This window comes from Mycolicibacter icosiumassiliensis, from assembly GCF_900078685.2.
GTDB classification, from domain to species: domain Bacteria; phylum Actinomycetota; class Actinomycetes; order Mycobacteriales; family Mycobacteriaceae; genus Mycobacterium; species Mycobacterium icosiumassiliensis.
The window spans coordinates 541663-599333 of sequence record NZ_LT546170.1 but is presented as its reverse complement, the minus strand read 5'-3'; the positions used below and the strand labels follow the sequence as shown (position 1 = coordinate 599333).

Genomic DNA, 57671 nt, shown 5'->3' with positions numbered 1-57671 from the left:
TGGGGAACTGCACGATCGGGTCTCCCCACAGGGCGCCGTCCATGCTGGCCTTCCAGATGTCGGCCGGCAGGCCCGCGCCGTAGACCGGCCCGCCCCACTTGTTCGTCAGCGGTTCGTCGCCGCCGGTGGTGCCCACCCAGACCGCCGTCGACAGGGTCGGCGTATAGCCGACCATCCAGGCGTCCCGGTTGGCCCCGGTGGTGCCGAGCTGGGTGGTGCCGGTCTTGGCCGCGGCCGGGCGCCCACCAGCCAGCTCGTGCCCACCCGACCAGCTCGGAATCGCCTTCATGGCGTCGGTGACATTGTCCGCGACGGCTTTCGGGACACGCTGCTCGCCGGAGTCCTTGGCGGCAGTGACGTCGAAGAGCACCCGGTCGTCCGGGCCCACGACCTTCGCGATGAAGTGCGGCCGGTGGTACATCCCGGAGTCGGCCAGGGTGGCGTACGCCGACGCCATGTCGATCACCCGAGTCTGGTACTGGCCGAGCACGATGCCGTTCTCCGGGGGTCCGCCCAGGCCATCCTGGGACAAGGTGTGCGCCACACCCGGGAAGCTCTTCGCGACCCCGAGCTGGTGTGCGGCATCGGCGACGTCCTGCGGTCCGTGCTTGAGCTTGAGCATCAGCCGGTAGTAGGCCGTGTTCAGCGACCGTTTGAGTGCCTCGGCGATGTTGCAGACTCCGCAGCTGGCGCCGCCCACGTTGCTGATCTTGGTCTTGCCGACCGTCAGCGGGCCGCTGTCGATCTGTTCACCCAGGCCGATGCCCTGCTTCAGCGCCGCCACCAAGGCGAACACCTTGAATGAGGAACCGGTCTGCAAGCCGGCCTGGGCGAAGTCGAAGCCGCCGACCTCGTCGCCGCCGTAATAGGCCCGCACCGCGCCGTTGCGTGGATCGATGGAGACCACGGCGGTCCGCATAGTCGGCTTTTGCCCAGCCATGGTCGCCTTGACGGCCTTCTCCACCGCCCGCTGCGCCTTCATGTCGATCGTGGTGGTGATGCGCAGTCCCTCCATGTTCAGGGTCTGCTCGTCGATGTGGAACATGTCGAGCAATTCCTCGGTGACCTGGCGTTGAATCAACCCGTTGGGCCCGGACGCCTGGTCGGCGTTGCGCGCCTGGTTGAGCGGGATGGTAGTCGGGAAGAACTGCTTGGCCCGCTCACTGAGCGTCAGGGCGCCGATTTGCACCATGCCGTCGAGTACCCAGTTCCACCGATCGATGGCCCGGTCTCGGTTGATAGCCGGGTCCAAGGCGGACGGCCGCTGAATCACCGCCGCCAGCAAAGCACCTTCGGAGACGGTGAGGTCCTCGACCCGCTTGTCGAAGTACGCGCGGGCGGCCGCGGCGATCCCGTAGGTGGTGCGGCCGAAGTAGATGATGTTGAGGTAGGCCTCCAGCACTTCGTCCTTGGACCACGCCTCCGACATCTTGGTGGCGATGACGAGCTCTTTGCCCTTGCGGACCAATCCGCCCATGCCAGCCCGCTCGGACCCGACCAGGGCGTTCTTGACGTATTGCTGGGTGATCGTCGAACCGCCCTGCGTGTCACCGCCGGTCAGGTTGTTCTTGACCGCCCGAAACAGCCCCGAGACCGAGAAGCCGGAGTTGGTGTAGAAGTCCCGGTCCTCGGCGGCCAGCACCGCGTCACGCACGTGGACCGGCACCCGGTCAAGCTTGACGTCAACCCGATTCCCCTCCGGCGGCACAATTTTCGCCAGCTCGGTCCCGTCGGCGGCGAGGATCGTCGTGACCTGGCTGGTGTGGATGTCACCGGGTTCGGGGATCTCCACGGTGCGGTACGCCATCCCGAAGGTGACGACCGGGACCACCAGCGCCGCCGCAGTGGCGGCGTACAGGCCGCGTCGGGCCCAGAGCCAGTTCCGCCGCCGCCGCGATCCGTGCTGGTCCGGCTCGGTCTCGAGATCTGCCGGCGGTTCGTCTGGTACTGGGGACTTTTCGCTGTCCGGGCGAGGGCGCTCCATGGCGGCCTTGACCGCTTCGAGGCGGTCGTGGCGATCCGCCTCGTCATCGGTGCACTCGGCGGCTTTGTCGGCGGCCGTTCCGTTCGCTTCGTCGGTGGGCTTGGCATCGGACGTCGTCAAGAAGTGCTCTTCTTCAGCGCTGTCGGCACCCGGCGCTGTCGGGCCCTGGGTTTTCACCGGCGCCCAAGGCGTCCCCGCGAGTAGGAGGCGGGCTTCCGGCCCTTCGCCATCCCGATTCGGGTGCAACACATTTCGGCAGTCGGCGAAGTGCCCAGCAGCCCGCCGTCCCCGACGCGTCGCTGCAGTCGCATGGCCAACAGACTACTTCCGCGGACTAACCCTCGGGTTGAAACAAGGTCACAAACGCACTACGGCGCAGCGGGCGGCTGCTCCGCCGGCGGCGGGCCGCCCGATTCGGGCGCAGGCGGCGCAGCCGGCACGGGCGGGGCGGCCGTGATCGTCGTGGGCGGACCGATCGGGATGGTGATGCCCGGCGCGATCTCGATCGGGGGCTGGATGACGGTCTCCGCCGGTGGCGGCGGCGGGCCGGCATCCCTTGGCGGGGGTCGGTGGGCGTCGGGAAAGTTTCGTTGGGGGTGCCCTTCAGGGCGCCGTCCATGGTGGCCTTCCAGATGTCAGCCGGTATGCCCGCGCCGTAGACCGGACCGCCCCACTGATTCACCAGCGGTTCGTCTCCCCCGGTGGTGCCCACCCAGACCGCGGTTGACAGCGACGGTGTGTAGCCGACCATCCAACCGTCCCGGTTGGCTCCGGTATCGCCCAGCTGCGTGGTACCGGTCTTGGCCGCCGACGGCCGTCCGCCGGCCAGGTTGTGCCCACGCGACCAGCCGGCGATGGGTTGCATGGCGGCGGTGACGTTGTCGGCGACCGCCTTGGGGATGCGCTGCTCGCCGGTGTCTTCGGAGGTCTTCGCATCGAACAGCACTCGCCCGTCGGCGCTGACCACCTTCTCCACGAAGTGCGGCGGGTGGTAGATGCCCGAGTCCGCCAACGTCGCGTATGCCGAGGCCATATCGATAACCCGGGTCTGGTACTGGCCCAGCACCACTCCGCCTTCGGGTGGGCCGCCGTCCTGCGACAGGGTGTGCGGCACTCCGGGGAAGCTCTTGGCGACCCCGGCCTGATGCGCGGCGTCGGCGACGTCCTGCGCCCCGTTCTTGAGCTTGAGCATCAGCCGGTAGTAGGCGGTGTTCAGCGAGCGCTTGAGCGCCTCGGCGATGTTGCAAACACCGCAGCCCTCACCCTCAGCGTTGGTGATCTTGGTCCGGCCGTTGTCGAGGGTCAGCGGAGAACTGTCGATCTGGTAGCCCAGACCGATGCCCTGCTCGAGCGCGGCCACCAGCGCGAACACCTTGAACGACGACCCGGTCTGCAGCCCAGCCTGAGCGAAGTCGAAGCCGGTCGCATCCGATCCGCCGTAGTAGGCGCGCACCGCGCCGTCGCGCGGGTCGATGGACACGACCGCCGAGCGCATGTTGGGGATCTGGTCCTTGAGGTAGGTGGTCACCGCGTCCTCGGCGGCATCCTGCGCCGCCGGATCGATGGTGCTGGTGATCTGCAGGCCCTGGGTGTTGAGCGTCTGTTCGTCGATGTTGAACAGCTCGAGCAGTTCCTGCGTGACCTGCCGCTGGATCAGTCCATTGGGCCCGGTGGTGATGTTCTGGGCGCGGGCCAATTCGGGCGACACCGTGGACGGAAACTCCTGAGCGGCACGCTCACCGGCGGAAAGTGCCCCGGTCTCCACCATGCCGTCGAGCACCCAGTTCCACCGGTCGAGGGCACCTTCGGGGTCGACCGCCGGATCCAGGGTGGACGGCCGCTGGATCAGTGCGGCCAGCAGCGCACCCTCGGCGATGTCGAGTTTCTCGACGGGCTTGTCGAAGTAGGCCCGCGTGGCCGCGGCGATCCCATAGGCACCGCGGCCGAAGTAGATGATGTTCAGGTAGGCCTGCAGCACATCGTCTTTGCGCCACGCGCTGGACATCTTCGTGGCGATCACGAGTTCTTTGGCCTTGCGAACCAATCCGCCCATGCCGGCCCGCTCGGATCCGACCAGCGCGTTCTTGACGTATTGCTGGGTGATCGTCGAACCGCCCTGGGTGTCACCGCCGAAGAGGTTGTTCTTGATCGCGCGGGCGAAGCCCGACACCGAGAAGCCCGGGTTGGAGTAGAAATCGCGGTCCTCGGCGGCCAACACCGCGTTACGCACGTATACCGGCACCTGGTTGATGTCGATGTCGACGCGGTTGCCTTCCGGCGGAATGATTTTGGCCAGCTCGGATCCGTCACTGGCCAGGATCGTCGACACCTGGTTGGTCCGGATGTCACCCGGCGAGGGCACATCGGTGATGGCGTAGGCCATCGCGAAGGTGATGACCGGCAACAGCAGCATCACCACCACCGAGATGTAGAGCCCGCGCCGAATCCACCGCCAATTCGGCGGATGCCTCCGCAGCCACTCCAGCGGATTCGGCGCGGGCTCTACATCTCTCAGGTCCCGCCGGGGGGCGCCGGCCGGCGGCGTCGGAGGGCCGGGCCGAGCCAGTATCGGACCCGTCGTCGTGATGTTTACTCACTGGCGGTACGGGCTCCGCTGCGTGCCGGCCGTCGACCGCGGGATCCCTTGGGTGGGCGTGCGAGGCCCAAGACATACGACTTCACCAGGTGATTCCAGCTGCAGGTCCGGCACACCTCGACGACGTACACCGAGAACTCCGAGAAGCGGGTGGCCAACAGGACCAGTTCCTCAGCGGAACGCGCCGAGCCCGAGACCGCGCCCAACTGATCGCCGTATACCCAGGACACCAGGGTGAGCGGCTCCTTGCGGCAGATGGGGCACACCACCGCACTGGCCTTGCCGTGGAACTTCGCGGCGCGCAGCAGATACGGGTTGGCGTCGCACACCTCGGTCACCCCGGTACGCCCGGAGTAGACCTCGGCCAGCAGGGAGCGGCGCCGGAGCGCGTAGTCCACTACCTGTCGCTGCAATCGCACGGTGACCAGAGTACGTCGGGTCCTCACCGGCGGTCGCGATCAACGCCCCCAACCGGCGTCAAGCGGCGGATTTGGCGTCACGGCGGGCGATCCCGGCGCGGTCGCTGTCGGTGTATGTTTCCCGCGGCTACGGCAGCGGCTACATCGCCTTCGCGGGCGACGGCACGGTCAAGCACATCAATTACCCGTACTGAACTGCCCGTTTCGCCAGCTTGAACATCGTGCGAACAATAGCCGCTTGGGTTCGGTTATATCGGCGCGATACTATGGCGCGAACCGTCGACCGGACGTAGCTACACCATCTCAGGAGGTGATTGGAGTGCTTGAGCTTGCCATTTTGGGCTTGCTGCTCGAGTCTCCGATGCACGGCTACGAGCTCCGGAAGCGGTTGACCGGTCTGCTGGGTGCGTTCCGGGCGTTTTCCTACGGCTCGCTGTATCCCGCGCTGCGGCGCATGCAGCTGGCCGGGGTGATCGCCGAGGACGCCGCGCCGACGGGAACCCCGGTGCGCCGGGCCCGGCGGGTGTACCGGCTGACCGACGCCGGCCGTCAGCGGTTCAACGAGTTGGTGTCCGACACCGGCCCGCAGAACTACACCGACGACGGCTTCGGAGTCCACCTGGCGTTCTTCAACCGCACCCCCGCCGAGGCTCGGATGCGGATCCTCGAAGGCCGCCGCCGGCAGGTGGAGGAACGCCGGGAAGGCCTGCGCAACGCGGTGTCGCGGGCCAGCAACTCGTTGGACCGCTACACCCGCCAACTGCACCAGCTCGGGCTGGAGTCCAGTGAGCGGGAGGTCAAGTGGCTCAACGAGCTGATCGCGGCCGAACGCGTATCGCAGGGCCGGGCCGAACAACCCTGATCCTGCCGGACGCGGGCCTCGGGGAAACACAACACAGCACTTCAGCAGTGAGAGCAGAAAAAGGAGAGCGTCGAAAATGACTGAGCAAACGACGGATGTGCGGGTCGCCATTGTCGGCGTCGGCAACTGCGCGTCCTCGCTGGTCCAGGGCGTCCAGTACTACCAGAACGCCGATGACACCTCCACGGTCCCCGGCTTGATGCACGTGCGCTTCGGCCCGTACCACGTCCGCGACGTCAAGTTCGTTGCCGCGTTCGACGTGGACGCCAAAAAGGTCGGCTTCGACCTCTCCGAGGCCATCTTCGCCTCGGAGAACAACACCATCAAGATCGCCGACGTGCCGCCGACCAACGTGATCGTGCAGCGCGGCCCGACCCTGGACGGCATCGGTAAGTACTACGCCGAGACCATCGAGGTCTCCGACGCCGAGGCCGTGGACGTGGTCGCCGTGCTGCGCGAAGCCAAGGTCGACGTGCTGGTCTCCTACCTGCCAGTGGGCTCCGAAGAGGCCGACAAGTTCTACGCCCAGTGCGCCATCGACGCAGGCGTGGCGTTCGTCAACGCACTTCCGGTGTTCATCGCCTCCGACCCGGTGTGGGCCAAGAAGTTCGCCGACGCCGGCGTACCGATCGTCGGCGACGACATCAAGAGCCAGGTCGGCGCCACCATCACCCATCGCGTGATGGCCAAGCTGTTCGAGGACCGCGGTGTCACGCTGGACCGCACCTACCAGCTCAACGTCGGCGGCAACATGGACTTCAAGAACATGCTCGAGCGCGAGCGCCTGGAGTCCAAGAAGGTCTCCAAGACCCAGGCCGTCACCTCCAACCTGACCGGCTCGCTGGCCGGCAAGATCGAGGACAAGAACGTCCACATCGGACCAAGCGACCACGTCGCCTGGCTCGATGACCGCAAGTGGGCCTACGTGCGCCTCGAGGGCCGCGCCTTCGGTGACGCGCCGCTGAACCTGGAGTACAAGCTCGAGGTGTGGGACTCCCCCAACTCGGCCGGCATCATCATCGACGCGGTGCGTGCCGCCAAGATCGCCAAGGACCGTGGCATCGGCGGACCGATCCTGCCGGCGTCGGCGTACCTGATGAAGAGCCCGCCCGAGCAGCTGGCTGACGACATCGCGCGCGCCCAGCTCGAAGAATTCATCGTCGGCTAGACACAACATCCACTCTGCGGGGGGACATGACTGACGACGAGCTGGCCGGCCTCTCGGAGTTCGCGCTGTTGCGCGGCAACGCCGAGCAGGCCGGTCTGACCAGTGCGTTGCCCGACGTGGAGCGGATCGAGACCGCCGAAGTCAGTGCGCTGAGGTGGGGTTCAGCACCGCCGCGGGTGGTGTTCCTGCACGGCGGCGCGCAGAACGCCCACACCTGGGACACCGTCGTCCTCGGGCTCGGTGAGCCCGCGCTGGCGGTGGACCTGCCCGGGCACGGCCGCTCGGCGTGGCGCGAGGACGGCGACTATTCACCCCAACGCAATGCGGCCACTCTGGCGCCGGTGCTGCGCGAGCTGGCACCGGACGCCGAGTTGGTGGTCGGCATGTCCCTGGGCGGGTTGACCGCGATCCGATTGGCGGCCACCGCCGGCGAGCTGGTGCGCCGGTTGGCGCTGGTGGATGTGACGCCGTCGGCGTTGCAGCGCCATGCCGAGATGAGTGCCGCCGACCGCGGCACCGTGGCATTGGTCCAAGGCGATCGGACCTTCCCCGACTTCGAGTCACTGCTGGCCGTCACCACGGCCGCGGCGCCGCACCGGGATCGCGAGTCGCTGCGACGCGGACTGTTCCACAACACCCGCCGGTTGCCGGACGGCAGTTGGACGTGGCGTTACGACACCATCCGCTCGGTCGGCGACTTCACCGAGCTGTGGACCGATGTCTCGGCGATCACCGCGCCGACCACCTTGATCCGCGGCGGCGATTCGGTCTTCGTCTCCGCCGACGACGTCGCCGAGTATGCGCAACGCTCCCCGGGACTGACCACTCACGTCGTGGACGGCGCCGGACACTCCGTACAAAGTGATCGGCCTCGCGTCCTGGTCGAGCTGCTTCGCATGGCCCTCGCCTGATACCCGGCGGTTCAGCGAGGCTCGACGCAGGAGAGCCGAAGCTGGAACCGCCGCAAAGGCCCCGCGGTTCAGCGAGGCTCGACGCAGGAGAGCCGAAGCTGGGACCGCCGCATGAACCCGGCGGTTCAGTCGCCTGGTGTCCGCCAATTCCGGGGATAAGGTGGCGAGATGGCCCGACCCATCCGCATCGCGGTGCAATTACAGCCCCAGCACGCGGCGCACTACGGTGCCATCCGCGACGCGGTCCGGCGTTGCGAGGATCTAGGTGTCGACATCGCCTTCAACTGGGACCATTTCTTCCCGCTCGACGGCGAACGTGACGGACCGCACTTCGAGTGCTGGACCATGCTGGCCGCCTGGGCCGAGCAGACCTCGCGCATCCAGATCGGTGCGCTGGTGTCGTGCAACTCCTACCGCAACCCCGAGCTGCTGGCCGACATGGCCCGCACCGTCGACCACATCGGCGACGGCCGGCTGATCCTGGGCATCGGCGCGGGCTGGAAGCACCGGGACTACCGTGAATACGGCTACGAGTTCGGTACCGCGGGCAGCCGCCTCGACGACTTGGCCGGTGCACTGCCGCGGATCAAAGCCCGTCTGGCCCGGCTGAATCCGCCGCCGACTCGCGCTATCCCGATGTTGATCGGGGGCGGCGGGGAGCGCAAGACGCTGCGCCTGGTCGCCGAGCACGCCGACATGTGGCATAGCTTCGCCGACGCCGACAGCTACCCGCACAAGGCAGCCGTACTGGCTGAGCACTGCGCCGCCGTCGGGCGTGACCCCGCCACGATCGAGCACTCGGCGGCCCTCGGCGGGGACCAGACGCGCGGCGCCGTGGCCGAGTTGCTTACCGAGGCCGAAGCCTTGACCCGGCTCGGGGTGAGCCTGCTGACCATCGGCAGCAGTGGCCCCGACTATGACCTGACCGCTGTCGAGGCGCTGTGTCGATGGCGCGATCAGTAATAAGGCTGGCGGCGCTGTTCGCCACCTGCATGATCGTGGGCGGCCTCGCGGCTGTGCCCCCGGCCGGAGCTGCCCCCGACCTGTGCGCCCCACTCGGCGAGCAAGCTGCCGTGGCGTTGCCGGGCAAACTGGCCACGGCCAAACGGCCGCGTGAGGACAAATACACCACCGCGGGCGTCGAGCCGCTGAGCTCGATCGACATCTCCAAGCTGGGCCTGGGCACCCCGGGCGTGCTGATGGTCGGCACCATCACCGAGAGCCCACCGACGAACTGCATCAACGCCAAGGGCCGCTACACCGGCTTCGACAATGAACTGCTGCGGGCCATCGCCAAGAAGCTGGGCCTGCGGGTGTACTTCGTGGGCACCGACTTCTTCGGCCTGCTGGCCCAGGTGGATTCGGGGCGATTCGACGTCGGGTCGGCGTCGATCAACGCCACCGAAGAACGCCGTCGCACCGTCGGTTTCACCAACGGCTACAACTTCGGCTACATGGCGCTGGTGGTCCCGACCGGATCGGGAATCACCGGCTACGGCTCACTGTCCCCCGGCCAGCGCATCGCGGTGGTCCAGGGCACGGTGGAGGACGCCTACGTCGTCGACACCCTCGAATTGGAGCCGGTGCGGTTCCCCGACTCGATCACGCTGTACGCCAGCCTGAAGAGCCGTCAGGTCGACGCCTGGGTGGCGCCGTCGCTGAGCGCGCTGAACCTGATGCGGCCGGGTGATCCGACGCAGATCGTCGGCAACACCTTCAGCCCGGCCGGCTTCGAAGCGTATGCGGTGGCCAAGGGGAACCAGGCGCTGATTTCGGCGCTGAACTCCGGCCTGGACGCCGTCATCAACGATGGCACCTGGCCGCAGCTCTACACCGACTGGGTGCCGCGGCCATTGCCACCGGACTGGGAGCCGGGATCGAAGTCGGCGGCCACCCCGCATCTGCCGGACTTCGCCGCGATCGCGGCTCGGCACCACCGGCTCGAGTCCGAGCCCTACACGCCCAAATCGACGCTGGCGCAGCTGCGGGACTCCTTCTTCGATTGGCACCTGTACCGCCAAGCCCTGCCGGATCTGATCAAAACCGGCCTGCCCAACACCCTGTTGCTGACCGTGAGCGGCGGCGTCATCGGCCTGGTGGCTGGGCTGGGCCTGGCCGTGGCCGGGATCTCGCGAACCCGGTGGCTGCGCTGGCCGGCCCGGGTCTACACCGATATCTTCCGGGGCTTGCCCGAGGTGTTGATCATCCTGCTGATCGGCCTGGCGGTCGGGCCACTGGTAGGTGGGCTGACGCACAACAACCCGTACCCGCTGGGGATCGCGGCACTGGGGCTGACCGCCGCGGCCTATATCGGCGAGATCCTGCGCTCGGGCATTCAAAGTGTGGAAGCCGGCCAGCTGGAGGCCTCGCGCGCACTGGGTTTCGGCTACCCGGCGGCGATGCGCCTGGTGGTGATTCCGCAGGGCATCCGGCGGGTGCTGCCGGCGCTGGTCAATCAGTTCATCGCCCTGCTCAAAGCCTCGGCGCTGCTGTACTTCCTCGGTCTGGTGGCCGGTCAGCGGGAGCTGTTCCAGGTGGGCCGCGACTTCAACGCCCAGACCGGCAGCCTGTCGCCCTTGGTGGCCGCCGGCCTGCTCTATCTGGCCTTGACCATCCCGCTGACGCACCTGGTGAACGTCGTCGATCATCGGCTGCGGCGCGGCAGGCCCCCCGAAGCCGACGATCCGGTTGAGCTGATTCCGGCGATCTCCAGTCAGGAGATGACGTGACGGCGCCCACGGCCCGCGAGCCGGTGTCGCTGGCGGCCAAAGGGATTCAGTTGTCCTTTGGCAAACACCAGGTACTGCGCGGCGTCGACCTCGATGTGCCGGCGGGTGCCACCGCCGCGGTGATCGGTCCCTCGGGCTCGGGTAAATCGACGATGCTGCGCACCTTGAACCGGCTCCACGAGCCCGACGACGGCGACGTGTTGCTGGGCGGCCGGTCGGTGTTGACCGACGACCCCGACGAGCTGCGTCAGCGGATCGGGATGGTGTTCCAGCATTTCAATCTCTTCCCGCACCGCAGCGTGCTGGACAACATCACCCTGGCTCCGCGCAAGCTGCGCGGGATGTCCGACGATGCCGCCCGCGAGCTGGCCCTGAGCCTGTTGGACCGGGTCGGGCTGAAGAACAAGGCCACCGCCCGCCCGGCGGCGCTCTCCGGCGGCCAGCAACAGCGGGTGGCGATCGCTCGGGCGCTGGCGATGCAGCCGCAGGTGATGCTTTTCGACGAAGCCACCTCGGCGTTGGATCCGGAGTTGGTCAAGGGGATCCTGGCGTTGATCGCCGAACTGGGCGCCGACGGCATGACGATGGTGGTGGTCACCCACGAGATGGGTTTTGCCCGCTCAGCGTCGGACACGGTGGTCTTCATGGACCGGGGCAAGGTCGTGGAGTCCGGCCCACCCGATCAGATCTTCGACAACGCCGAGACGCAGCGGCTGCAGAAGTTCCTGTCCCAGGTGTTGTGACAGCAACCTGCACGACTTGTCAACCCTCTTCACGGTCGCCGGTTAGACTAGCGAACTATGACGGAGAGCAAGGCCGATACGCCGCAGGTGACGGCGATCGCCGAAGGCTTGCACCGTTCGCTGTCCAAATTATTTTCGATATTGCGGCGCGGCGACATCAGCGGAGGTACGCCGACTGGCGAACTGACCCTGGCTCAGCTGTCGATCCTGATCACCCTGCTGGACCGGGGACCCATCCGGATGACCGAGCTGGCCGCCCACGAGCGGGTCCGCACCCCCACCACCACGGTGGCAATCCGCCGCCTGGAAAAGATCGGGCTGGTCAAACGCAGTCGCGACCCCTCTGATCTGCGCGCGGTCCTGGTCGACATCACTCCCGAAGGCCTGGCGAGCCACCGCGAATCGCTGGCAAACCGGCACGCGGCACTGGCGGCGATGCTGAACAAGCTCAGCCAAGAAGAACTCGACACCCTGACCCGCGCGCTCGAGCCCCTGGAGCGCCTGGCTACCTGTGATGGTGTCGATCCGGCAGCCGCCGACGATACGGGCTGCCCGCTGGATTGCGGTTGATGCCGACTGCCCTGATCACCGGCGCCGGCGGCGGAATCGGTTCGGCGATAGCCGAGGCGCTGGCGCCCACCCACACCCTGCTGCTGGCCGGCCGACCGTCCGCGCGTCTGGACGCGGTGGCGCAGCGGCTCGGCGCCACCACCTGGCCGCTGGACCTCGCCGACGTCGACGGCATCGAGGTGGCCACCGAGATCGTCGACGAACTCGATGTGCTGGTGCACAACGCCGGGGTGATGCTGCCCGGTGCTGCCGGCGAGTCCTATATCGAGGAGTGGCGGGCCACCTTCGAAGTGAACCTGTTCGGCGCGGTGGCCCTGACCCTGGCGCTGTTGCCCGCGTTGCGGGCGGCCCGCGGTCAGGTGGTTTTCATCAACTCCGGTGCCGGGCAACGGGTTTCTCCGGGCATGGCGTCGTATTCGGCGAGCAAGTTCGCGCTTCGGGCGTTCGCGGACTCACTGCGCAGTGACGAGCCGGCCCTGCGGGTCACCACGGTCTACCCGGGCCGGGTCGACACCGAGATGCAGCACGACCTGGTCGCCTACGAGGGCGGCGAGTACAACCCGACTCGCTTCCTGCGTCCCGACACCGTCGCCGAAGTGGTGGCCGCCGCGATCCGCGCCCCCGCCGAGGCGCAGCTGCAGGAAGTGGTGGTCCGGCCGCGTTGAGCTATCGGGTTTCCTGCCGCCGCACCCCGAACAATTTGGTCTCGCCCTCCACACCCTTAAGTGGACGGGGCCCGATAAACGACCAGGCGTAACCCGGAGCGTCACCGATGGCCTCGCGAGCCGCGCCCTCCACTATGACCTCACCGGGCTCGGCAACGCTGGTGACCCGGCTCGCGACGTTCACCGGGCTGCCAAACCAATCCCGGGCTCGACTCACCGCCCATCCCGACGCGATACCGGCCCGCAGCTGCGGTAAGGCGGGGTCGTCCGCGGCGCGGTCCAGCAGCTGCAGCGTGGCGCCAAGCAGCTTCGCGGCGTCGGACGACACCAGCATCACCGCATCGCCGATCGTCTTGACCAGCCGCACCGGAGGGTTGACCACCTCGTGCGCCAGATCGGCAAGGCGCTCAACGAGTCCCACCAGTTCCTCGGGCGGTATCGCCTCGCCCAGCCGAGTGAACCCGACCATGTCGGCGAACGCCACCGCAAGCTGCCGCGCCCCGGGCAACGCCACCCCGGCCGCCCGCTCGGTGGCATTGACCTCCTCACCTTCCAGCACCCGCCGCAGCTGGACAAACAGGATGTCACGAATCATGCTCCCCAACATGGGGATAACGGTTCGCACGATCTCCTCGTGAGCTTTGGCGACCTCAAGCTCGGTGAGGCCCGGCCGCATGATCGCCGATATGGTGCTGTAGCGGAACGCCGGCACCGCCCGGGAGATGCCCTCGGAAAGCCGGCGGATCATCAGCATCACCTGGCCCGGATCCAGCCCGGCCCCGATAAGTTGCTGCAATCGCACGGCGGCCTCACCGTCGGCCCGTAACAGCAGGGCGGCATCGGGATCATCCAACCGCGGCAGCCCCAAGGCACGTTCGATGCCCTGCAACAGGTCCAGATCGATGCCGTGGGCGGCGCTCACTTCACGTTCTGACACGTATACGCCGTCGTCGCCCAGCTCACGATGCGCCGGCATCAGCATCGGCGCCACCTCGACCCGGATCTGATCCAGTTCGAAGCCCTCCTCCAGCAACCAGACCACCAGCTCGGCACGCTCTTCGCGGGCACTGGCGTCGAGGCCGTCGAACAGCCCTAACTCAGCCAGCGTCTCGTAGAACGCTCCTTTGTCGGCCCACATGCTGTCGCCTCAAATCGTTGTCACACCACCAGATTCACCAGTCGGCCGGGCACCACGATCACCTTCTTCGGGGTGGCACCGGACAGGAACGCCTGCACCTTCTCGTCGGCCAGGGCAGCGGCCTTGATCGCGTCGCCGTCGGCATCGGCGGGCACCGTGACCAGGCCGCGCTTCTTGCCGTTGACCTGTACCGGGTAGTCGACCGTGTCGGTCACCAGGTAAGCCGGGTCGGCTACCGGGAAGGGACCGCGTGCCAGCGAAGCCTGGTGTCCGAGCCGCCGCCACAGTTCCTCCGCAAGGTGCGGGGCCAGCGGTGCCAGCAGCAGCACCAGCGGCTCGACGGCCGAACGCGGAACCCCGCCGCGATGCTCCTTGGTCAGGTGGTTGGTGTATTCGATCAGCTTGGCAGCCGCGGTGTTGTTGCGCAGTGCCGCATAATCTTCCGACACACCCACGATGGTGCGGTGCAGCAGTCGCAGCGTCTCGGTGTCCGGCTCGCCGTCGAGCACCCGGGTCTCGCCAGTTTCCTCGTCGACGACCAACCGCCACACCCGCTGCAGAAAGCGATGCGCGCCCACAACGTCCTTGGTGGCCCACGGTCGCGACATATCCAGCGGGCCCATCGACATCTCGTAGACCCGCAGGGTGTCGGCGCCGTAGCTGTCGCAGATCTCGTCGGGAGACACCGAATTCTTCAGGCTCTTACCCATTTTGCCGTATTCGGCGAAGACTTCGGTGTCACCGTCGGCGCCCGGCAGGTAGAACTTCCCGTCGCGTTCCACAACGTCGGCGGCCGGCACATAAGACCCGCGGGAGTCGGTGTAGGCGGCAGCCTGGATGTAGCCCTGGTTGACCAGGCGGCGGTAGGGTTCGCGCGAGCTGACGTGCCCCAGGTCGTAGAGCACCTTGTGCCAGAACCGGCAGTACAGCAGGTGCAGTACCGCGTGCTCGGCACCGCCGACGTAGAGGTCCACCCCGCCCGGATCATTGGGGCCGTGCTCGGCCGGCCGCGGCCCCATCCAGTAGGCCTCGTTCTCGGGAGCGCAGAACTGGTCGGCGTTGTGCGGGTCGGCGTAACGCAGCTCATACCAGGAGCTTCCGGCCCACTGCGGCATGACATTGGTGTCACGGGTGTAGGGCTGCAGTCCGTCGCCGAGGTCCAGCTCGACATGCACCCAGTCCGTCGCCTTGGCCAGCGGGGGTGAGGGTTCACTGGATGCGTCGTCCGGGTCGAACAGCACCGGCGAGTAGTCGGCGACATCGGGCAGCTCGACCGGCAGCGCCGCGGAGCCCAGCGGATGCGCGTGGCCGTCGGCATCGAAGACGATCGGGAACGGCTCGCCCCAGTATCGCTGCCGGGCGAAAAGCCAGTCCCGCAACTTGTATTCGATGCGCGCCCAGCCGCGGCCTTGCGCCTCCAGCTGTTGGGTCATGGCCTTCTTGGCGTCCCCGACGGCCATGCCGTCCAGCGGGCCGGAATTGACCAGAGTTCCATCACCCGCGTAGGCGGCTTCCGAAATATCACCGCCGGCAATGACTTCCACCACGGGAAGACCGAATTCGGCGGCGAATTCCCAGTCCCGCTGATCGTGGCCGGGAACCGCCATGATGGCGCCAGTGCCGTAGCCGGCCAGCACATAGTCGGCGATGAAGATCGGCACCTGCTGCCCGTTGGCCGGGTTGGTGGCGTAACTCCCCAGGAACACACCGGTTTTGGTCTTGTTCTCCTGGCGCTCCAGATCGGACTTCGCCGCGATCACCTTGCGATAGTCCGCGACGGCCGCTACGGGAGTGGCCGCGCCGAAGGTCCAGCGCCCGTCCACCCCGTCCGGCCACTCAGCGACCGCCAGCCGATCGACCAGCTCATGCTCGGGAGCCAGCACCAGATAGGTGGCGCCAAAAAGCGTGTCCGGGCGGGTAGTGAACACCTCGATGTCCACCGCGTCGCCGTCGGTGGTGGTCGCGCCGAACAGCGCCGCCGCACCGGTGGAGCGCCCGATCCAGTTGCGCTGCATGGTCTTGACCTTCTCCGGCCAATCCAGCAGTTCGAGGTCGTTGAGCAGCCGATCGGAGTACGCCGTGATTCGCATCATCCACTGCCGCAGCCGCTTCCGGAACACCGGAAAATTGCCGCGGTCGCTTCGCCCATCAGCGGTGACCTCTTCGTTGGCCAGCACGGTGCCCAGCCCCGGGCACCAGTTGACCATCGAGTCCGTGCGGTAGACCAGTCGGTGGCCGTCGATGACGTCGGCACGCTCACCGGCCGACAGCTGCGCCCAGTCCCGGCCGTCATCGAGGGTGCGTGCTCCGGAGTCGAATTCGGCGATCAGCTCGGAGATCGGGCGCGCCTTGTCCGCGCTGGTGTCGAACCAGGCGTTGTAGATCTGCAGGAAGATCCACTGCGTCCATTTGTAAAAGTCGACGTCGGTGGTCGAGAAGCTGCGCCGGCTGTCGTGACCGAGGCCGAGGCGCCGTAGTTGCCGGCGGAAGTTCTCGATGTTGGCCTCGGTACGGATGCGCGGGTGGGTACCGGTCTGCACCGCGTACTGCTCGGCGGGCAGGCCGAACGCGTCGAAGCCCAGGGCATGCAGCACGTTGTGGCCGGTCATTCGGAAGTAGCGGGCGTAGACGTCGGTGGCGATGTAGCCGAGCGGGTGCCCGACGTGCAGGCCGTCCCCGGACGGGTAGGGAAACATGTCCTGGACGAACATCTTGTCGGTCGGCAGCACCGAGCCGTCGGTCGGTGCGAGTGAACCGACCGGGTTCGCGACGTTGAAGGTCCCCGCCTGCTCCCAGTGGTGTTGCCAGGTGTCTTCGATACGCCCGGCCAGCGTCGCGTTGTAGCGGTGCCGGGGTGCCTGGTCGGTGGGGTCGCTGGATCCCTGGGTGGTCGGGGCTTCGTTCACCTCAACAGGGTAAACGGCGGCGTTTCCCGGTCCGATCGCCACAGCTTGGTATCGGTTGGATTGCGACCCGGTGAGGGCTTCGTTCCAGGTCGGTTGCAGCCCTGGCGACGCTGTCGGGGCCTGGCTACCGTCATTTCACGGCCAGGGCATCGCTGCCCAGCCCGCCACCGGAAGGACCCTGGAGATGACAAACACCGCGCACCGTTGGCGACTCCTCTTCGGCTGCGCCGCTGTCATGGCGGCGGGCTTGGCCGGTATCCCCGCTGTGGCGGCCGATCCGCTGGTCCCGGCACAGCCGAACCCCTACGGCCCAGCCGCCCAGCCGGCAGCGATGCCGGTGCCCGCGGGCGTACCGGCTGCCCCGGTTGCCGTGGCGCCGCCGAGTGCTCTCGTGCCGGCGACCTCGGGCACCCTGCGCGACTACTTCGCCGCCAAGAAAGTCCAGATGGAGCCGCAACAGGCCGCCGGGTTCAACGCGTTCAACATCACCCTGCCGATGCCGGCGGGCTGGTCGCATGTGCCCGACCCCAACGTTCCTGATGCATTCGCCGTGATCGCCGACCGGCGCAGCGGGTCGCTCTACACCCCCAACGCCCAGGTCGTGGTCTATCGACTGGACGGGCAATTCGACCCGAAAGAAGCAATCACGCACGGGTTCGTCGACAGCCAGGCGTTGATGGCCTGGCAGACCACCAACGCCTCCCTGGACGACTTCAACGGGTTCCCGTCTTCGAGCATCGAGGGGACCTATCGAGACGCCGACATGACGCTGAACACGTCTCGGCGCCACGTGATCGTGCCGACCGACGACGCGGCCTACCTGGTGTCGCTGACCGTGACCACCGGAGCCGGTCGGGCAATCGGCACTGCCCCCGCGACCGACGGGATCATCAACGGATTCCGGGTCGAGCGGCCGGGTACCAACCCGCCGCCCCCCGCACCGAACGGTCCGGTGCAATCAGGCACGGTGCGACACCAGGAGTCGGGCATCATCCGGCACCAGGTCGGCACCACGGGCTGACACCCTGCTCGTATTGTGGACCCATGCTGATCATGGGTGTCTTGTGCCTGGTTGCGGCGGTGGTGTCGCTGGTGTTCGGTGTGCGGACGCTGGTGCGGCCGCTGACCGGTGACCCCGAGCAGCTGGTGCTGCGGGCGGTTGCGCCCGCCCAGATCGCGGTCGGGGTGATCCTCGGGGCGGGCGGTGTGCTGGTGCTGGCCGGCCCGCCGTCGATGGCACTGCTGGCGCTGATCATCTCGATCACCGGGGCACTTGCCACCTTGGCCGCCGGAGCCTGGCAGGGCGCCCGCTATGCGGCACGCCTGTCGGCTCAGGCCAGCGCGGCCGCTGACGCCGGCTGCTGCGGGTCGGGCTGCGGCTGCGGGGACAGTGCGCCCGTCGAAGAAGTCGGCTGCGGAGCGGGCTGTGGCTGCTCCGACAGCGCGCCGCCGGCGCCGGCCTCCGGGTGCGGCAGCGGCGGCGGCTGCGGGTAAGACGTCTTCAGCGGCGCTTGCCGCCGGCTCAGTTGCGGCTGATGTCGATCGGGTGGGTGGCCAACAGCGCGGTGGGCCAGGGCTGCCGTCGCAGGGCTCGTCCCCACAAGTCGACTCGCGGCGGCACCATCACATCCGACGGCAGCGCCGACAGCACGATCCAGTCGTCGCGCTCGATCTCTCCCTCGAGCTGACCGATGGTCCAACCGGCATAGCCGGCGAAGATCCGTACGCCCTCCACATGCGGCGCGATGGTTTCGGGGTCCGCATCGAGATCGACCATCACCAGCCGACCGTCGATGTGCCGCAGACCGGGCACTCCGTGGGGTTCGGCCCCGACCCGCAACAGTCCGACGCACAGCGCGGCATCGCGTTTCACCGGTCCGCCGATGAACATGGTTTTGGGTTTGGCGGCCAGCTCGGACCACTGCGGCAGCACGTTGTAGACCGCGGTCTCACTGGGGCGGTTGAGCACCACGCCCAAGGTTCCACCGTCGTTGTGTTCGACCACGTAGATCACGGTGCGGCGGAAGGTGGGTTCGAGCAGATCGGTGTTGGCCAACAGCAGCGTGCCGGCCCGTACCCGATGCGCAGCGGGCGCGACAAACTGTTCTGCGTCCTCGGGTTCTTCGGGTTGGGCCATTTTTCCATCATGGCACCCGCCGCCGTCATTCGTGTTGAGCTGTGCCGAACATCGGCAGGCCCGCAATATTTGTAGTCTGGTTTAGGGCCGGTGCCGCGCCGCCGCCCGAGTCTGGAAGAGGTTCTGTGGTGGATAACCGCGCACCCGCATCACTGTGGCGGTCGGCGCGCGGCCTGCCGGAGTTCCGCCGTCTGCTGGAACTGCGGGCCGCCAGTCAATTCGGCGACGGGCTGTTCCAAGCCGGGCTGGCCGGAGCGCTGCTGTTCAACCCGGACCGGGCCGCCTCCCCGTGGGCGATCGCGGGTGCTTTCGCCGTGCTGTTCCTGCCGTATTCGCTGCTGGGTCCGTTCGCCGGCGCACTGTTGGACCGGTGGGACCGGCGCCAGGTGATGGTGGTGGCCAACCTCGCCCGGCTGGTGCTGGTGCTCGGGATCGCGGCACTGTTGGCGGTCGGTGCCAGCGATCTGCCGGTGTTGTGCACGGCACTGATCGCCAACGGGTTCACCCGGTTCATCGCTTCCGGGCTGTCGGCGGCGCTGCCGCACGTGGTGCCGCGCGAGCAGGTCGTGACGATGAACGCGTTGGCGATCGCAACCGGTGCGGTAGCTGCCTTTTTGGGCGCCAACTTCATGCTGCTGCCGCGCTGGCTGGTGGGCACCGACGACCGCGGTGCGGCGTCGATCATCGCGGCGGTGGCGATCCCCGTCACGATCGCTCTGGTGCTCTCGCTGCGCTTCGAAGCCCACGTGCTCGGTCCTGACGACACCAAACGCGCGATCCACGGCTCGGTGCTCTATGCCGTGACGACGGGTTGGATGCACGGCATCCGGACGGTGCGCGACCGGCCCACGGTGGCCGCCACCCTGTCCGGACTGGCCGCGCACCGGATGGCCTTCGGCATCAACACGCTGGTGGTGTTGGTGTTGGTCCGGCATGTCGGCGAGCACACGGTGTCGGGCCTGGGCACCACGGCGTTGTTCGTCGCCTCGGCCGGCGCCGGGTCGTTTCTGGCCACGGTGCTGACCCCGCCGGCGGTGCACCGCTGGGGCCGCTACGCCACCACCAACGGCGCTCTGGCCGCGGCCGCGGTCATCCAACTGGCCGCGGTCGGGCTGTACCTGCCGGTGCTGGTGTTGTGCGGATTCCTGCTCGGCGTGGCCGGGCAGGTGGTCAAACTCTGCGCCGACACCGCCATGCAGATCGACGTCGACGACGCCCTGCGCGGACACGTTTTCGCGGTGCAGGATTCACTGTTCTGGGTGTCGTTCATCCTCGCCGTGGCCGGCGCCGCGGCGCTGATTCCGCCCGACGGGCAGGCTCCGTCGCTGATTGTGGCCGGCACCCTGCTGTATCTGCTCGGTTTGGCCGGGCATGCGTTCATCGGGCGGCGCCGCGAACCGGTGGGCCTAAAGTACGAGCATGGCTGAAACTGAATCGATCGTCGCCGATCTGAGCGCCGAAAGCGACGAGCTCGACGCCCTGGTGGCCCCGCTTGCCGACAGTCAGTGGGGCACGCCCACACCGGCGGCCGGCTGGTCGATCGCTCATCAGATCGGTCATCTGTTGTGGACCGACCGGGTGTCGCTGACCGCCATCACCGACGAGGCGGGTTTTGCTGCCGCACTCTCCGACGCGATGAAGGACCCGGCCGGATTCGTCGACGCTGGCGCGACCGAACTGGCCCAGCTGCCACCGGCCGAGCTGTTGGCGGACTGGCGTTCCACGCGCGCGAAGCTGCACGCAGAGCTGCTCGGTGTGGTGGACGGGCGCAAGCTGCCGTGGTTCGGCCCGCCGATGAGCGCCGCCTCGATGGCCACCGCTCGGCTGATGGAGACCTGGGCGCACGGCCTGGACGTCGCGGACGCACTCGGGGTGCGCCGCCGCCCCACGGCGCGGTTGCGCTCGATCGCGCATCTGGGGGTGCGGACCCGGGATTTCGCCTTCTCCGTGCACAACCTGACCCCGCCGGCCGAACCGTTTCACGTGGAACTACACGCGCCCGAGGGCGGGGTGTGGGCATGGGGCCCGGTGAACGCCGACCAACGGGTGACCGGAACCGCCGAGGACTTCTGCTTTTTGGTTACGCAGCGGCGTGCGCTGGCTGACCTGGACGTCACCGCCCACGGCGACGACGCGCAGCGCTGGTTGGAGATCGCTCAAGCCTTCGCGGGGCCGCCCGGCACCGGTCGGGGGCGCTGAGCGCGTCAGCGCGAAGCGAGCCGGCGCCAGTCGACACCGGCCGGGCAGTGAGCGCGGTTCACAACACGGTGGCGCCATCGGCAGCACCGTCGCCATCGGCGTCGGTGAGCTTGACGTTCCACCGTCCGTCACCGTCGGTGTCGACGTAGGCGGCGCCATAGCCGCCAGTGCCTTCTAAGCCGTTGCCGATCAGCACCCGATCGGCCCGCCCGTCACCGTCGAAATCCAGCAGCCGGTCGTTGACACGTCCGTCGCCGTCGAAATCCACCAGGGGACCACCGGTGTGCTCGACGCCGTCGAGCCCCAGCCAACGCAGCCCGCCCGATCGATCCGCTGAGCCCGCCATGGCGCCGTGCCCCCAGGTGCCAGAGCCATCGTCGATGAAGGCGGCCTCCGGAGTGCCGTCGTCGTCGAGGTCCAGCAGGAGGTGATCGGCTACCCCGTCCCCGTCGAGATCGGCCAGCGCGTCGTCGCGCAGGCCGTCCCCGTCGAAATCGAGGCTGATGGCGTCGGCCAGCCCGTCCCCGTCAAGGTCCAAGTCCGGCGTGCCGGTCCACATCGTGGCCGCACCATCACCATCACCCAGGCAGTAGTCCATACCCTGCTCAGACGCGGGACTGCGGTTATCGGTTCCCCTGGGTCTGCCACCAGGACAGCAACTCGGCCGTCGCCTCCTCGCGGGTTAACGGCCCGCGCTCCAGGCGCAGCTCCTTGAGATAGCTCCAGGCGCGGCCCACCTGCGGACCCGCCGGGATGTCGAGCAGCTCCATGATTTCGTTGCCGTCCAGGTCCGGCCGCACCCGCTGCAGGTCTTCCTGCTCGGCCAGGACGGCGATCCGTTCTTCGAGCTGGTCGTAGCTGGCCTGCAGGCGTGCGGCGCGTCGCTTGTTGCGGGTGGTGCAGTCCGCCCGGACCAGCTTGTGCAGCCGTCCCAAGAGCGGTCCCGCGTCGGTGACGTAGCGTCGCACCGCCGAGTCGGTCCACTTGCCGTCGCCGTAGCCGTGGAACCGCAAGTGCAGGTAGACCAGCTGGGACACGTCGTCGACCATCTGCTTGGAGTAGCGCAGCGCGCGCATCCGTTTCCGGGCCATCTTCGCGCCCACCACCTCGTGGTGATGGAAACTGACGCCCCCGTCAGTTTCGTGCCGGCGGGTGGCCGGCTTGCCGATGTCGTGCAGCAAGGCCGCCCAGCGCAGGACCAAGTCGGGGCCGTCATCCTCCAGATCGATCGCCTGCCGTAGCACGGTCAGCGAGTGCTGGTAGACGTCCTTGTGCTGGTGATGCTCGTCGATTGCCATCCGCATGCCGCCGACCTCGGGCAGCACCACATCGCCCATCCCGGTGGCCACCATCAGATCCAGACCGGCCACCGGGTCGGCACCCACCAGCAGCTTGTCCAGTTCGGCGGCCACGCGTTCCGCGGTGATCCGAGCGAGCTCCGGCGCCATGTCCTCGATCGCGGCGCGCACCCGCGGCGCCACCGTGAACCCGAGCTGGGAAACGAACCGGGCTGCGCGCAACATCCGGAGCGGGTCGTCGCCGAAGGAATCCTGCGGTGCGGTCGGGGTGTCGAGCACACCCTCCCGCAATGCCGCCAGCCCGCCGAGCGGGTCGAGAAACTCCCCCAGTCCGGCCGCGGTGATCTGGACCGCCATCGCGTTGGCGGTGAAGTCGCGGCGCACCAGGTCCTCGTCGAGTGAATCCCCGAAGCGCACTTCGGGATTGCGCGACACCCGGTCATATTGGTCGGCCCGGAAGGTGGTGATCTCCACGCGTTGGCCGGCCAATGTTGCGCCCACCGTGCCGAACTCGATACCGGTGTCCCACATCGCCTCGGTCCGGCCCCGCAGAATGCGTTGCACCTGCTCGGGGCGCGCGTCGGTGGTGAAGTCCAGATCCGGGCTCGGTCGGCCCAACAGCGCGTCGCGGACCGACCCGCCGACCAGGTAGATCTCCTGGCCGGCTTCGGCGAACATCGCGCCGAGGCTGCGCAGCAAGTCGGCGTGCCGATTCAGCGCGACGGCCGCCGTGGTCAGCAGGTCGGCGTCTTGATGGGCTTCAGGCACGTTCGATGAGCTTAGCGGGCCACCGTTATTAACCCAGCGGTGGTCGCGAGGACGGCGAAGCCGGCCACCGGCGAGGGAGGCAGGTCGGCCCGAGCGTGCCAGCTACTATCGCATGGGTGTCGGCCGACGGCGGAGAAGCCAATTCGGGACGGCGCCGCAGGCGGCGCCGTGGTCGACGCACGTCTGGTCCGAAAATCAACCACGTCGAATCCCCGGCCACCGATGCCAGCCCCAGCCCGAGCGCGATTCCCAGTCGTGCGGCCCAGCGCCGGCCTCGCACCGCGCGGCACGGGCCGGACCGGCTACGCACCGTGCACGAGACGTCTGCGGGCGGCTTGGTGGTAGACGGTATCGACGGACCGCGCGAAGAGCAGGTCGCCGCGCTGATCGGGCGGGTCGACCGGCGAGGCAGGATGCTGTGGTCACTGCCCAAAGGGCACATCGAAGTCGGTGAGACCGCCGAGCAGACCGCGATCCGCGAGGTCGCCGAAGAAACCGGTGTGCAGGGCAGCGTGCTGGCTGCCCTGGGCAGCATCGACTACTGGTTCGTCACCGACGGTCGCCGGGTGCACAAGACCGTGCACCACTATCTGATGCGGTTCGCCAGCGGCGAGCTGTGCGACGACGACGTGGAGGTCGCCGAGGTGGCGTGGGTGCCGATCCGGGAGCTGCCGTCCCGGTTGGCGTACGCCGACGAACGACGGTTGGCGCTGGTCGCCGACGAATTGATCGACCGGCTGCAGGCCGACGGCCCGGCCGCCCTGCCGCCCCTGCCGGTGACCGCGCCCTGGCGACGCCAGCAGACGCATTCCCGCGCCCGCCGTACTCGCGCAGGCGAGGGCTCGCCGGACCGGAAGAACGGTCGCAGGCTGGACCCGTGACCCGCACGCGACGAAGCGGTGGGGGTCCCTCGCCGAGGCGGTTGGCGGCCCTCCCGGCGGTGGTGGCCGCCCTGCTGATGACCCTCGGCACCGCACTCGGCGGCGCCGCCCCGCACGTGGCCGCCGGCGAGCCCGATGTGGCACCGTTTGTCCAGATCCGCATCGACCGCGTCACCCCGGAGGTCGTCACCACCTCCAGCGTCCCGCTCGTCACCGTCGCCGGCACGGTAACCAACGTCGGCGACCGACCGGTCCGCGATGTGATGGTGCGCCTCGAGCAGGCCGGTGCCGTCGCCTCCTCGGCCGGCCTGCGCACCAATCTCAGTGGAGCCAACGACCAGTACCGCGCGGTGGGTACGTTCGCCACGGTGACGGCCGAGCTGCAACGCGGTCAGGAGGCCCGCTTCACGCTGACCGCGCCGCTGCGCTCGGCGACCCAACCGGCCTTGAACATCGACCACCCCGGTATCTATCCGGTGTTGGTCAATGTCAACGGCACGCCCGACTATGGCGAGCCGTCCCGGCTCGACGACGCCCGCTTCCTGCTTCCGGTGACTGGCCTACCCAAACCCGATCCGGACTCCGACCTGTCCGCCGGCATCGTCGCACCCGACATCTCCCAACCCGTGCAGCTCACCATGTTCTGGCCGCTGGCCGATCGGCCTCGGCTCACGCCCGGTGCTCCGGGGGGCACCCTGCCGGTTCGGCTCACCGACGACGACCTGGCGACATCGCTGGCCCCGGGTGGGCGCCTTGATGCGTTGCTGTCCGCCGCCGAATTCGCCACCAGCCCCGCGGTGGACGCCAGCGGCGTGGTCAACCGGGCGCTATGCCTGGCCATCGACCCGGACCTCGTGGTCACCGTCAACGCGATGACCAGCGGCTACGTCGTCGCCGACTCCCCCGACAGCGCGACCTCGCACCCCGGCACCGGACGGGACGCAGCCCGGACCTGGCTGGAACGGCTGCGGCGCTTGGCGCACCACACCTGTGTCACGGCAACTCCCTACGCGCAGGCCGACCTGGATGCGCTGGCACGGGTGGGCGACGCGCGACTCGACCAGATCGCGGTGCACAAGCCCGCCGACATCGTCGACCGCATTCTCGAGGTGAACTCGACCCGTGGTGTGGTGCTGCTCGGCGACGGTCGGCTCACGGCCGGCGCCGCCGACCTGATCGGTGCGCAGGGCTCAGAGGGGTCGACGCTGGTGATCGCCGCCGGCGATTGTGCGGCGCAGGACTCGGTGGCCGGCGCCCCGGCCACCGCGGACGTCACCCCGCGGCGGGTGTCCCCACACCTGGTGTCCGTGCCGTATGACCCGGCGGTCGGCGCCGCGCTGGCGGCGATGGGCACTGATCCGGTCGCGCCCAGCTACCAGGACACCTCGCTGGCCGTCCGACTGCGCCACGACTCAGCGCTGGCCCGTCGCCAAGACGCCCTGGGCGCCATGCTGTGGCGTGGACTGGAATCTCCGGGGAATCCCGACACCGCACGCGACGAGATTCTGATGCCTCCGGCGTACTGGAAACCCCGCGCCGACGACGCCCGGGCCGTCCTGACCACCTTGGCCACCGCGCTGCACTCCGGGCTGGCCGTGGCCCGGCCGCTGACCGCGGTGATCGCCGAATCGCGGGACGCGACAGCGCCACCCGAGCATCCGTTGCCGACCCAACAGCCGGCGGGCGGTTTCAGTCCGGACGTCATCGGCGCGGTAGCCAACGACATCGGCCGGCTGTCGGGCTTGACCTCGGCGTTGACCACCGACGCCCGCACCGGCCTGACCGGTGACCAATACACGGCGCCGCTCGCCGAGGGCATGCTGCGCGCCCTGACCCAATCCGAACCGGTCGATGTCCGCAACGGCCTGGCCACCCAGCGGCTGGCCATCATCGGCGACACCGTCACCGATCTGATCGGCGCTGTCACCATCGTCAACCCCGCCGACTCCTACACGCTGGCCACCGAGCACAGCCCGCTGCCGCTGGCGCTGCGCAACGATCTAGCGGTGCCGATCCGAGTACGACTGCATGTCGACGCCCCGCCCGGCATGACGGTGACCGATGTCGGCGAACTGGAGCTGCCGCCGGGGTACCTACCGTTGCGGGTTCCGGTCGAGGTACGCGTCAACCAGCACTTTGTCGTCGACGCCGCGCTGCAAACTCCGGACGGTCTGCCGCTGGGTGAATCGGTGCGGCTGTCAGTGCATTCCAATGCCTACGGGATGGTGCTGTTCTTGATCACCATGACCGCAGCGGCGGCACTGACGGTACTGACCGGGCGCCGGCTCTGGCACCGCTTCCGTGGCCGCTCAGGCGGAGACCGGTGAGCACGCCGGCCCCGCAACCCGCGCGCCCCGAGCTGACCGACGCCGCGGCGGTGTCGCGCTCCTGGGGGATGGCATTGGCGACCCTGGTCAGCCGCATCACCGGCTTCATCCGGGTGGTGCTGTTGGCGGCGATCCTGGGGGCGGCACTGTCGAGCGCCTTCTCGGTGGCCAATCAGCTGCCGAATCAGATAGCCGCCCTGGTGCTGGAGGCGACGTTCACGGCGATCTTCGTGCCGGTGCTGGCCCGCGCCGAACGCGATGACGCCGACGGCGGCGCCGCATTCGTGCGGCGGCTGGTCACGCTGGCCACCGCCCTGCTGCTGGCCACCACCGTGATCTCGGTGGCCGCGGCACCGTTGCTGGTGCGGTTGATGCTGGGCGGCGACCCGCAGGTCAACGAGCCGCTGACCATCGCATTCGCCTATCTGCTGCTGCCACAGGTGATCTGCTATGGGCTGTCCTCAGTGTTTATGGCGATCTTGAACACCCGCAATATCTTTGGGGCCCCGGCCTGGGCGCCGGTGGTCAACAACGTGGTCGCGATCGCCACCTTGGTGCTGTATCTGCTGGTACCCGGCGAGCTGTCGGTGGATCCGGTGCGGATGGGCAACGCCAAGCTACTGGTGCTGGGCCTGGGCACCACTGCGGGCGTGGTAGCCCAGACCGCGGTCCTGCTGGTGGGGATCCGGCGGGAGCGGATCAGCCTGCGCCCACTGTGGGGAATCGACGACCGGCTCAAGCGCTTCGGCGCGATGGCCTCGGCAATGGTCCTCTACGTGCTGATCAGTCAGATCGGCCTGGTGGTGACCAATCAGATCGCCAGCACTGCGGCCGCATCCGGTCCGGCGATCTACTACTACGCCTGGCTGTTGCTGCAGTTGCCGTTCGGCATGATCGGCGTGACGGTGCTGACGGTGGTGATGCCGCGGCTGAGCCGCAACGCGGCGGCCGGCGACGACCCCGCGGTACTCGCCGATCTGTCCCTGGCAACCCGGCTGATGATGGTCACCCTTATTCCGATCGTGGCGCTGATGACCGTCGGCGGCCCGGCGATCGGCAGTGCGCTGTTCGCCTACGGCAATTTCGGCAACGTCGACGCCGGATACCTCGGCGCCGCGGTCGCGATGTCGGCCTTCACGTTGATCCCCTACGCCCTGGTGCTGTTGCAGCTGCGGGTGTTCTACGCGCGCGAGCAACCGTGGACGCCCATCGCGATCATCGTGGTGATCACCGCGGTAAAAATCCTTGCGTCGCTGGCAGCCCCGCACCTGACCGACAACCCCGATCTGGTGGCCGCCTACCTCGGCCTGGCCAACGGTCTGGGCTTCCTCGCCGGCGCGATCGTCGGGCACCTGCTCCTGCGGCGCTCCCTGCGCCCGGTGGGTGGGAATCTGGTAGGCCCGGAGGTAATCCGCACCGTACTGGTCACCCTGACGGCCTCGCTGCTGGCCGGCCTGGTCGCCGAAGTGTCAGATCGCGTGCTGGGCCTGCGCATGCTGACCGACCACGGTGCGGCGGGATCGATGCTGCGCCTGCTGATCCTGACGCTGGTGATGTTGCCGATCATCGGGGCGGTCATGGTGCGTGCCGAGGTGCCCGAGGCTGTCGCCGCGCTGGGCACGGTGCGCCGAAGAATCGGTGTCGGAGCACCCCTACCCGGCATGCCGAACCCGCCTTCTCCCGAGACCAGCGTCCCGTACGCTGAGCACAACCGTTTGCCCACAACCGGCGGGGACGTCCCGAACGATCCCGCCGCGCACACGCCGCCGGAGCGCATCACCGGTGGCTGGACACCGAAAGGCGCGGAGGTGGCCAACATTCCTTCCGAGGGCGCTCGGTCTGCGGCCGCGTCGCCGACCGTTGCTCCGCAACAGTCTCAGCGGGCCGCCGAGGCCCCCGAGTCAGCCGGCAACGAAAGTTTGCTGACGCCGGGTCTGAGCATTGCCGGCGGCCGCTACCGGCTGCTGGTACGCCACGGCGGCACCCCGGTGCTGCAGTTCTGGCAGGCACTGGACACCGCGCTGGACCGGCAGGTCGCGCTGACATTCGTCGACCCGAACCAGACCATGGCCGATGACCAGCTCACCAGCGTCCTGTCGCGCACCCAGCGGCTCAGCCAGATCGACCTGCCCGGAATCGCCCGCGTGCTCGACGTGGTGCGCATCGGTGCGGGCGGACTGGTGGTCTCGGAATGGGTTCGTGGCGCCTCGCTGCAGGAGGTGGCCGGCACGTCGCCGTCACCGATCGGCGCCGCCCGGGCGATCCGCTCGTTGGCCGCCGCCGCCGAATCCGCCCACCAAAGCGGTGTGGCCCTATCGATCGACCACCCGGCGAGGGTCCGGGTCAGCATCGAGGGCGATGTCACCCTGGCCTTCCCCGCCACGCTGCCGGACACCAAGCCCGAGGACGACATCCGCGGGATCGGCGCCACCCTGTATGCGCTGCTGGTCAACCGGTGGCCGTTGACCGCTGCCGGGACCGACTTGGGGCTGGAACCGGCGGACCGGGACGAGACCGGTAACCCGGTCAAGCCCGACTCGATCAACCCCGATATCCCGTTCCAGATCTCTGCGGCCGCCAGCCATGCGATCCAGCCCGACGGCGGGATCCGCGGCGCGTCGACGCTGTCGAATCTGCTGCAGCAGGCCACCGCCCTGCACGAGCAGACCGAGCTGTTGGGCACGGTCGGCGACGAGGCGCCCGCGCCCCGTCCAGCGCCGGCTCCACCGGACGAGGAGACGCGGACCGAGCGACGCCGCCGGGTGCTGATCGGCCTGGGCATCGGCGGGGCCGTCATCCTGGTCGCGCTGCTGGTGCTGGCCTCGGTACTCAACCGGATTTTCGGCGACGTCAACGGGTTGGACAAGACCGAACTGGGCTTGAGCAGTCCGTCGGCGTCCTCGCAGCCGGGCGCGACCGGACCCGGCGGGATCGTGAAGCCGGTACAGGTGACGGTCTTCTCCCCCGGCGGCGAGGCGGACCGGCCCCAAGACGCCGGTCTGGCCATCGACGGAAACCCGGCCACTGCCTGGTCGACGGACACCTACTCCGACCCGGTGCCTTTCCCGAATTTCAAGAACGGCGTCGGGCTGATGCTGCAACTGCCCAAACCCACGGTGATCGGCACCGTCACACTCAACGTTTCCAGCACCGGCACCCGGGTGGAGCTGCGCTCCTCCCCGACGCCGAAACCGACCCGGCTCGAAGACACCACCTTGTTGGCCCCGGCAAAGTCGCTGCAGCCCGGTTCCAACAAGATCACCGCCGACTCGGCGTCCCCGACGTCGAACCTGCTGGTGTGGATCTCCACGATGGGCAGCACCGGTGGCGAGAGCCGCACCCAGATCTCCGAAATCACCGTGCAGGCAGCGTCCTAGGCGATCTCGGCGGCGATCGCCTGTGCACAGCTCGTTTGGGTGAAGTGCCGGCGGGTCCTTCGCTGGTTACTGTCCGCCCATGGGGCACCCGGACCGCAGCGACGCCGAGCTGTTGGCCGCGCATGTCGCCGGTGACCGCTACGCCTTCGGCGAGCTCTATGGCCGCCACCACCGCCGGCTGCGCCGGTTGGCCCGGCTCACCATCGGGTGTCCGGAAGAGGCCGAGGACGCCCTGCAGGAGGCGATGTTGTCGGCACATCGGGCGGCGGGATCGTTTCGCTATAACGCCGCCGTCAGCAGTTGGCTGCACCGGATCGTGATCAACGCCTGCCTGGATCGCTTGCGGCGCAACAAGATTTCTTACACCGAGCTGCTCGTCACCCACACCATCGTCGGTGATCGCACCGCCGAGGTAGAGACCGCGCTGGACGTGCGCGCCGCGTTGTTCCAGTTGCCGGCCAACCAGCGCGCCGCGGTGGTTGCCGTCGACATGCAGGGATACTCGGTCGCCGACGCCGCCGACGCGTTCGGCGTGGCACCGGGCACCGTCAAGAGTCGCTGCGCCCGGGGCCGCGCCCGGCTAGCCGTGCTGCTCGGACGAAGCCACCACAGGCCCGGCGCTGCGGTCCAGTCGGCCGGTGGCCGGATAGCCTTGGCGCCGGAGGGCGGGTTACCAGGTCGGATCGACGACTGCGCGTGACGACACCGAAGCGAGCGGAAGCGGCAGTATGCCAAGCGATGAGGGCGACGAACAGTCCCGGGCCCACACCGGGCCACCGGCGCACTCGAGCCGGCCCCTGCCCTCGTTGCGGCGGATCGCCGCCTGGACCGGAGGCGCCGCCGCGGTGATCGCGATCGGGGTCGGCACCGCCGCGTTGATCCGGTTCCCCGGTGACACTCACAGCGGCCCGCACTCCTTCGACGCCATCACGGTGGCCTCCGCGCCGACGGCGGTGTTGCCGCTGTCCGAACCGGAGATCCTCGAGCTATTGGGCCGTCGCCCCGAATACGGCCCGCTGACCGACCCGGCACGCCGGACCGGCTGTCTGGCCGGGCTGGGTTACCCGGCCTCGACACCCGTGCTGGGGGCCCGGGAGGTCACCGTCAACGGTCACCCCGGGGTGGTACTGCTGCTGCCGGGCACGCCGGAGGGCACGATCATCGCGTTGGCGGTTGCTCCGCACTGCAGTTCGGCGGACACCGGACTGCTGGCCGACACCACCGTCCGGCGACCCTAGACGGCGGCCGGACCCGGCAGTAGCGGGCTGGGGAACATCGCCGCCTACGCTGACGTTGGTAGCCCCTGTAGCCAGATCCCGAGCAGATCCGAGAAGAAAGGGCCCTCGATGTCCTCGAGCCCTGAGACACCGTCCACCCACGATGTGATCATCATCGGTTCCGGCCCGGCCGGGTACACCGCCGCGATCTACGCGGCCCGGGCACAGCTGGCGCCGCTGGTCTTCGAGGGAACCGCCTTCGGCGGCGCGCTGATGACCACCACGGAGGTGGAGAACTTCCCCGGGTTCCGCAACGGCATCATGGGCCCGGAGCTGATGGACGAGATGCGCGAGCAGGCGCTGCGCTTCGGCGCTGACCTGCGCATGGAGGACGTCGAGTCGGTGGATCTGGACGGGCCGGTCAAGACCGTGGTCACCGCCGACGGCGAGACGCACCGAGCCCGGGCGGTCATCTTGGCCATGGGCGCTGCCGCCCGTTACCTGAACATCCCCGGTGAGCAGGAACTGCTCGGTCGCGGGGTGAGCTCGTGCGCCACCTGCGACGGCTTCTTTTTCCGGGATCAGGACATCGCGGTGATCGGCGGCGGTGACTCGGCGATGGAGGAGGCCACCTTCTTGACCCGCTTCGCCCGCAGCGTGACCTTGGTGCACCGCCGCGAAGAGTTCCGCGCCTCGAAGATCATGCTCAACCGGGCCCGCGAGAACGACAAGATCCGGTTCCTCACCAACAGCGTCCCGGTGGCCGTGGAGGGTGAGGCGACCGTGACCGGGCTGCGGGTGCGCGACACCTCGACCGGCGAGGAAACCACCCTGCCGGTGACCGGCGTGTTCGTCGCGATCGGCCACGACCCCCGCTCGGCGCTGGTGCGTGGAGCCCTCGACCTGGATCCGGACGGCTACGTGCTCGTTCAGCAGCCGGGTTCACGCACCTCCTTGGCGGGGGTGTTCGCGGCCGGCGACCTGGTGGACCGCACGTACCGGCAGGCGATCACCGCCGCCGGAACGGGCTGCGCGGCCGCCATCGACGCCGAACGCTGGCTGGCAGAATCCGAAGACGCGGCCGATGTAGCCGATGCCCACGAAACCGGTACCGAAACCTTGATGGGAGCACCTCAGTGACCGACAACCGCACGAACGACCACGCCACGGTGAACGTCTCCGACGCCACCTTCGCCGCCGACGTATTGGCCAGCAGCAAACCCGTGCTGGTGGACTTCTGGGCGACCTGGTGCGGCCCCTGCAAGATGGTGGCCCCGGTACTGGAGGAGATCGCCGCCGAGCAGGCTGACCAGCTCACCGTCGCCAAGCTCGACGTGGACGCCAACCCGGACACCGCGCGGGATTTCAACGTGGTCTCCATCCCCACCTTGATCCTGTTCAAGGACGGTCAGCCGGTGAAGCGGATCGTCGGCGCCAAGGGCAAGGCGGCCCTGCTGCGAGAGCTCGCCGACGCCACCTAGCGATTCGGGCACTGTCCGACGAGCTTGTGAGCCTCGGCTCTCCGGTGCCGTTTGTTGCCTTTCCGTTTTCGAAAATTGGCCGGGGATCTGAGACAATTCTGGCTAATCTGCTGGCAACCACCAGCGACGGTCCACTGCCAACAACGACAACCGGAGGGGCTCAGTAATGTCGGGTCGGCATCGCGGCACCGAGCAGGGCCTGCGTCGTGGCGACCGTAGCGGTGCCGTTGTGGAGATCCGGGCAGCGTTGGCCGCGCTGGGGCTGGTGGACAGCCCCGACGCGGACCTGAGTACCGGCAAACACGTAGCGCTGGACGTCTTCGACGACGCCCTGGACCAGGCGGTGCGGGCCTTCCAGCAGCAGCGTGGCCTGCTCGTCGACGGCGTGATCGGCGAGGCCACCTACCGCGCGCTCAAGGAAGCCTCCTACCGGCTGGGCGCCCGCATTCTCAACCACCAGTTCGGGGCGCCGATGTACGGCGACGACGTCGCCACGCTGCAGGCCCGCCTGCAGGATCTGGGCTTCTACACCGGTCTGGTTGACGGCTACTTCGGCATCCAGACACACAACGCCTTGATGTCGTATCAGCGCGAGTACGGCTTGTACGCCGACGGCATCTGCGGGCCGGAAACGTTGCGCTCCTTGAACTTCCTGGCCTCGCGGGTGACCGGCGGTTCGCCCCACGCGATCCGCGAGGAGGAACTGGTGCGGCGGTCCGGGCCTCGACTGTCCGGCAAGCGGATCGTCATCGATCCGGGCCGTGGCGGACGTGACCACGGGCTGATCACCCAGACTCCGTCGGGGCCGATCAGTGAAGCGGATATCTTGTGGGACTTGGCAAGTCGTTTGGAAGGTCGGATGACGGCCATCGGGATGGACACCTTCCTGTCCCGTCCCAGTGGCCGCAATCCGTCGGATGCCGAGCGCGCCGCGACTGCTAATGCCGTGGGTGCCGATCTGATGATCAGCCTGCGCTGCGCCACCCACGTCAGCCCGGCGGCCAACGGTGTGGCGTCGTTCCATTTCGGCAACTCGCATGGTTCGGTGTCCACCATCGGCCGCAATCTCGCGGACTTCATTCAGCGAGAGATCGTGGCTCGCACCGGATTCCAGGACTGTCGGGCGCACGGCCGGACCTGGGACCTGCTGCGCCTGACCCGCATGCCCACCGTCGAGGTCGACGTCGGTTACATCACCAGCCCACGCGATCGCGGGATGCTGGCCTCGCCCGCAACCCGCGATGCCATCGCCGAGGGCATGCTCGCCGCGGTCAAGCGGCTGTATCTGCTCGGCAAGAACGACCGGCCCACCGGAACCTTCACCTTTGCCGAATTGCTGGCCCACGAGCTGTCGGTCGAGCGGACCGGCCAGCTCGGCGGTTCCTGACCCGGCGGTTCAGCGAGGCTCGACGCAGCAGAGCCGAAGCTGGGACCGCCGCACGAACACCGCGGTTCAGCGAGGCTCGACGCAGCAGAGCCGAAGCTGGGCCCGCCGCACGAACAGGCTCGACGCAGCAGAGCAGAAGCTGGGACCGCCGCACGAACACCGCGGTTCAGCGAGGCTCGACGCAGCAGAGCCGAAGCTGGGACCGCCGCACGAACACCGCGGTTCAGCGAGGCTCGACGCAGCAGAGCCGAAGCTGGGACCGCCGCACGAACACCGCGGTTCAGCGAGGCTCGACGCGGCAGAGCCGAAGCTGGGACCGCCGCAGGTACCCCGTCGGAGACCCGGACACCGCGGGGGCGCCCACCCCGATCGGTTGCTCCAACCGCGAGCTCTCCAGCAGGCGCTCCAGCGCGGCCTCTACCTCTGCCTTCCACCCCAGGCCCTTGTCGAGTTCCAGCCGCAGCCGCGGGAAGTACTGGTGCGGCGCCACCACGGTGAACCCGACGTCGGTCAGGAAGTCTGCCGCGATGATGCAGTGCTCGACCGAGCAGTCACCGACCGCCTCTAACACCGGTGCGACGTCGGGCGGTACGACATCTTGTTCAGCCCGGCCCGCATCCAGGAGTTCGGAGACTGCCGCCGTGCGGCCGAAGGCTTCCAGTGCGCGGACGCCGCGCCGCATCAGCTCGTCAACCACCCGGGCGATCAATTCCCGCGGCAGACCGTCGGCCATCGGCGCCGGGTCGACGCCGATCGAAGTCAGGAGCACCGCGTCGGCCGAAACCGGTCCCGTCGGAAAGCGATGTGCCCGCGGCACGGCACGCGGCGGCGCGTACAGCACGTAGCCGAGGCAGGGCGGGTCCCCGATTCCACGGGCAGCTGGCGACGGCGTGGCGACCTGGCCGCAGCTCCCCCACTCCAGCATCACCATCGACAGCCAGGCTTCCTTCTCGAACTCCGGATCCGAGAGGTGATCGTCGCGGCCGAGGGTGGCCGGATCGACCTCCCAGAAGACACAGCGGCGTGCGTGCTTGGGAAGCTGCTCGAAACCCTCGAGCTTCAGGGGTGCGATGCGGACAGACACTGGACTCCCGGTCTCAACCCGTGCTGCCGCCGACGGCAGCCCCTTAAGGATAGGAGTGTCGAGCCTCCGGACGCCACCCACGGCACCTTTCGGTCGGTCGGCTCCTCCAAAAGATGAAAGCTGCTGTTAATCAACATGATTCGTGTCCCTCGCCGGGCCAGAGTCCTTGTACCGTCACAGTGACGTAATGGCCCTGTGGCCCTGGACCTGGGTAAACAGCGGCTTCAGGAGGTCTTCGAGTCCATCATCGCGACGATCCGCTGCAGATCGTCAACGGACCCGAATTCGACCACAATCTTGCCTTTGCGCTTACCCAGACTGACCGTCACCCGGGTGTCGTACGTGGTCGACAATCGCTCCGCGACGTCCTGCAGACCAGGCATCTGGATCGGCTTGCGCCGCGGCGCCACCGGCGTCGGGGTGCCCGCGCGATTGGCCAGGGTGACCGCTTCCTCGGTGGCACGCACCGACAGTCCCTCCGCAACGATCCGCGCTGCGAGCTCCTCCTGAGCCTCAGAACCGGATTCCAGCGACAGCAGTGCCCGGGCATGGCCGGCCGACAAGACACCGGCGGCGACCCGGCGCTGCACCGCGATAGGCAGCCGCAGCAGCCGGATCATGTTGGTGACCAATGGGCGGGAACGTCCGATGCGTGTCGCCAGTTCTTCGTGGGTCACCCCGAACTCGTCCAGCAACTGCTGGTAAGCGGCCGCCTCTTCCAACGGGTTCAGCTGCACCCGGTGGATGTTCTCCAGCAGCGCGTCGCGCAGCAGATTGTCGTCCTCGGTCTCCCGAACGATCGCCGGGATCGTCTCCAGACCGGCTTGCTGGGAAGCCCGCCAACGCCGCTCCCCCATGACCAACTGGTACCGCGATGAGCCGGGTACGGCCCGCACCACGATGGGTTGCATCAGCCCGAATTCGCGGATCGAATGCACCAGCTCGGCCAGCGCCTCGTCGTCGAAAACTTGGCGGGGCTGGCGCGGGTTGGGCTCGATATCGGCCGGCCGGATCTCCCGGTACACGGCGCCCACGTCGGGGGTGGCCGCCGGCGCCGCGCTGCCCAGGCCGCCCAGAACGACGTCGGCGGCCCGGGCCGTCGCTGCCCTCACCGGGGCCCGTCGGAATCAGCGACGCCAGGCCGCGGCCCAGGCCGCCCTTCTTACGCGACGGTCCGGTCATCTGTGGCGCTCCTGTTCTTCTCCGGTTCGTCGTACGCCGGCGGTCACTCCTGGCTCCCGCCGTCGACCAGGTCCCGCTCCACGAGCTCTCGGCTGGCGTCCAGGTAGCTCATCGCCCCGCGCGAGCCTGGGTCGTAGTCGATGATCGTCATGCTGTAGCCCGGCGCTTCGGACACCTTGACGCTGCGCGGAATCACCGTGCGCAGCACCCGGTCCCCGAAGTAGCGCCGGACCTCGTCGGCGACTTGGTCCGCGAGTTTGGTGCGGCCGTCATACATCGTCAGCAGCACGGTGGTCACTTCCAGGCGCGGGTTGAGGTGCGCCTTGACCATCTCGATGTTGCGCATCAGCTGGGACACCCCCTCCAATGCGTAGTACTCGCACTGGATCGGGATCAGCACCTCCGGCGCGGCAACCAACGCGTTGACGGTCAGCAGGCCCAGCGAGGGCGGGCAGTCGATGAAGACGTAGTCGAAGTCGAAGCTGTCCAGATCGGTCAGCGCATTGCGCAGTCGGTTCTCCCGCGCCACCATGCTCACCAATTCGATCTCGGCGCCCGCCAAATCAATGGTGGCCGGGATGCAGTACAGCCGCTCGTTGTGCGGACTCTGCTGCAGAGCATCCGTCACCGGGATCGCCCCGATCAACACTTCGTACGACGAGGGTGTCCCCGATTTACGGTCAGCGATACCCAGCGCGGTGCTGGCGTTGCCTTGCGGGTCGAGGTCGATCACCAAGGTCTTGATCCCCTGCACCGCGAGGGCCGCGGCGAGGTTGACCGCCGTGGTGGTCTTCCCGACGCCGCCCTTCTGATTGGCCACGGTGAAGACGCGCCGGCGCTTGGGGCGGGGTAGGCGGTTGTTGGTGTGCAGTACTTGCATCGCGCGTTCGGCCGCCGCTCCGATAGGGGTGTCGACAAAGTCCGGCGATGTTTCACGTGAAACCGGCGCGGGTGATGTTTCACGTGAAACCGCATCGACGGAGCCTTTGGGCTGCGTGGCGGACGGCCGTGGCGCAACGCCCGGGGGAACTGATCTACTCATGCCTGCCTCCTGCTCGACCGTCGCGCCGGGCTGCCCGAGATCCGACCGCGAGGGCGCTTCGGTTCGGGACCTCCCCGCAGTGCCAGCACCACGGTCGCGGGCGGGGTTAAATAGTTCACGCCACATCTCACCACCCTTACGTCGTTGGCGCCTAGTCTGGCCATCACGCCGCGGTGCTCATCGACCTCGGCCTCTGCTCGTTCCCCCTTCATCGCCAGCATCCGTCCGCCCTTTCGCAGCAGCGGCAGGCTCCACCGGCCGATCTTGTCCAGGCTCGCGACCGCACGCGACGTGACGGCGTCGCAGTCCCCGGCCGCAGCACGCACCGCAGGATCCTCGGCGCGGCCACGCACCACTTCCACGCCGACGAGGTCCAGTTCCGCGACCGCCTCGCGCAAGAACTCGCTACGGCGCAGTAGTGGCTCCACAAGGATCATCGATACGTCCGGGCGAACAATCGCCACCGGTATCCCCGGCAGCCCAGCGCCACTTCCGATGTCTGCCACCCGCTCCCCGGGCTCCAGCAGCTCGCCAACAGCCGCGCAGTTAAGCAGGTGGCGCTCCCAGAGCCGTTCGACTTCCCGAGGTCCGATCAACCCGCGTTCTACACCGGGTCCGGCCAACAGGGCCGCATAGCGACGGGCGACAGGAAGACGGTCGCCGAAAACTTCCGCCGCCTCCGGGGGCGGCTCGGGTGCCGGTGCTCCCTCGACATGTTTCACGTGAAACATTCCTCCGGCTTCCCGGGAATGGACCGCGGGCGGGGAATCACATTGCTGTGATTCCCCACGCTGTGCCTTGTCAGTCCCGCCGTACCACTACGCGGCGCGACGGCTCGACGCCCTGACTCTCGCTGTGCACGCCGGCAACGGCGGCCACCGCATCGTGGACGATCTTACGTTCGAACGGGCTCATCGGGGCCAGTTCCTCGTCGGCACCGCTTTCCAGCACGCGCCGGGCCACCTCGTCGCCCAGGGCGGTCAAATCGTCGCGGCGGCGACGGCGCCAACCCGCGATGTCGAGCATCAGCCGGCTGCGCTCACCGGTCTTCTGGTGCACCGCCAAGCGAGTCAGCTCCTGCAGGGCATCGAGCACCTCGCCCTTGCGGCCCACCAGTTTGGTCAGGTCGCTGCCGCCGTCGATGCTCACCACCGCGCGGCGGCCTTCGACGTCGAGGTCGATGTCCCCGTCGAAGTCCAGCAGATCGAGCAGCTCTTCCAGGTAGTCACCGGCGATCTCACCTTCGGCAACCAGTCGGTCCTCCAGGTCGACTGCAGGCGCGGCTTGGCCCTCCTGGGCGTCCCCCTCGGGGTTCGCAGACTCGCGCTCCGTGGTCCCAGCGTCGTTCATGTCAGTCGTGTCGGTCATGTCGTCTCCCTCCGTGCCCGGCGGCTCACGCGCCGGTTGGCTTGTCGCGGTACGTCACCGCTTACGTTTCTTCGGCTTGGCCCCGGCACCGGGGCGTCCGCCGCGGGCAGCGGGCCGACTCGGGCTCCGCTTCGCGGCCTCAGGGTTCCCGGACTCGCCGGCCTCCGCCTCAATCACGCCGGCCTCCTCGACCGACGACTCGGCTTCCACCTCAGCGTCCGTTGCAGCCGCCCGCACGCCCCGCTTCGGCTTCGCCCCTGGAGCCGGGGCGTTGGCGGCACGGCGCCGCAGCGCCTCCTCCTTCTTGGCCTCTTCCTCCTTGGCGATCAGCCCGAACACGTAGTGCTGCTGGCCGAACGTCCAGATGTTGTTGGAGAACCAGTACAGGATGATCGCCAGCGGCAGGAAGGGTCCACCGACCACCACGCCCAGCGGGAAGACGTAGAGCGCCAGCTTGTTCATCATCGCGGTCTGTGGATTGGCAGCCGCTTCTGGACTCTGCCGTGCTACCGATGCTCGGCTGTTGAAGTACGTCGCGATACCGGCCGCGATCATGATCGGCACGCCGACCACGATCACCGACAGCCGGTTGAACTCGGCGAAGGCATCCAAGCCGGTGCGTTGGATCATGGTCGCGCCCAGCGGAGCACCGAACAGATTCGCGTCCAGGAAGTTGCCGACGTCGGCTGCGCTGAAGAAGTAGTTGCCCAGCTGACGGTTCAGATCGGGCGACAGGCCGAGCTGGCCGATCCCGGTACTGGTCCGGTTGAACGACCGCAGCACATGGAACAGACCCAGGAAGACCGGGACCTGAGCCAGCATGGGCAGACACCCCAGGATCGGGTTGAAGCCGTGCTCGCGCTGTAGCTTCTGCATCTCCAGTGCCATCTTCTGGCGGTCCTTGCCGTACTTCTTCTGCAAGGCCTTGATCTGCGGCTGCAGCTCCTGCATCTGCCGGGTCGTCCGGATCTGCTTGACGAACGGCTTGTACAGCAGCGCCCGTAGCGTGAACACCAGGAACACCACTGACAGCGCCCAGGTGAAGAAGTTCGCGGGCCCCAGTACAAGGCCAAAAGCCTTGTACCACAACCACATAATGCCCGAGACCGGGTAGTACACGTAATCCAGGCTGCCCGGATCAAAGGACACGGTATTCACCCTCCGCTCGATTGTCGTGCATGTTCAGGGCGTCTCCGCTCGGGCAGCCGCAGTCAGCAATCCCCTGGGACCGTTCGGGAATCGGGTCCCAGCCGCCTTGATGCCACGGCCCACACTTGGCCAGCCGTACCACCGCCAACCAGCTGCCCCGAATCAACCCGTATTCCGTCAATGCGTCCACCGCGTACTGGCTGCAAGTCGGCATGAAGCGGCAGCTGGGTAGCCGCAGTGGCGAGATCAGATGGCGGTAGAGCTCGATCACGAAGATCAATCCGCGTACCGGGGCTGCCGCTACCGCCTGCATCAGCGCACCGCCCCCGCGGCTCGGCGGATCGACCGCAAGCCAGTCCGCAACTGAGCACCGAGCTCGTTCGAGGTCGCACCGGCGCTGCCGGGCAGTGCCCGAATCACCAGTTGCTCTTGGGGTTCCAAGTCTGCCAGCACCTCGCGGGCCACGTGGCGCAGTCGCCGAGCTACCCGATGCCGGTCAACAGCAGTACCCACAGACTTAGCGATGATCAGCCCTACCCGCGGCGGAATCGCCGTCGCGGCATCCACCGCCGACTCCGCGGACGGGTCCGCCCGTCGGTCGTATATGACGAGGACCGGTTGCACTGACTTTCGGCCATGCTTGACCGTTGCACCGAAGTCGGCCGATCGTCTCATCCGGTACTGAGCCGGGAGCACCGCCGAGCTGCCTGTGCTCAGGCGGTCAGCGAGCGCCGGCCCTTGTTGCGCCGGGCGGTGACGATGGCACGACCGGCACGGGTACGCATCCGCAGCCGGAACCCGTGCACGCGGGCCCGACGACGGTTGTTGGGCTGGAAGGTCCGCTTGCCCTTGGCCACGGCACACTCTCCTTATTGCATCTTGCGTCGCGTAAGCCCGACACACCGGGAGCCCGTTGTGCCTGCCGCACGCGACGCACTCGGTAAGCTCGGTGAACTTCTGCGTCTTGCTCGTAACCGGCGCGGGCTCCGGCCGTCAGGCCGGTCGCTGCCGTATCGCCAGCGTTCGGGCGACTGTTCGAGGGTACTGATGCACGTTCGCCGGGTCAAACCCCGGTGTAATTGCCGCGCCAACCCCAGGCCGCCGGCCTACGAAACTGACCCACTATTCACACTGGTCACACCCGTATCGATCGCTCTCATGCCGCTCATTTTCATTCGATTCATCTCGTTGAAATGAGTAGTCGTCCGCCCAGAAACCTGTTAACTTGCTTGCCAGCGCCGTTTCGGAACCGGAGCGGTTCTCGACCACGAACCGAAGATCACGAAGCGGCTGACGCTTCAGATATAGGTCTCTTGTCTGGAGTATCCGTTGCTGAGCAACCGGCCCAGGGGGCCTCACCGCGGTACGCGCACCTCATCCACACCTGTGGATAAGTGTGTGGATAGCATGTACCTGTTACGGCATCCGTGCATGCGGTGTCCGGCCACGCGGCGTCGAACCAGGGGGATGGGGCTTTGAGTGAGGACCCCGGCGCCGCGTTCCTCAGTCTCTGGGACGAGGTCGTAGCCGAGCTCAACGGGGAATCCCCGACAACCAACGGGTCGGCGCCCGCTTTGACTCCCCAGCAGAAGGCCTGGCTCAAGCTGGTCCACCCGCTGGCCATTGTCGAGGGTTTCGCGTTGTTGGCGGTTCCGAGCAGCTTCGTCCAGAACGAGATCGAACGGCATCTGCGCACCCAGATCACCGACGCACTCAGCCGGCGCCTCGGACACGCCATCGAACTTGGGGTTCGGATCTCGCCGCAGCCCGCTGAAGACCCGCCCAGCACCTCCAGCCCCGACAGCGGTGCCGAGGTCCGCGCCGACGAAGAAGACGACGAGACCACCGACGTCGAATACGACTGGCCTAACTACTTCACCGAACGGCCCAGTGAAGACTCGCCAACCGCCGACGGTGCGAGCCTCAACCGGCGCTATACCTTCGACACCTTCGTCATCGGCACCTCGAACCGATTCGCTCACGCTGCCGCCCTGGCCATCGCCGAAGCACCGGCACGCGCCTACAACCCACTCTTTATCTGGGGTGAATCCGGTCTGGGTAAGACCCATCTGCTGCACGCGGCCGGCAACTACACCCAGCGGCTTTTTCCCGGGATGCGGGTCAAGTACGTCTCCACTGAAGAATTCACCAACGACTTCATCAACTCTCTTCGCGATGACCGCAAGGTGGCGTTCAAACGCAGCTACCGCGACATCGATGTACTGCTGGTCGATGACATCCAGTTCATTGAGGGCAAAGAAGGTATCCAGGAGGAGTTCTTCCATACCTTCAACACGCTGCACAACGCCAACAAACAGATCGTGATCACCTCCGATCGGGCGCCCAAACAGCTTGCCACCCTGGAAGATCGGCTTCGCACTCGTTTCGAGTGGGGCTTGATCACCGACGTTCAGCCGCCGGATCTGGAGACCCGAATCGCCATTTTGCGCAAGAAGGCGCAGATGGATCGCCTCGACGTCCCCGGCGACGTACTCGAACTCATCGCCACCAGCATCGAACGCAACATCCGGGAACTCGAGGGCGCGCTGATCCGCGTCACCGCATTCGCCTCACTCAACAAAACCCCGATCGACCGCGCGTTGGCCGAGATCGTGTTGCGTGACCTGATCGCCGACGCCAGCACCATGCAGATCAGCGCCGCGATCATCATGGCTGTCATCGCTGAATACTTCGACACCTCCGTCGAGGAACTACGCGGGCCTGGCAAAACCCGCCCGCTGGCCCAGTCCCGCCAGATCGCCATGTATCTGTGCCGCGAACTGACCGACCTGTCGCTGCCCAAGATCGGCCAGGCATTCGGCCGCGACCACACCACGGTGATGTACGCCGAGCGCAAGATCCGTGGGGAGATGGCCGAGCGTCGCGAGGTCTTCGATCAAGTCAAAGAGCTCACCACCCGGATCCGGCAGCGGGCCAAGCGCTGATTCCCGGCTTTGCCGCCCGGCGTTCTTACAAAAAACTTTGGACCCACTCGCACCACCCGTCACGGTCGGGCCCTGTGGATGCCGCTGCGGACAACCTGTCCACGATCCGACGGCTAACCGTCCGTCGATACACAGCGGCTGGTTCATACACAGCCGCGCCGGCCGGCTCGGGCGTGTCATTCACTGCTCTTCCCCAAGCCCTCGCCCCCGCTCAGCAGCGACAATGCCACCCTGTGCCCAGGATCCACAGGACTTACTACTAATACTGGAAGTTATCCCTGGATTCTTTTTAAAAACAGGTCGTTGGGGATTCGGCGCAACCCGGTCTGTTCACAACCAGCTCAGCCAGCCGGCGCCCAAGGCGGTCCTGAGCCACTCGTTGTCGAGGTTTAACTTTCAAGAAGGCCGTCCAGGCTCTACGGTTGGTGACCTACCGCTCTTACACTTCGGCGTGGGGCGTTACACGGCCGCGGGTGGGGGTGTACACCAGTCGCCGCAGAGTAGAACTCGATAATCGGGGTGACGAGAGGACGCTATGGACGCGGCGACCACGAACGCGGGTCTGACCGACTTGAAGTTCCGCCTGGACCGGGATGACTTCGCTGACGCGGTGGCGTGGGTGGCGAAGTCTCTGCCGGCCCGGCCCACGGTGCCACTGCTGGCCGGGGTGCTGCTGACAGGTTCCGACAACGGTCTGACCGTGTCCGGGTTCGATTACGAAGTCTCCGCCGAAGTTCAGCTCGCTGCCGAGATCGCTTCTCCTGGAAGTGTTTTGGTATCTGGTCGACTGCTTTCGGATATCACCAGGGCATTGCCGGCCAAGCCGGTCGAAGTCCAGGTGGAGTCCACTCGAGTCTCTTTGACCTGTGGGAATGCGCGCTTCTCGCTGCCGACCATGACCGTCGAGGAGTACCCCACCCTGCCGACACTGCCCGACGAAACCGGTGTGTTGTCCGCAGATGTGTTTGCCGAGGCCATCAGCCAGGTGGCCGTGGCGGCCGGCCGCGACGACACACTGCCTATGTTGACCGGTATCCGTGTCGAAATATCCGGCAACACAGTGGTTTTGGCTGCCACAGACCGTTTCCGCCTGGCCGTCCGAGAATTGAGTTGGTCCGCTGCACCAGGTACCGAAGCGGCGGTATTGGTCCCGGCGAAGACCCTCGCCGAAGCGGCCAAGGCCAGCAGCGACAGCAACGAGGTACATCTGGCGCTGGGCGCTGGATCTGCGGTCGGTAACGAGGGGCTGCTCGGCATCACCAGCGCTGGAAAGCGCAGCACCACTCGACTGTTGGATGCCGAATTCCCCAAATTCCGCCAGCTACTGCCCAGCGAGCACCTTGCCGTCGCGACCATTGGTGTGGCCGAGCTCACCGAAGCAATCAAGCGCGTGGCGTTGGTGGCCGACCGGGGCGCCCAGGTCCGCATGGAGTTGTCCGAGGGCACCCTGCGACTTTCGGCCGGCGCGGAAGATGTCGGTCGCGCGGAGGAAGATCTGCCGATCGACTTCGTCGGCGAGCCATTGACCATCGCGTTCAATCCGACCTACCTCACGGATGGTTTGGGTTCACTGCATAGCGAAAAGGTGTCGATGGGTTTCACCGATTCGAAGAAGCCCGCGGTGCTGCGCCCGGCCAGTGCCGAGGATCCCGCACTGATTGGTGACGGTCCTTTCCCGGCAGTGTCGTCCGACTATGTCTACCTGTTGATGCCGGTGCGCCTGCCCGGCTAATCGGGGCGGGACCGCAACGACGGGAGGGGTTGGTTTCTCGGTGTATGTCCGCCACGTGGGCCTGCGGGATTTCCGATCCTGGGCGCACGTCGAACTGGAACTGGAACCGGGCGCCACGGTGCTGGTCGGACCGAACGGCTTCGGGAAGACTAATCTCGTTGAAGCACTGTGGTATTCGTCCACCTTAGGGTCACACCGGGTGGCCACGGACGCACCACTGATTCGGTCGGGGGCTACCCGTGCGGTGGTTTCCACGATCGTCGTCAACGAGGGCCGCGAACTCGCAGTCGATCTGGAGATCGCCGCGGGCCGGGCCAACAAGGTGCGACTGAACCGAGCACCGGTGCGGCACGCCCGCGAAGTCGTAGGGGTCTTGCGTGCGGTGTTGTTCGCCCCGGAAGACCTGGCGTTGGTGCGCGGCGATCCCGGTGAGCGCCGCCGCTACCTCGACGAATTGGCCAGTGTGCGCCGTCCGCGGATCGCCGGGGTGCGCGCCGATTATGACAAGGTGCTGCGCCAGCGCACCGCGCTACTCAAGAGTGCCCCGGGTGCACTGCATCGCGGCGACCGATCCGTGCTCGACACCCTCGATGTGTGGGATTCCCAATTGGCCCTGCACGGCGCGGAGCTGATGGCCGCCCGTATCGACCTGGTCAACCAGTTGGCGCCGGAAGTCGAGAAGGCCTACCAACTCCTGGCGCCGGGAACCAGGACCGCGGCTGTGGCCTATCGACCCAAATTGGAGATCCCGCTCGGTGCGGAGAACCCGGGCACGGCCGAACTACACGAAGCCCTGCTCGCGGAATTGGCGCGCCGCCGCGGCGCGGAATTGGAACGCGGCGTGTGCCTGGTCGGTCCGCACCGCGACGAACTGGAGTTGCGGCTCGGCGACCGACCGGTGAAAGGCTTTGCCAGCCATGGTGAGTCATGGTCGATGGCGCTGGCCCTGCGACTGGCTTCCTACGAACTACTCCGTAGTGAGGGTGCCGAACCAGTGCTGTTGCTCGATGATGTCTTCGCGGAATTGGACGCCGCCCGGCGGCGGGCGCTGGCTGGCGTCGCCGGTTCCGCTGAGCAGGTATTGATCACCGCCGCCGTGGCTGACGACATTCCGGCCGACTGGCAAGCCCGCCAGATTTGCATCGCCGTCACCGAAGGCGACCAGGGCAGGGTGTCCGAATTGATCGGCGGTGACTCGTGACCGATTCCGACAAGCCGCAAGACGAACCGGCTCTGCAGCCGCCCGCGCACCTGGCCGGGCTGACCGGCATGGATCTTGTCCGCCGGACCCTGGCTGAGGCGCGCGAAGCGGCGCGCAGCCAGGGCAAAGACGTCGGGCAGGGCCGCCGGGCGCCGCTGCGCCGGCGTACTCCGAGTACCGGCGGCGGCCGCCGCAGCTGGTCGGGGCCCGGACCGGATCGCCGGGATCCCCAAGCCCTGGGGGCGGCCACCCGGGACTTGGCGCAGTCCCGGGGATGGTCGACCCAAGTGGCCGAGGGCACGGTGCTGGGACAGTGGCGTTCGGTGGTCGGCGACGACATCGCTTCGCACGCAACTCCGACCAGGCTTTCCGAGGGTGTGCTCAGTGTGGCGGCCGAATCGACCGCCTGGGCCACCCAATTGCGCCTGGTACAGGCCCAATTGCTGGCCAAGATCGCGGCCGCAGTCGGGGATGGCGTGGTCAAGACGCTCAAGATCACCGGCCCGACCGCTCCGTCGTGGCGCAAAGGTCCGTTACACGTCTCAGGCCGCGGCCCGCGCGATACCTACGGCTGATCTGGCCCTGGAATCGGGCGCCTCAGTGGCGCTACGAGCCAAAAAATCGCTCCGGCCAGCGGCCGGACACGAGGTAAACCGCGATATCGACGCCACGGCGCAATCAGGTAGGTAGAAACACCCCAAGAAAATACTCGCCGTCGCGACCCCAAGGTAGACTGACTCAGTATCCCGCGCATGCACCCCTGTGCTGCGTCGAATGCTGACTTGCGAACCCGAGGAGAGCTCCCCAACCGTGGCTGCCCAAAACAAATATGGTGCCGATTCGATCAAGGTTCTCGAAGGCCTCGAAGCAGTTCGAAAAAGACCCGGTATGTACATCGGCTCCACCGGTGAACGCGGCCTACACCACCTGATCTGGGAGGTTGTCGACAACGCGGTCGATGAGGCGATGGCCGGATTCGCCTCCACGGTGACCGTCCGCATCCTCGAAGACGGTGGCGTCGAAGTCACCGATGACGGCCGCGGCATTCCGGTGGCCATGCACGCCACCGGCGTACCGACCGTGGACGTCGTCATGACCGTGCTGCACGCCGGCGGAAAATTCGAGGAAGGCGCCTACAGCGTCTCCGGTGGTTTGCACGGCGTCGGCGTCTCGGTGGTCAACGCCCTGTCGACCCGCCTGGAAGCCGACATCTTCCGCGACGGTTACGAGTGGTTCCAGACCTACGACAAGTCGGTTCCGGGAACCCTGCGCAAGGGTGAGAAGAGCCAGAAAACCGGCACGACCATCCGATTCTGGGCGGATCCGGACATCTTCGAAACCACCACCTATGACTTCGAGACCGTCGCCCGACGTCTGCAGGAGATGGCGTTCCTCAACAAGGGGCTGACCATCGACCTGACCGACGAGCGCGTGCGGGTGGAAGAGGTCGTCGATGAGGTGGTCAGCGACACCGCCGAAGCACCGAAGACCGCCGAGGAACAGGCCGCCGAGGCCGTCGCCCCGCACAAGGTCAAGCACCGTGTCTTCCACTACCCGGGCGGCTTGCGCGATTTCGTTCAACACATCAACCGCAGCAAGACCGCGATTCACCCGACCATCGTCGACTTCGACGGCAAGGGAACCGGGCACGAAGTCGAGATCGCGTTGCAGTGGAACGGCGGCTACTCGGAGTCGGTGCACACCTTCGCCAACACCATCAACACCGCCGAGGGCGGCACCCACGAAGAGGGTTTCCGCTCGGCGTTGACCAGCGTCGTCAACAAGTACGCCAAAGACAAGAAGCTGCTCAAGGACAAGGACCCCAACCTCACCGGTGACGATATCCGTGAGGGCTTGGCCGCGGTCATCTCGGTGAAGGTCTCGCAGCCGCAGTTCGAGGGCCAGACCAAGACCAAGCTGGGCAACACCGAGGTCAAGTCGTTCGTGCAGAAGGTCTGCAATGAACAACTCGGCCACTGGTTCGAGGCCAACCCCGCCGAAGCCAAGACCATCATCAACAAGGCGGTTTCGTCGGCGCAGGCCCGAATGGCGGCCCGCAAGGCGCGAGAATTGGTGCGGCGCAAGAGCGCTACCGATCTGGGCGGCCTGCCCGGAAAACTTGCCGACTGCCGCTCGAATGACCCGAGCAAGTCCGAACTGTATGTGGTGGAGGGTGATTCAGCAGGCGGCTCGGCCAAGAGTGGCCGCGACTCGATGTTTCAGGCGATCCTGCCGTTGCGCGGCAAGATCATCAACGTCGAGAAGGCACGCATCGACCGCGTGCTGAAGAACAACGAGGTCCAGGCGATCATCACCGCCCTGGGCACCGGTATTCACGACGAGTTCGACATCTCCAAGCTGCGCTATCACAAGATCGTGCTGATGGCCGACGCCGACGTCGACGGCCAGCACATTTCCACCCTGCTGCTCACCCTGCTGTTCCGTTTCATGCGGCCACTGGTGGAGCACGGGCATGTGTTCTTGGCGCAGCCGCCGCTGTACAAGCTCAAGTGGCAGCGCGGAACCGAAGCCGAATTCGCCTACTCCGACCGGGAACGCGACGGCCTGCTCGAAGCCGGCAAGGCGGCCGGCAAGAAGATCAACATGGACGACGGCATCCAGCGATACAAGGGTCTCGGCGAGATGGACGCCAAGGAACTGTGGGAGACCACGATGGACCCGAGCGTGCGGGTGCTCCGTCAGATCACTCTCGACGACGCCGCCGCCGCGGACGAGCTGTTCTCGATCCTGATGGGCGAGGATGTCGAGGCCCGCCGCAGTTTCATCACGCGGAATGCGAAAGACGTTCGATTCCTGGACGTTTAGCGATAGTTCGCGAGGTTTAGCGACATCCGACCTGACTGACTTCTGCACAGAACGAGGAATAGATGACAGACACCACGCTGCCACCCGGAGACGACTCGGTGGACCGGATCGAACCGGTCGACATCCAACAGGAGATGCAGCGCAGCTACATCGACTACGCCATGAGCGTGATCGTGGGCCGTGCCCTCCCCGAAGTGCGGGACGGTCTCAAGCCGGTGCACCGCCGGGTGCTCTACGCGATGTATGACTCTGGATTCCGGCCAGACCGCAGCCACGCGAAATCCGCACGGTCGGTTGCCGAAACAATGGGCAACTACCACCCGCACGGTGACGCCTCGATCTACGACACCCTGGTCCGGATGGCCCAGCCGTGGTCGCTGCGCTACCCGCTGGTCGACGGCCAGGGCAACTTCGGCTCGCCGGGCAACGACCCGGCGGCCGCTATGCGTTACACCGAGGCCCGGTTGACCCCGCTAGCCATGGAGATGCTGCGCGAAATCGACGAGGAAACAGTCGATTTCGTTCCGAACTATGACGGGCGGGTGCAGGAGCCGACCGTGCTGCCCAGCCGGTTCCCGAACCTGCTGGCCAACGGCTCCGGCGGTATCGCGGTGGGCATGGCAACCAACATCCCGCCGCACAATCTGCGCGAACTGGCCGAAGCGGTGTTCTGGTGCCTGGACAACCACGAAGCCGACGAAGAGACCACCCTGGAAGCGATGATGGAGCGGGTCAAGGGCCCGGACTTCCCCACCTCCGGGCTGATCGTCGGGTCGCAGGGCATCAATGACGCCTACCGCACCGGGCGAGGTTCCATCCGGATGCGCGGCGTGGTCGAGATCGAAGAGGATTCGCGCGGCCGGTCGCTGCTGGTCATCACCGAACTGCCGTACCAGGTCAACCACGACAACTTCATCACGTCGATCGCCGAGCAGGTGCGCGACGGAAAGTTGGTGGGAATCGCCAACATTGAAGACCAGAGCAGCGATCGGGTGGGCCTACGCATCGTCGTCGAGATCAAGCGCGACGCGGTGGCCAAGGTGGTGCTGAACAACCTCTACAAGCACACCCAACTGCAGACCAGCTTCGGCGCCAACATGCTCTCGATCGTCGACGGGGTGCCGCGCACCCTGCGGCTGGATCAGATGATCCGGTACTACGTGGCGCATCAGCTCGATGTCATCGTTCGGCGCACCCGCTACCGGCTCCGCAAGGCCGAGGAGCGAGCCCACATCCTGCGCGGGCTGGTCAAAGCACTCGATGCCCTCGACGAGGTGATCGCCTTGATCCGGGCATCGCAGACCGTCGACATCGCTCGCCAGGGCCTGATCGAGCTGCTCGAAATCGATGACATTCAGGCGCAAGCGATTCTGGACATGCAGCTGCGCCGGCTGGCCGCGCTGGAACGCCAGAAGATCATCGATGAATTGGCCAAGATCGAGGCCGAGATCGCCGACCTCAAGGACATCCTGGACAAGCCGGAACGGCAGCGCGCGATCGTGCACGACGAGCTCGCTGAGCTCGTCGAGAAGCACGGCGATGACAGGCGGACCCGGATCATCGCCGCCGACGGAGACGTCGCGGACGAGGATCTGATCGCCCGCGAGGACGTCGTCGTCACCATCACCGAGACCGGCTACGCCAAGCGCACCAAGACCGATCTGTACCGCAGTCAGAAGCGGGGCGGCAAAGGCGTACAGGGCGCCGGCCTCAAGCAGGACGACATCGTCGCGCACTTCTTCGTCTGCTCCACCCACGACTGGATCCTGTTCTTCACCACCCAGGGCCGGGTGTATCGGGCCAAGGCCTACGAACTGCCGGAGGCATTGCGCACCGCGCGCGGCCAGCACGTCGCCAACCTGCTGGCCTTCCAGCCCGAGGAGCGCATCGCCCAGGTCATCCAGATCAAGAGCTACGAAGACGCGCCGTATCTGGTGCTGGCCACCCGCAACGGCCTGGTCAAGAAGTCCAAGCTGACCGACTTCGACTCCAACCGCTCCGGCGGCATCGTCGCGATCAACCTGCGCGACGGCGATGAGCTGGTGGGCGCGGTGCTGTGCTCGTCGGCGGAAGACCTGTTGCTGGTTTCGGCGAACGGTCAATCCATCCGGTTCTCGGCCACCGACGAGGCGCTGCGGCCGATGGGCCGGGCCACCTCCGGGGTCCAGGGCATGCGCTTCAACGCCGACGACCGGCTGTTGTCGCTCAATGTGGTCCGCGAGGACACCTACCTGCTGGTCGCCACCGCCGGTGGTTACGCCAAGCGGACGGCGATCGAGGAGTACACCGCGCAGGGTCGCGGCGGGAAGGGCATCCTGACGATTCAGTACGATCCCAAGCGGGGCCGGCTGGTCGGGGCGCTGATCGTCGACGAGGACAGCGAGTTGTACGCGATCACCTCCGGTGGCGGGGTGATCCGCACCGCGGCACGGCAGGTTCGCAAGGCCGGCCGGCAGACCAAGGGCGTTCGGTTGATGAACTTGGGTGATGGCGACACACTGATAGCGATTGCGCGGAACGCCGACGAAGAGGCGGCCGACGAGGACGCGGGTAGCTAGATCCGCCGTCAGACCCGGCCGCGACGCGGTGGGGATACGCAGGTAAGGAGTCGTGGGTGAGCGCACCGAACGAGCCGGGGCACCCGGGCAACGGGGGCAACGTGGAGTCGGCCGGAAACGGTCCGGCCGACCAGAGTCAGCGGCCCCCGGGCCGGCCCGGCCGGATCACCGAGACCGGGGAAGCCCCGCCGTGGCAACGCGGCGGCCAAGCCCGTCCGCCGGCCCCGGCCCGACCCGGAGACGCCGGCGCGCACTCCCCCGGCGTTGACGAGCGGATACGCCGGTTCGTGTCCGGTACGGCTGCTCCGACAGCACCGCCCCCGCCCGGCGCGCCGCAGCAGGCTCCGGCGAAAGCCCCGGCCGCGGCCAAGCCCCCGGCGCAGCCCGCCAAGCCTGCACCGCAACCGGCCAAGCCGGCCGTCAAGGCGCCGCCGGTGAAGCAGCCCGACGATGCCTACGCCAGCGAGTTGCCGGATCTGTCTGAGCCGGGGCAGCGGCGGCCTCCGGTCCGCCGCCCCCAGGTGTCAGCGGGGCCGCGCGGCCCGCTGCGGGCCAGCATGCAGATCCGGCGGATCGACCCCTGGAGCGCGCTCAAGGTGTCATTGCTGCTCTCGACGGCGCTGTTCTTCGTCTGGATGATGGCGGTGGCCGTGCTGTACGTCGCGTTGGGCGCGATGGGTGTCTGGAGCAAACTGAACAGCAACGTGGGCGACCTGTTGACCAACAACAGTGCCGCCGAACTGGTTTCCGCCGGTTCGATTTTCGGCGGCGCTGCGCTGATCGGGCTGGTGAATGTCGTGGTGCTGACCGCGATGGCCACCCTCGGCGTGGTGATCTACAACCTCAGCACCGACGTGGTCGGCGGTGTCGAGGTAACCCTGGCTGACCGGGACTGACCGGCCGGGTGTTCATGGCATTTTGGTGAGCGGGCTCCCAGTGCGGTAATCTCGCTCGGTCGTCAGACGACTACGGGCCTATAGCTCAGGCGGTTAGAGCGCTTCGCTGATAACGAAGAGGTCGGAGGTTCGAGTCCTCCTAGGCCCACGAGTCCCACCCAGGGGCCTTAGCTCAGTTGGTAGAGCGCTGCCTTTGCAAGGCAGATGTCAGGAGTTCGAATCTCCTAGGCTCCACAATGCGAACGCGAAAGCGTCGCTTGCGTACTAAATCTTGTGCTGTGCGTCCACGCTCGGTGGGCGCGGCGACGGCTCCGGCGGCCGGTTCGAGCGGCGGATCAACACCGCAACCACCCCTCCCGCCAGCAGCGCTGCACCGGCGGCCGCCACCAGCACCCAGGACCGGCGAACATGACGGCGAGGGGCTCTACCTTCCAACAGCTCCGGGAAGCCGGCAACGGCCTCTTGCGCGGCGGCCAGCTCCCGGGCCGCGGCTTCGGCGGCTTCGGCTACTCGGTCGGACAGTTGGCTCTCCCGATAACGCCGGCGCAATTCCACCGCCCCGCGGCGCACCGCGTCGCCACTGAGTCCCACTGCGCCAAGCGCCACGTCCACCGGCCCGGCGGCGGTATGGGCCAGCCCCCGTGTCAGTCGCTCTCGGTGGGTCAGCGGGGTCTCGGTGGCCAGACGCATGGGCCCAACGCTACCCGTGACGCAGCCCACCACGCCGCGAATGGCAGACTGTGATCCCATGACCTCCAGCTCCATTGCCACCGCAACTGCCACGCTGCACACCAACCGCGGCGACATCAAGATCGCGCTGTTCGGCAATCACGCCCCCAAGACCGTCGCCAACTTCGTCGGCCTGGCCCAGGGCACCAAGGAGTACTCGACCACCAACGCCTCCGGCGGCTCGTCGGGGCCGTTCTACGACGGCGCGGTGTTCCACCGGGTGATCGGCGGTTTCATGATCCAGGGCGGCGACCCGACCGGTACCGGCCGCGGCGGCCCCGGCTACAAGTTCGAGGACGAGTTCCACCCCGAGCTGGTGTTCGACAAGCCCTACCTGTTGGCGATGGCCAACGCCGGCCCCGGCACCAACGGCTCGCAGTTCTTCATCACCGTGGGCCAGACCCCGCACCTGAACCGCAAGCACACCATCTTCGGCGAGGTCGTGGACGCGGACTCGCAGGCCGTCGTGGACGCCATCGCCACCACTGCGACCGACCGCGCCGACCGGCCCACCGAGCCTGTCGTGATCGAGTCGATCACCGTCGCCTAGAGAACTGCTCAGCGGCCGGTGTAACCGGCCGCTGAGAGCACCTCGAACACCTCGCGTGGGTCGGTTCCCAAATCCCACCGCGACAAGATCAGCAACTCGTCATCGAGCGTCTCGATCTCCAGTAACCGGTGCTTGCGCCCGATCCGCTGATACTCCGTAACACGAAGCCGGGTGAGGCTGTCCGGGGTCAGTACTCGGGTGCGCCACCAACCGCGCACCGCCAGGCCGTCGAACGTCAGCGCAAGCTTGGGCCGGGCCCGCCAGGACAACCCGGCAAACATCAGCAGGCCGACTCCTGCAATGCCGGCCAGAACACGTCCGGGCATATCTGTGGCGATCGTCACAGTGCTGATAGCTAACGCGATGCCAACAAGCGCGCAACCAGCGATTCCACCGGCCGGTGGCGACCATTCCGTCTGCTCGTCCCCGTCCTGAGTCATATCGACCTGCAGGTTTCAAAGTTATCTACAGGAGTTGTCCACAGTGGGGATAAATCACATCGTTGTGATTGAGCAATTGCTTGGTTGCCTAGTTGGCATCGACGGCGGCCCGACATAACCGAAATACCGCGTCCGCGCAGCTCAGTGCCAGCGCATGGTGAGCAACAGCCCGGTGATCATGAAGGCAAACGCGATCGCGTAGTTCCACGGGCCCAGCTCAGCCATCCAGTTGAGCGCCGCGGGAGCGTCCAACCCGGTGGCCCCCAGCTGATACACCATCAGCCACACCAGCCCAAGGAGCATCAGCCCCAGGAACAGTGCGACGAACCATCCGCTTGATGGGCCGCCTTTGACCTTGACCGGGGTACGGCTCACCGACGAAGGGGTGAAACTGGTGGTCTTCTTGCGAACCTTGGACTTGGGCATCGGTACCTCGGGAAAGTGCGGCGTGAAGCTGCGAGTATGGGTCGGTACGAGATTAGCCCAGCAGGATAACCCAGCCGAGGACGGGAGAGCCGATGGCGCAGATGGGGCCGCCGTCCCCCGGCCACCGCTCCCCGTGGCGGCTCGGAGTTCCGCTGGTCTGCCTGCTGGCAGGCCTGCTGCTGGCGGCCACTCACGGGGTCTCGGGCGGCAAGGAGATCCGGCGCGGCGACGCCCCCCGGCTGGTCGACCTGGTCCGCGCGACCCAGGCCACGGTGGAAGAACTCACCGCGCGGCGCGACGCGTTGGTAGCCGAGGTGGGTTCGGTACACGGCCGAGGGTCCGGGGTTGCCCTGTCGGCGATGCGCAAACGCGCCGAGCAACTGGCCGCGGCCGCCGGCCTGGAGGCGATGCACGGGCCGGGCCTGGTCGTGACCCTCACCGACGCCCAGCGCGACGCCAACGGCCGGTTCCCCCGCGACGCCTCCCCGGACGACCTGGTGGTGCATCAACAGGACATCTCCGCCGTGCTCAACGCACTGTGGAGCGCCGGCGCCGAAGCTGTCCAGATGCAGGACCAGCGGATCACCGCCGCGTCGGCGCCGCGCTGCGTGGGCAACACCCTGCTGCTGGACGGCCGAACCTACAGCCCCCCGTACGTGGTGACCGCGATCGGTGACCCGGCCGCCATGCAGGCCGCCTTGGCCGCCGATCCCCTGATCACCCTCTACAAGCAGTACGTGATCCGGTTCGGTCTGGGCTACAGCGAGCAGGTCAGTACGGACCTGGCGGTCGCCGAGACGCCGGCCGTCGCCCGGATGCGCTACGCCGTGCCGGCCGGCCCGGTCGACTACTGACACCGATCCCCAGGTCGCTCGGCGGTAGCCTGTTGGGCGTGCGGATCCTCGTCGTCGACAATTACGACAGCTTTGTGTTCAACCTGGTCCAGTATCTGGGCCAGTTGGGTGTGCAGGCTGCCGTCTGGCGTAACGACGACGCCCGCCTGGCCGACCCGGCCGCTGCCGTGGCCGACTTCGACGGGGTGCTGCTGAGCCCCGGACCGGGCACACCGGAACGGGCGGGTGCCTCAATCGCGCTGGTCGGTGCGTGCGCGGCTGCGCGGATCCCGGTGCTGGGGGTGTGCCTGGGGCACCAGGCGATCGGCGTCGCATTCGGCGGCACCGTGGGCCGGGCCCCGGAGCTGCTGCACGGCAAGACCAGCACCGTCTTCCACAGCGACGCCGGGGTTCTCAAGGGTTTGCCGGATCCGTTCACGGCCACCCGCTACCACTCGTTGACGATCCTGCCCGAGACGCTGCCCCCCGTTCTGGAGGCCACGGCGCGCACCCGCAGTGGGGTGATCATGGCGGTGCGACACACCGAGCTGCCCATCCACGGGGTGCAGTTCCACCCGGAGTCCATCCTCACCGAGGGCGGCCACCGGATGCTGGCCAACTGGCTGGGTTACTGCGGCTACACCTGCGACGACGCCTTGGTGCGCCGGTTGGAGGAGGAGATCGCCGCGACCGTGCAGACGGCCCGGATCGGCAGCGGCACGGCAAGCTGACTACTGGCCGAAGCGCAGCGTGATGTTGCCGTCGGTGTTCACACCCTGGCCGGCCGCCGGGCTCTGGTAGAGCACCCGGTTGTGGCCGGACCCGCCGGCGTCAACGTCGGCGCCTTTGACCAACATTCCGGTCCAGCCCAAGGCCCGCAGCTGCGGTTCGGCGTCGGTCCAGAACATGCCGGCCAGATCGGGCATCACGAACTGGTTGCCCCGCGACACCCGCAGCTCGATCACCGCGTCGACCGGCACCGTCTCACCGCTGGGCGGGCTGGTGGCGATCACCTCGCCGGACGGTCGCGGGCTGTCCACCGTCACCTCGGTGATCTTGGTGAAGCCGTAGACGGTCAGGTTCTTCTGCGCCAAGTCCACGGTCTGGCCGGTGACGTCGGGAACGGGCTTGGTGGCCGGTCCACTGCCGATCACGATGATGATCTCGTTGGTGACCGCCGTGGTCTGATTTGCCGGCGGGTTGGTGCCGACCACCTTGTCTTTGAGTTCCGGGGTGGACGGCGAGTTGACCTGCTTGAACTTGCCGAACCCGGCGGCGGTCAGCTTCTTGACCGCGTCGGCGTAGCTCAGCGTCGACACGTCGGGCAGCTGGCGCTGTTCGGGCCCGTAGGACACGTTGACGGTGATCTTGTCGCCCTTGTTCGCCGGGGCGCCGGCCGGCGGGTCGGTGCCGATCACATGGTCCGGCGGGACGGTGGAATCGGCGCGCTGCTCGGTGCGGGTCTTGAAGCCCTTGTTCTGTAGTTCGGCGATCGCGTCGACCGACGCACGGCCGCCGACGTCGGGAACCTGGATCTGGTGGGTGCGGCCGCCGAACGTGTTGATCGACACCGTCACGATGACGGTCAGCACGGCGAGCAGGATCGCAGCGATCAGCCAGCGGCCCACCGAGCCCGGTCGCTCATGGCCGAAGTCGAGTTCCTGGCGGGGCAGCGGGTCGGTCTGAGCGCCGGTGCCGTCGCCGGACCGCGGCGTCATGATCGAGGCACGGTCGGCCGCGGTCAGCACCCGGGGAGCTTCGGGCGTCTCCCCGTTGTGGACCCGCACCAGATCGGCACGCATCTCGGCCGCGGTCTGGTAGCGATTGTCCGGGTTCTTCGCCAGCGCTTTGAGCACTACGGCGTCCAGATCGGCGGGCAGGCTCGGGAGCCGCTGCGACGGGGGCACCGGGTCTTCGCGGACGTGCTGGTAGGCCACCGCCACCGGCGAGTCGCCGACGAAAGGTGGGTCGCCGGTAAGGATTTCGTACAGCACACAGCCCAGCGAGTACACGTCCGAGCGGGCGTCGACGGTGTCGCCGCGAGCCTGCTCGGGCGACAGGTACTGGGCGGTGCCGATGACGGCGGCGGTCTGAGTGACGCTGTTGCCTGCGTCGGCGACGGCACGGGCGATGCCGAAGTCCATAACCTTGACCGCGTTGTGCCGGTCGATCATGATGTTGGCCGGCTTGACGTCCCGGTGGATGATGCCGTGCTGGTGGCTGAAGTTCAGCGCTTGGCAGGCGTCCGCGATCACCTCGATGGCGCGGATCGGTGGCATCGGCCCGTCGTTGTGCACGATGTCGCGCAGCGTGACGCCCTCGACGAGCTCCATCACGATGTAGGGCAGCGGTCCGGCCGGGGTCTCGGCTTCTCCGGTGTCGTAGACGGCGACGATCGCCGGGTGGTTCAAGGCGGCGGCGTTCTGCGCTTCCCGCCGGAAGCGCAGGTAAAAACTGGGGTCGCGGGCCAGATCGGCGCGCAGCACCTTTATGGCGACCTCGCGGTGCAGGCGGGTGTCGACGGCGCGGTGCACCTCCGACATTCCGCCGAAGCCGAGGATCTCGCCGAGTTCGTAGCGGTCGGAGAGCCGCTGCGGCGTGGTCATGGCGACGTCCTGTGCCAGGTCCATCCCGACGGGTGCGCGGGCGGTGTCGTCGAGGACGATTCCGAACTCGACGAGCTGGTCAGGGGTGCCCCGGTGTCGGTGACGGTGGCCGGCGCCAGGGAGCCGCCCGGACTCTTGGCGTTGACCACGATCAGCACCGCGATGATGATCGCCAGCGTGCCCAGCACCCCGGCCGCCCACAACAGCGCACGCTGTCCGGCGGAGAACGTGCGACGCGGTGGGGGCGTGCGATGGTTGCCGGTGCTGGGCCGGGCCCGCCGCGCCGCGGTGGCCCGAGCCGACACCGGCGGCGCGGCGCGGGTGGGGGCACCCGACGGGAT

49 protein-coding genes, 2 tRNA genes and 4 pseudogenes (1 of these 55 running past the window's edge) are annotated in these 57671 nt (G+C 67.4%); 33 read left to right on the top strand and 22 right to left on the bottom strand.

The genetic code is table 11. From position 1 onward, the window contains the following. The 3 genes and pseudogenes from BN4346_RS45545 to BN4346_RS45535 all read right to left on the bottom strand — a co-directional run. Window positions 1-2104, bottom strand: partial view of a transglycosylase domain-containing protein gene (locus BN4346_RS45545; RefSeq protein ID WP_327345149.1) — the 5' portion only. The gene continues 137 nt to the left of window position 1, outside the view; the window shows 2104 of its 2241 coding nt (coding positions 1-2104); the start codon lies at window positions 2102-2104; its stop codon lies beyond the left edge, outside the window. A gap of 248 nt (window positions 2105-2352) precedes the next feature. Beyond that, window positions 2353-4397, bottom strand: a pseudogene (locus BN4346_RS45540) (transglycosylase domain-containing protein). 176 nt (window positions 4398-4573) lie between these two features. Next, window positions 4574-4999 (bottom strand): DUF5318 family protein, encoded by a 426-nt coding sequence (locus BN4346_RS45535; RefSeq protein ID WP_067976972.1) that lies wholly within the window; start codon window positions 4997-4999, stop codon window positions 4574-4576. 95 nt (window positions 5000-5094) lie between these two features. Between BN4346_RS45535 and BN4346_RS49315 the strand changes: the two are divergent. The 9 genes and pseudogenes from BN4346_RS49315 to BN4346_RS45485 form a co-directional block, all read left to right on the top strand. After that, window positions 5095-5193 (top strand): annotated as a pseudogene (locus tag BN4346_RS49315) (hypothetical protein); the annotation flags it as partial. Window positions 5194-5318: 125 nt separating this feature from the next. Then, window positions 5319-5861 carry a PadR family transcriptional regulator gene (locus tag BN4346_RS45525; RefSeq protein WP_067976971.1) on the top strand — a complete coding sequence of 181 codons (543 nt, stop codon included), beginning with the start codon at window positions 5319-5321 and terminating at the stop codon, window positions 5859-5861. A gap of 76 nt (window positions 5862-5937) precedes the next feature. Continuing rightward, complete coding sequence (locus tag BN4346_RS45520) at window positions 5938-7029, top strand: inositol-3-phosphate synthase (protein WP_067976856.1); 1092 nt, start codon at window positions 5938-5940, stop codon at window positions 7027-7029. A 26-nt stretch (window positions 7030-7055) separates the two neighbouring features. Then, entirely contained in the window at window positions 7056-7940 is an 885-nt protein-coding gene (locus BN4346_RS45515; RefSeq protein ID WP_067976855.1) for an alpha/beta fold hydrolase, read from the top strand. Window positions 7941-8108: 168 nt separating this feature from the next. After that, window positions 8109-8903, top strand: a complete 795-nt coding sequence (locus tag BN4346_RS45505; protein WP_067976854.1) for an LLM class F420-dependent oxidoreductase — start codon at window positions 8109-8111, stop codon at window positions 8901-8903. Continuing rightward, window positions 8888-10669, top strand: a complete 1782-nt coding sequence (locus BN4346_RS45500; protein ID WP_067976853.1) for an ABC transporter substrate-binding protein/permease — start codon at window positions 8888-8890, stop codon at window positions 10667-10669. The genes BN4346_RS45505 and BN4346_RS45500 overlap by 16 nt, the downstream gene beginning before the upstream one ends. Next, entirely contained in the window at window positions 10666-11412 is a 747-nt protein-coding gene (locus tag BN4346_RS45495) for an amino acid ABC transporter ATP-binding protein (protein WP_067976852.1), read from the top strand. The genes BN4346_RS45500 and BN4346_RS45495 overlap by 4 nt, the downstream gene beginning before the upstream one ends. 57 nt (window positions 11413-11469) lie before the next feature. Then, window positions 11470-11982, top strand: a complete 513-nt coding sequence (locus tag BN4346_RS45490; protein ID WP_067976851.1) for a MarR family winged helix-turn-helix transcriptional regulator — start codon at window positions 11470-11472, stop codon at window positions 11980-11982. Next, a complete protein-coding gene (locus tag BN4346_RS45485) occupies window positions 11982-12647 on the top strand; it encodes an SDR family oxidoreductase (RefSeq protein ID WP_067976850.1) in 666 nt (221 codons plus the stop codon). The genes BN4346_RS45490 and BN4346_RS45485 overlap by 1 nt, the downstream gene beginning before the upstream one ends. A gap of 1 nt (window position 12648) precedes the next feature. Here BN4346_RS45485 and BN4346_RS45480 read toward each other — a convergent pair whose 3' ends face one another. Together BN4346_RS45480 and leuS are read right to left on the bottom strand one after the other, a co-directional pair. Then, a complete protein-coding gene (locus BN4346_RS45480) occupies window positions 12649-13785 on the bottom strand; it encodes an adenylate/guanylate cyclase domain-containing protein (RefSeq protein ID WP_067976849.1) in 1137 nt (378 codons plus the stop codon). 20 nt (window positions 13786-13805) lie between these two features. After that, window positions 13806-16691 (bottom strand): leucine--tRNA ligase, encoded by a 2886-nt coding sequence (gene leuS, locus BN4346_RS45475; RefSeq protein ID WP_067976970.1) that lies wholly within the window; start codon window positions 16689-16691, stop codon window positions 13806-13808. A 184-nt stretch (window positions 16692-16875) separates the two neighbouring features. On the opposite strand from leuS, the gene BN4346_RS45470 reads away from it, so the two are divergent. Beyond that, a complete protein-coding gene (locus BN4346_RS45470) occupies window positions 16876-17712 on the top strand; it encodes an LpqN/LpqT family lipoprotein (RefSeq protein ID WP_078058866.1) in 837 nt (278 codons plus the stop codon). A gap of 23 nt (window positions 17713-17735) precedes the next feature. Further along, window positions 17736-18185 carry a hypothetical protein gene (locus tag BN4346_RS45465; RefSeq protein ID WP_067976848.1) on the top strand — a complete coding sequence of 150 codons (450 nt, stop codon included), beginning with the start codon at window positions 17736-17738 and terminating at the stop codon, window positions 18183-18185. Window positions 18186-18213: 28 nt separating this feature from the next. Here BN4346_RS45465 and BN4346_RS45460 read toward each other — a convergent pair whose 3' ends face one another. Further along, window positions 18214-18828 carry a YqgE/AlgH family protein gene (locus BN4346_RS45460; RefSeq protein ID WP_067976847.1) on the bottom strand — a complete coding sequence of 205 codons (615 nt, stop codon included), beginning with the start codon at window positions 18826-18828 and terminating at the stop codon, window positions 18214-18216. Between the two features lie 125 nt (window positions 18829-18953). Here BN4346_RS45460 and BN4346_RS45455 point away from each other — a divergent pair, with 125 nt between their 5' ends. Both BN4346_RS45455 and BN4346_RS45450 read left to right on the top strand, forming a co-directional pair. After that, a complete protein-coding gene (locus tag BN4346_RS45455) occupies window positions 18954-20255 on the top strand; it encodes an MFS transporter (RefSeq protein ID WP_067976846.1) in 1302 nt (433 codons plus the stop codon). Further along, window positions 20248-21027 carry a TIGR03084 family metal-binding protein gene (locus tag BN4346_RS45450; RefSeq protein WP_067976845.1) on the top strand — a complete coding sequence of 260 codons (780 nt, stop codon included), beginning with the start codon at window positions 20248-20250 and terminating at the stop codon, window positions 21025-21027. Before BN4346_RS45455 ends, BN4346_RS45450 begins: the two co-directional genes overlap by 8 nt. A gap of 58 nt (window positions 21028-21085) precedes the next feature. Here BN4346_RS45450 and BN4346_RS45445 read toward each other — a convergent pair whose 3' ends face one another. Continuing rightward, window positions 21086-21625, bottom strand: a complete 540-nt coding sequence (locus BN4346_RS45445) for a pullulanase (RefSeq protein WP_067976844.1) — start codon at window positions 21623-21625, stop codon at window positions 21086-21088. Between the two features lie 25 nt (window positions 21626-21650). Beyond that, window positions 21651-23093, bottom strand: a complete 1443-nt coding sequence (locus BN4346_RS45440; RefSeq protein ID WP_067976843.1) for a CCA tRNA nucleotidyltransferase — start codon at window positions 23091-23093, stop codon at window positions 21651-21653. 116 nt (window positions 23094-23209) lie between these two features. Here BN4346_RS45440 and BN4346_RS45435 point away from each other — a divergent pair, with 116 nt between their 5' ends. The 8 genes from BN4346_RS45435 (at window position 23210) to BN4346_RS45400 (ending at window position 33763) form a co-directional block, all read left to right on the top strand. Next, entirely contained in the window at window positions 23210-23974 is a 765-nt protein-coding gene (locus BN4346_RS45435) for an NUDIX hydrolase (protein WP_208863316.1), read from the top strand. 77 nt (window positions 23975-24051) lie between these two features. Further along, entirely contained in the window at window positions 24052-26301 is a 2250-nt protein-coding gene (locus BN4346_RS45430) for a hypothetical protein (RefSeq protein WP_067976969.1), read from the top strand. Then, the gene (gene murJ / locus BN4346_RS45425; protein WP_067976841.1) at window positions 26298-29678 is read left to right on the top strand and encodes a murein biosynthesis integral membrane protein MurJ; all 3381 of its coding nucleotides are present in this window, start codon (window positions 26298-26300) and stop codon (window positions 29676-29678) included. Before BN4346_RS45430 ends, murJ begins: the two co-directional genes overlap by 4 nt. 79 nt (window positions 29679-29757) lie before the next feature. Beyond that, window positions 29758-30378: an RNA polymerase sigma factor SigM gene (gene sigM, locus BN4346_RS45420; RefSeq protein ID WP_067976840.1), complete on the top strand. Its 621-nt coding sequence runs from the start codon at window positions 29758-29760 to the stop codon at window positions 30376-30378. A 28-nt stretch (window positions 30379-30406) separates the two neighbouring features. Continuing rightward, entirely contained in the window at window positions 30407-30916 is a 510-nt protein-coding gene (locus BN4346_RS45415) for a hypothetical protein (RefSeq protein WP_067976839.1), read from the top strand. A 108-nt stretch (window positions 30917-31024) separates the two neighbouring features. Continuing rightward, entirely contained in the window at window positions 31025-32035 is a 1011-nt protein-coding gene (gene trxB, locus BN4346_RS45410) for a thioredoxin-disulfide reductase (protein ID WP_067976838.1), read from the top strand. After that, window positions 32032-32376 (top strand): thioredoxin, encoded by a 345-nt coding sequence (gene trxA, locus BN4346_RS45405; RefSeq protein WP_046283917.1) that lies wholly within the window; start codon window positions 32032-32034, stop codon window positions 32374-32376. Before trxB ends, trxA begins: the two co-directional genes overlap by 4 nt. A 166-nt stretch (window positions 32377-32542) precedes the next feature. Continuing rightward, window positions 32543-33763 (top strand): N-acetylmuramoyl-L-alanine amidase, encoded by a 1221-nt coding sequence (locus BN4346_RS45400; protein ID WP_067976837.1) that lies wholly within the window; start codon window positions 32543-32545, stop codon window positions 33761-33763. Between the two features lie 280 nt (window positions 33764-34043). On the opposite strand, the gene BN4346_RS45385 is transcribed toward BN4346_RS45400, so the two are convergent. The 9 genes and pseudogenes from BN4346_RS45385 to rpmH all read right to left on the bottom strand — a co-directional run bounded on the left by BN4346_RS45385 (window position 34044) and on the right by rpmH (window position 40445). Continuing rightward, window positions 34044-34847 (bottom strand): acetyltransferase, encoded by an 804-nt coding sequence (locus tag BN4346_RS45385; protein ID WP_067976836.1) that lies wholly within the window; start codon window positions 34845-34847, stop codon window positions 34044-34046. A gap of 224 nt (window positions 34848-35071) precedes the next feature. Next, window positions 35072-36029: pseudogene (locus BN4346_RS45380) on the bottom strand (ParB/RepB/Spo0J family partition protein). A 43-nt stretch (window positions 36030-36072) separates the two neighbouring features. After that, complete coding sequence (locus BN4346_RS45375; RefSeq protein WP_078058864.1) at window positions 36073-37071, bottom strand: ParA family protein; 999 nt, start codon at window positions 37069-37071, stop codon at window positions 36073-36075. Further along, window positions 37068-37802: a 16S rRNA (guanine(527)-N(7))-methyltransferase RsmG gene (rsmG, locus tag BN4346_RS45370; protein WP_067976834.1), complete on the bottom strand. Its 735-nt coding sequence runs from the start codon at window positions 37800-37802 to the stop codon at window positions 37068-37070. Before rsmG ends, BN4346_RS45375 begins: the two co-directional genes overlap by 4 nt. Window positions 37803-37872: 70 nt before the next feature. Then, on the bottom strand, window positions 37873-38421 hold the full coding sequence (locus tag BN4346_RS45365) for a Jag family protein (RefSeq protein ID WP_407695164.1): 549 nt from the start codon (window positions 38419-38421) through the stop codon (window positions 37873-37875). Window positions 38422-38493: 72 nt separating this feature from the next. Continuing rightward, window positions 38494-39534 carry a membrane protein insertase YidC gene (gene yidC, locus BN4346_RS45360; protein WP_067976968.1) on the bottom strand — a complete coding sequence of 347 codons (1041 nt, stop codon included), beginning with the start codon at window positions 39532-39534 and terminating at the stop codon, window positions 38494-38496. 43 nt (window positions 39535-39577) lie between these two features. Next, complete coding sequence (yidD, locus tag BN4346_RS45355) at window positions 39578-39901, bottom strand: membrane protein insertion efficiency factor YidD (RefSeq protein WP_067976832.1); 324 nt, start codon at window positions 39899-39901, stop codon at window positions 39578-39580. Continuing rightward, window positions 39901-40284 (bottom strand): ribonuclease P protein component, encoded by a 384-nt coding sequence (rnpA, locus tag BN4346_RS45350; protein WP_067976831.1) that lies wholly within the window; start codon window positions 40282-40284, stop codon window positions 39901-39903. The genes yidD and rnpA overlap by 1 nt, the downstream gene beginning before the upstream one ends. 17 nt (window positions 40285-40301) lie before the next feature. Further along, complete coding sequence (rpmH, locus tag BN4346_RS45345) at window positions 40302-40445, bottom strand: 50S ribosomal protein L34 (RefSeq protein WP_046283926.1); 144 nt, start codon at window positions 40443-40445, stop codon at window positions 40302-40304. A 618-nt stretch (window positions 40446-41063) separates the two neighbouring features. Here rpmH and dnaA point away from each other — a divergent pair. The 9 genes from dnaA (at window position 41064) to BN4346_RS45300 (ending at window position 51980) form a co-directional block, all read left to right on the top strand. Next, window positions 41064-42533, top strand: coding sequence for a chromosomal replication initiator protein DnaA (gene dnaA, locus BN4346_RS45340; protein WP_067976830.1), 1470 nt, complete (start codon window positions 41064-41066; stop codon window positions 42531-42533). A 535-nt stretch (window positions 42534-43068) separates the two neighbouring features. Beyond that, a complete protein-coding gene (gene dnaN / locus BN4346_RS45335) occupies window positions 43069-44265 on the top strand; it encodes a DNA polymerase III subunit beta (RefSeq protein WP_067976829.1) in 1197 nt (398 codons plus the stop codon). A gap of 40 nt (window positions 44266-44305) precedes the next feature. Beyond that, window positions 44306-45466, top strand: coding sequence for a DNA replication/repair protein RecF (gene recF / locus BN4346_RS45330; protein ID WP_067976828.1), 1161 nt, complete (start codon window positions 44306-44308; stop codon window positions 45464-45466). After that, the gene (locus BN4346_RS45325; RefSeq protein ID WP_067976827.1) at window positions 45463-46041 is read left to right on the top strand and encodes a DUF721 family protein; all 579 of its coding nucleotides are present in this window, start codon (window positions 45463-45465) and stop codon (window positions 46039-46041) included. The genes recF and BN4346_RS45325 overlap by 4 nt, the downstream gene beginning before the upstream one ends. A 199-nt stretch (window positions 46042-46240) precedes the next feature. Then, window positions 46241-48292 (top strand): DNA topoisomerase (ATP-hydrolyzing) subunit B, encoded by a 2052-nt coding sequence (gene gyrB, locus BN4346_RS45320; RefSeq protein ID WP_096867766.1) that lies wholly within the window; start codon window positions 46241-46243, stop codon window positions 48290-48292. Window positions 48293-48354: 62 nt separating this feature from the next. Then, window positions 48355-50850, top strand: a complete 2496-nt coding sequence (gene gyrA, locus BN4346_RS45315; protein WP_067976825.1) for a DNA gyrase subunit A — start codon at window positions 48355-48357, stop codon at window positions 50848-50850. 56 nt (window positions 50851-50906) lie between these two features. After that, a complete protein-coding gene (locus tag BN4346_RS45310) occupies window positions 50907-51746 on the top strand; it encodes a DUF3566 domain-containing protein (protein WP_067976824.1) in 840 nt (279 codons plus the stop codon). Window positions 51747-51820: 74 nt separating this feature from the next. Beyond that, window positions 51821-51894 (top strand) — tRNA-Ile (locus BN4346_RS45305). A gap of 13 nt (window positions 51895-51907) precedes the next feature. Beyond that, a tRNA-Ala gene (locus BN4346_RS45300) sits at window positions 51908-51980 on the top strand. Between the two features lie 30 nt (window positions 51981-52010). Here the strand turns inward: BN4346_RS45300 and cwsA are convergent. Then, window positions 52011-52436, bottom strand: coding sequence for a cell wall synthesis protein CwsA (cwsA, locus tag BN4346_RS45295; protein ID WP_067976823.1), 426 nt, complete (start codon window positions 52434-52436; stop codon window positions 52011-52013). Between the two features lie 40 nt (window positions 52437-52476). Here cwsA and BN4346_RS45290 point away from each other — a divergent pair, with 40 nt between their 5' ends. Continuing rightward, complete coding sequence (locus BN4346_RS45290) at window positions 52477-53025, top strand: peptidylprolyl isomerase (RefSeq protein ID WP_078058862.1); 549 nt, start codon at window positions 52477-52479, stop codon at window positions 53023-53025. A gap of 8 nt (window positions 53026-53033) precedes the next feature. Here the strand turns inward: BN4346_RS45290 and BN4346_RS45285 are convergent, their stop codons facing one another. After that, complete coding sequence (locus BN4346_RS45285; RefSeq protein WP_067976822.1) at window positions 53034-53465, bottom strand: PH domain-containing protein; 432 nt, start codon at window positions 53463-53465, stop codon at window positions 53034-53036. A 141-nt stretch (window positions 53466-53606) separates the two neighbouring features. Next, window positions 53607-53891, bottom strand: a complete 285-nt coding sequence (gene crgA / locus BN4346_RS45280) for a cell division protein CrgA (RefSeq protein ID WP_067976821.1) — start codon at window positions 53889-53891, stop codon at window positions 53607-53609. 101 nt (window positions 53892-53992) lie between these two features. On the opposite strand from crgA, the gene BN4346_RS45275 reads away from it, so the two are divergent. Together BN4346_RS45275 and BN4346_RS45270 are read left to right on the top strand one after the other, a co-directional pair. Continuing rightward, the gene (locus BN4346_RS45275; protein WP_067976820.1) at window positions 53993-54745 is read left to right on the top strand and encodes a DUF881 domain-containing protein; all 753 of its coding nucleotides are present in this window, start codon (window positions 53993-53995) and stop codon (window positions 54743-54745) included. Between the two features lie 38 nt (window positions 54746-54783). Beyond that, window positions 54784-55455, top strand: a complete 672-nt coding sequence (locus BN4346_RS45270; protein WP_067976819.1) for an aminodeoxychorismate/anthranilate synthase component II — start codon at window positions 54784-54786, stop codon at window positions 55453-55455. Here BN4346_RS45270 and pknB read toward each other — a convergent pair whose 3' ends face one another. Both pknB and BN4346_RS45260 read right to left on the bottom strand, forming a co-directional pair. Continuing rightward, window positions 55456-57330, bottom strand: coding sequence for a Stk1 family PASTA domain-containing Ser/Thr kinase (pknB, locus tag BN4346_RS45265; protein WP_067976967.1), 1875 nt, complete (start codon window positions 57328-57330; stop codon window positions 55456-55458). Next, a pseudogene (locus BN4346_RS45260) lies at window positions 57327-57671 on the bottom strand (serine/threonine protein kinase); the annotation flags it as partial. The pseudogene BN4346_RS45260 and the gene pknB, both read right to left, overlap by 4 nt.

Bases quoted from the DNA above. Each gene is read 5' to 3' on its own strand.
- BN4346_RS45520 (WP_067976856.1), top strand. From the start codon at position 5,938: ATGACTGAGCAAACGACGGATGTGCGGGTCGCCATTGTCGGCGTCGGC.
- BN4346_RS45515 (WP_067976855.1), top strand. From the start codon at position 7,056: ATGACTGACGACGAGCTGGCCGGCCTCTCGGAGTTCGCGCTGTTGCGC.
- BN4346_RS45505 (WP_067976854.1), top strand. From the start codon at position 8,109: ATGGCCCGACCCATCCGCATCGCGGTGCAATTACAGCCCCAGCACGCG.
- BN4346_RS45500 (WP_067976853.1), top strand. From the start codon at position 8,888: ATGGCGCGATCAGTAATAAGGCTGGCGGCGCTGTTCGCCACCTGCATG.
- BN4346_RS45490 (WP_067976851.1), top strand. From the start codon at position 11,470: ATGACGGAGAGCAAGGCCGATACGCCGCAGGTGACGGCGATCGCCGAA.
- BN4346_RS45485 (WP_067976850.1), top strand. From the start codon at position 11,982: ATGCCGACTGCCCTGATCACCGGCGCCGGCGGCGGAATCGGTTCGGCG.
- BN4346_RS45480 (WP_067976849.1), bottom strand. From the start codon at position 13,785: ATGTGGGCCGACAAAGGAGCGTTCTACGAGACGCTGGCTGAGTTAGGG.
- BN4346_RS45470 (WP_078058866.1), top strand. From the start codon at position 16,876: ATGACAAACACCGCGCACCGTTGGCGACTCCTCTTCGGCTGCGCCGCT.
- BN4346_RS45465 (WP_067976848.1), top strand. From the start codon at position 17,736: ATGCTGATCATGGGTGTCTTGTGCCTGGTTGCGGCGGTGGTGTCGCTG.
- BN4346_RS45460 (WP_067976847.1), bottom strand. From the start codon at position 18,828: ATGGCCCAACCCGAAGAACCCGAGGACGCAGAACAGTTTGTCGCGCCC.
- BN4346_RS45450 (WP_067976845.1), top strand. From the start codon at position 20,248: ATGGCTGAAACTGAATCGATCGTCGCCGATCTGAGCGCCGAAAGCGAC.
- BN4346_RS45445 (WP_067976844.1), bottom strand. From the start codon at position 21,625: ATGGACTACTGCCTGGGTGATGGTGATGGTGCGGCCACGATGTGGACC.
- BN4346_RS45430 (WP_067976969.1), top strand. From the start codon at position 24,052: ATGACCCTCGGCACCGCACTCGGCGGCGCCGCCCCGCACGTGGCCGCC.
- sigM (WP_067976840.1), top strand. From the start codon at position 29,758: ATGGGGCACCCGGACCGCAGCGACGCCGAGCTGTTGGCCGCGCATGTC.
- BN4346_RS45415 (WP_067976839.1), top strand. From the start codon at position 30,407: ATGCCAAGCGATGAGGGCGACGAACAGTCCCGGGCCCACACCGGGCCA.
- trxB (WP_067976838.1), top strand. From the start codon at position 31,025: ATGTCCTCGAGCCCTGAGACACCGTCCACCCACGATGTGATCATCATC.
- BN4346_RS45400 (WP_067976837.1), top strand. From the start codon at position 32,543: ATGTCGGGTCGGCATCGCGGCACCGAGCAGGGCCTGCGTCGTGGCGAC.
- BN4346_RS45375 (WP_078058864.1), bottom strand. From the start codon at position 37,071: ATGAGTAGATCAGTTCCCCCGGGCGTTGCGCCACGGCCGTCCGCCACG.
- rsmG (WP_067976834.1), bottom strand. From the start codon at position 37,802: ATGTTTCACGTGAAACATGTCGAGGGAGCACCGGCACCCGAGCCGCCC.
- BN4346_RS45365 (WP_407695164.1), bottom strand. From the start codon at position 38,421: ATGAACGACGCTGGGACCACGGAGCGCGAGTCTGCGAACCCCGAGGGG.
- yidC (WP_067976968.1), bottom strand. From the start codon at position 39,534: ATGTGGTTGTGGTACAAGGCTTTTGGCCTTGTACTGGGGCCCGCGAAC.
- yidD (WP_067976832.1), bottom strand. From the start codon at position 39,901: ATGCAGGCGGTAGCGGCAGCCCCGGTACGCGGATTGATCTTCGTGATC.
- dnaN (WP_067976829.1), top strand. From the start codon at position 43,069: ATGGACGCGGCGACCACGAACGCGGGTCTGACCGACTTGAAGTTCCGC.
- gyrB (WP_096867766.1), top strand. From the start codon at position 46,241: ATGCTGACTTGCGAACCCGAGGAGAGCTCCCCAACCGTGGCTGCCCAA.
- gyrA (WP_067976825.1), top strand. From the start codon at position 48,355: ATGACAGACACCACGCTGCCACCCGGAGACGACTCGGTGGACCGGATC.
- cwsA (WP_067976823.1), bottom strand. From the start codon at position 52,436: ATGCGTCTGGCCACCGAGACCCCGCTGACCCACCGAGAGCGACTGACA.
- BN4346_RS45290 (WP_078058862.1), top strand. From the start codon at position 52,477: ATGGCAGACTGTGATCCCATGACCTCCAGCTCCATTGCCACCGCAACT.
- BN4346_RS45285 (WP_067976822.1), bottom strand. From the start codon at position 53,465: ATGACTCAGGACGGGGACGAGCAGACGGAATGGTCGCCACCGGCCGGT.
- crgA (WP_067976821.1), bottom strand. From the start codon at position 53,891: ATGCCCAAGTCCAAGGTTCGCAAGAAGACCACCAGTTTCACCCCTTCG.
- BN4346_RS45275 (WP_067976820.1), top strand. From the start codon at position 53,993: ATGGGGCCGCCGTCCCCCGGCCACCGCTCCCCGTGGCGGCTCGGAGTT.
- pknB (WP_067976967.1), bottom strand. From the start codon at position 57,330: ATGACCACGCCGCAGCGGCTCTCCGACCGCTACGAACTCGGCGAGATC.